The 57,671-nt window shown below is 45.8% G+C and carries 55 protein-coding genes and 1 rRNA gene (1 of these 56 running past the window's edge); 12 read left to right on the forward strand and 44 right to left on the reverse strand.

Annotated elements, in window-relative coordinates; all coding sequences use genetic code 11:
- The 8 genes from WA407_RS03145 to WA407_RS03180 form a co-directional block, all read right to left on the reverse strand.
- Positions 1-220, reverse strand: a 16S ribosomal RNA gene (locus WA407_RS03145); the annotation flags it as partial.
- An 880-nt stretch (positions 221-1,100) separates the two neighbouring features.
- Positions 1,101-2,078, reverse strand: coding sequence for a class II fructose-bisphosphatase (gene glpX / locus WA407_RS03150; RefSeq protein ID WP_336076771.1), 978 nt, complete (start codon positions 2,076-2,078; stop codon positions 1,101-1,103).
- Between the two features lie 147 nt (positions 2,079-2,225).
- Complete coding sequence (locus tag WA407_RS03155; protein WP_061832082.1) at positions 2,226-3,029, reverse strand: pyruvate, water dikinase regulatory protein; 804 nt, start codon at positions 3,027-3,029, stop codon at positions 2,226-2,228.
- A 13-nt stretch (positions 3,030-3,042) separates the two neighbouring features.
- Positions 3,043-3,657: a helix-turn-helix transcriptional regulator gene (locus tag WA407_RS03160; protein ID WP_223822107.1), complete on the reverse strand. Its 615-nt coding sequence runs from the start codon at positions 3,655-3,657 to the stop codon at positions 3,043-3,045.
- Positions 3,658-3,893: 236 nt separating this feature from the next.
- Positions 3,894-5,105 (reverse strand): ABC transporter permease, encoded by a 1,212-nt coding sequence (locus tag WA407_RS03165; protein ID WP_235308270.1) that lies wholly within the window; start codon positions 5,103-5,105, stop codon positions 3,894-3,896.
- A complete protein-coding gene (locus WA407_RS03170) occupies positions 5,102-5,821 on the reverse strand; it encodes an ABC transporter ATP-binding protein (RefSeq protein WP_061832084.1) in 720 nt (239 codons plus the stop codon). The genes WA407_RS03165 and WA407_RS03170 overlap by 4 nt, the downstream gene beginning before the upstream one ends.
- Before the next feature lie 6 nt (positions 5,822-5,827).
- Entirely contained in the window at positions 5,828-7,288 is a 1,461-nt protein-coding gene (locus WA407_RS03175) for an efflux RND transporter periplasmic adaptor subunit (protein ID WP_069291843.1), read from the reverse strand.
- Positions 7,289-7,301: 13 nt separating this feature from the next.
- On the reverse strand, positions 7,302-8,465 hold the full coding sequence (locus WA407_RS03180; RefSeq protein WP_235308269.1) for a TolC family protein: 1,164 nt from the start codon (positions 8,463-8,465) through the stop codon (positions 7,302-7,304).
- A 318-nt stretch (positions 8,466-8,783) separates the two neighbouring features.
- On the opposite strand from WA407_RS03180, the gene WA407_RS03185 reads away from it, so the two are divergent.
- Positions 8,784-8,972: a hypothetical protein gene (locus tag WA407_RS03185; protein ID WP_013370989.1), complete on the forward strand. Its 189-nt coding sequence runs from the start codon at positions 8,784-8,786 to the stop codon at positions 8,970-8,972.
- 155 nt (positions 8,973-9,127) lie between these two features.
- On the opposite strand, the gene WA407_RS03190 is transcribed toward WA407_RS03185, so the two are convergent.
- The 3 genes from WA407_RS03190 to WA407_RS03200 all read right to left on the reverse strand — a co-directional run bounded on the left by WA407_RS03190 (position 9,128) and on the right by WA407_RS03200 (position 11,377).
- Complete coding sequence (locus WA407_RS03190; RefSeq protein ID WP_023988438.1) at positions 9,128-9,451, reverse strand: MGMT family protein; 324 nt, start codon at positions 9,449-9,451, stop codon at positions 9,128-9,130.
- A gap of 115 nt (positions 9,452-9,566) precedes the next feature.
- Positions 9,567-10,727, reverse strand: a complete 1,161-nt coding sequence (locus WA407_RS03195) for a rhamnogalacturonan acetylesterase (RefSeq protein ID WP_336076773.1) — start codon at positions 10,725-10,727, stop codon at positions 9,567-9,569.
- 227 nt (positions 10,728-10,954) lie between these two features.
- Positions 10,955-11,377 carry a hypothetical protein gene (locus WA407_RS03200; protein WP_069291839.1) on the reverse strand — a complete coding sequence of 141 codons (423 nt, stop codon included), beginning with the start codon at positions 11,375-11,377 and terminating at the stop codon, positions 10,955-10,957.
- A gap of 168 nt (positions 11,378-11,545) precedes the next feature.
- Between WA407_RS03200 and WA407_RS03205 the strand changes: the two genes are divergently transcribed.
- The 4 genes from WA407_RS03205 to WA407_RS03220 all read left to right on the forward strand — a co-directional run bounded on the left by WA407_RS03205 (position 11,546) and on the right by WA407_RS03220 (position 15,415).
- Positions 11,546-11,971 carry a CHRD domain-containing protein gene (locus WA407_RS03205; protein WP_013310154.1) on the forward strand — a complete coding sequence of 142 codons (426 nt, stop codon included), beginning with the start codon at positions 11,546-11,548 and terminating at the stop codon, positions 11,969-11,971.
- A 318-nt stretch (positions 11,972-12,289) separates the two neighbouring features.
- Positions 12,290-13,480 carry an acyltransferase gene (locus WA407_RS03210; RefSeq protein ID WP_336076988.1) on the forward strand — a complete coding sequence of 397 codons (1,191 nt, stop codon included), beginning with the start codon at positions 12,290-12,292 and terminating at the stop codon, positions 13,478-13,480.
- Positions 13,481-13,591: 111 nt separating this feature from the next.
- Positions 13,592-14,293 carry a response regulator transcription factor gene (locus WA407_RS03215; RefSeq protein ID WP_069291836.1) on the forward strand — a complete coding sequence of 234 codons (702 nt, stop codon included), beginning with the start codon at positions 13,592-13,594 and terminating at the stop codon, positions 14,291-14,293.
- Positions 14,294-14,308: 15 nt separating this feature from the next.
- Positions 14,309-15,415 (forward strand): sensor histidine kinase, encoded by a 1,107-nt coding sequence (locus WA407_RS03220; protein ID WP_336076775.1) that lies wholly within the window; start codon positions 14,309-14,311, stop codon positions 15,413-15,415.
- A gap of 12 nt (positions 15,416-15,427) precedes the next feature.
- On the opposite strand, the gene WA407_RS03225 is transcribed toward WA407_RS03220, so the two are convergent.
- The 8 genes from WA407_RS03225 to WA407_RS03260 all read right to left on the reverse strand — a co-directional run bounded on the left by WA407_RS03225 (position 15,428) and on the right by WA407_RS03260 (position 25,755).
- On the reverse strand, positions 15,428-16,183 hold the full coding sequence (locus WA407_RS03225) for a LutC/YkgG family protein (RefSeq protein WP_336076776.1): 756 nt from the start codon (positions 16,181-16,183) through the stop codon (positions 15,428-15,430).
- Complete coding sequence (locus tag WA407_RS03230; protein ID WP_336076777.1) at positions 16,167-17,696, reverse strand: LutB/LldF family L-lactate oxidation iron-sulfur protein; 1,530 nt, start codon at positions 17,694-17,696, stop codon at positions 16,167-16,169. Before WA407_RS03230 ends, WA407_RS03225 begins: the two co-directional genes overlap by 17 nt.
- Positions 17,693-18,421 (reverse strand): (Fe-S)-binding protein, encoded by a 729-nt coding sequence (locus WA407_RS03235; RefSeq protein ID WP_336076778.1) that lies wholly within the window; start codon positions 18,419-18,421, stop codon positions 17,693-17,695. The genes WA407_RS03230 and WA407_RS03235 overlap by 4 nt, the downstream gene beginning before the upstream one ends.
- A 270-nt stretch (positions 18,422-18,691) precedes the next feature.
- Entirely contained in the window at positions 18,692-19,450 is a 759-nt protein-coding gene (locus tag WA407_RS03240) for a DeoR/GlpR family DNA-binding transcription regulator (RefSeq protein WP_336076989.1), read from the reverse strand.
- 20 nt (positions 19,451-19,470) lie between these two features.
- Positions 19,471-20,946, reverse strand: a complete 1,476-nt coding sequence (gene rhaB / locus WA407_RS03245; protein ID WP_336076779.1) for a rhamnulokinase — start codon at positions 20,944-20,946, stop codon at positions 19,471-19,473.
- On the reverse strand, positions 20,943-22,163 hold the full coding sequence (rhaI, locus tag WA407_RS03250; RefSeq protein ID WP_336076780.1) for an L-rhamnose isomerase: 1,221 nt from the start codon (positions 22,161-22,163) through the stop codon (positions 20,943-20,945). The genes rhaB and rhaI overlap by 4 nt, the downstream gene beginning before the upstream one ends.
- 243 nt (positions 22,164-22,406) lie before the next feature.
- A complete protein-coding gene (locus tag WA407_RS03255; protein WP_336076781.1) occupies positions 22,407-24,476 on the reverse strand; it encodes a bifunctional aldolase/short-chain dehydrogenase in 2,070 nt (689 codons plus the stop codon).
- 265 nt (positions 24,477-24,741) lie between these two features.
- On the reverse strand, positions 24,742-25,755 hold the full coding sequence (locus WA407_RS03260; protein ID WP_254329766.1) for an LLM class flavin-dependent oxidoreductase: 1,014 nt from the start codon (positions 25,753-25,755) through the stop codon (positions 24,742-24,744).
- Positions 25,756-25,998: 243 nt separating this feature from the next.
- On the opposite strand from WA407_RS03260, the gene WA407_RS03265 reads away from it, so the two are divergent.
- The 3 genes from WA407_RS03265 to WA407_RS26705 all read left to right on the forward strand — a co-directional run bounded on the left by WA407_RS03265 (position 25,999) and on the right by WA407_RS26705 (position 27,947).
- Positions 25,999-26,475: an RrF2 family transcriptional regulator gene (locus WA407_RS03265; RefSeq protein ID WP_080710773.1), complete on the forward strand. Its 477-nt coding sequence runs from the start codon at positions 25,999-26,001 to the stop codon at positions 26,473-26,475.
- A 31-nt stretch (positions 26,476-26,506) separates the two neighbouring features.
- A complete protein-coding gene (gene hslO / locus WA407_RS03270; protein ID WP_336076782.1) occupies positions 26,507-27,388 on the forward strand; it encodes an Hsp33 family molecular chaperone HslO in 882 nt (293 codons plus the stop codon).
- A 262-nt stretch (positions 27,389-27,650) separates the two neighbouring features.
- Entirely contained in the window at positions 27,651-27,947 is a 297-nt protein-coding gene (locus WA407_RS26705; RefSeq protein WP_367988473.1) for a hypothetical protein, read from the forward strand.
- A gap of 104 nt (positions 27,948-28,051) precedes the next feature.
- Here the strand turns inward: WA407_RS26705 and WA407_RS03280 are convergent, their stop codons facing one another.
- The 6 genes from WA407_RS03280 to WA407_RS03305 form a co-directional block, all read right to left on the reverse strand.
- Positions 28,052-28,216, reverse strand: coding sequence for a hypothetical protein (locus tag WA407_RS03280; protein WP_155729760.1), 165 nt, complete (start codon positions 28,214-28,216; stop codon positions 28,052-28,054).
- Between the two features lie 36 nt (positions 28,217-28,252).
- Entirely contained in the window at positions 28,253-28,969 is a 717-nt protein-coding gene (locus WA407_RS03285) for an ABC transporter permease (RefSeq protein WP_235308255.1), read from the reverse strand.
- Positions 28,969-29,919 carry an ABC transporter ATP-binding protein gene (locus tag WA407_RS03290; protein WP_336076783.1) on the reverse strand — a complete coding sequence of 317 codons (951 nt, stop codon included), beginning with the start codon at positions 29,917-29,919 and terminating at the stop codon, positions 28,969-28,971. Before WA407_RS03290 ends, WA407_RS03285 begins: the two co-directional genes overlap by 1 nt.
- A 90-nt stretch (positions 29,920-30,009) precedes the next feature.
- On the reverse strand, positions 30,010-31,191 hold the full coding sequence (locus WA407_RS03295; protein ID WP_069291825.1) for an alpha/beta hydrolase family protein: 1,182 nt from the start codon (positions 31,189-31,191) through the stop codon (positions 30,010-30,012).
- A 221-nt stretch (positions 31,192-31,412) separates the two neighbouring features.
- The gene (locus tag WA407_RS03300; protein WP_028541664.1) at positions 31,413-32,468 is read right to left on the reverse strand and encodes a HAMP domain-containing sensor histidine kinase; all 1,056 of its coding nucleotides are present in this window, start codon (positions 32,466-32,468) and stop codon (positions 31,413-31,415) included.
- A gap of 1 nt (position 32,469) precedes the next feature.
- Positions 32,470-33,165, reverse strand: a complete 696-nt coding sequence (locus WA407_RS03305; protein WP_013310135.1) for a response regulator transcription factor — start codon at positions 33,163-33,165, stop codon at positions 32,470-32,472.
- 691 nt (positions 33,166-33,856) lie between these two features.
- Between WA407_RS03305 and WA407_RS03310 the strand changes: the two genes are divergently transcribed.
- A complete protein-coding gene (locus tag WA407_RS03310) occupies positions 33,857-34,726 on the forward strand; it encodes an aminoglycoside 6-adenylyltransferase (RefSeq protein WP_336076784.1) in 870 nt (289 codons plus the stop codon).
- A 104-nt stretch (positions 34,727-34,830) separates the two neighbouring features.
- Here the strand turns inward: WA407_RS03310 and WA407_RS03315 are convergent, their stop codons facing one another.
- From WA407_RS03315 to WA407_RS03370, 12 genes are all read right to left on the reverse strand, one after another.
- Positions 34,831-35,175 carry a cupin domain-containing protein gene (locus tag WA407_RS03315; RefSeq protein WP_061831375.1) on the reverse strand — a complete coding sequence of 115 codons (345 nt, stop codon included), beginning with the start codon at positions 35,173-35,175 and terminating at the stop codon, positions 34,831-34,833.
- A 116-nt stretch (positions 35,176-35,291) separates the two neighbouring features.
- Entirely contained in the window at positions 35,292-35,627 is a 336-nt protein-coding gene (locus WA407_RS03320) for a YolD-like family protein (protein WP_013310132.1), read from the reverse strand.
- Between the two features lie 12 nt (positions 35,628-35,639).
- A complete protein-coding gene (locus WA407_RS03325; RefSeq protein ID WP_013310131.1) occupies positions 35,640-35,834 on the reverse strand; it encodes a hypothetical protein in 195 nt (64 codons plus the stop codon).
- Positions 35,835-35,938: 104 nt separating this feature from the next.
- Positions 35,939-36,427: a hypothetical protein gene (locus WA407_RS03330; protein WP_235308250.1), complete on the reverse strand. Its 489-nt coding sequence runs from the start codon at positions 36,425-36,427 to the stop codon at positions 35,939-35,941.
- Positions 36,428-36,511: 84 nt separating this feature from the next.
- Positions 36,512-36,874, reverse strand: a complete 363-nt coding sequence (locus WA407_RS03335; RefSeq protein ID WP_023988407.1) for a response regulator — start codon at positions 36,872-36,874, stop codon at positions 36,512-36,514.
- Positions 36,875-37,205: 331 nt separating this feature from the next.
- Positions 37,206-38,189 (reverse strand): metal ABC transporter substrate-binding protein, encoded by a 984-nt coding sequence (locus tag WA407_RS03340; RefSeq protein ID WP_336076785.1) that lies wholly within the window; start codon positions 38,187-38,189, stop codon positions 37,206-37,208.
- A 54-nt stretch (positions 38,190-38,243) separates the two neighbouring features.
- The gene (locus WA407_RS03345; protein ID WP_061831372.1) at positions 38,244-39,092 is read right to left on the reverse strand and encodes a metal ABC transporter permease; all 849 of its coding nucleotides are present in this window, start codon (positions 39,090-39,092) and stop codon (positions 38,244-38,246) included.
- The gene (locus tag WA407_RS03350) at positions 39,038-39,745 is read right to left on the reverse strand and encodes a metal ABC transporter ATP-binding protein (protein ID WP_025724201.1); all 708 of its coding nucleotides are present in this window, start codon (positions 39,743-39,745) and stop codon (positions 39,038-39,040) included. The genes WA407_RS03345 and WA407_RS03350 overlap by 55 nt, the downstream gene beginning before the upstream one ends.
- A 217-nt stretch (positions 39,746-39,962) precedes the next feature.
- Positions 39,963-40,985, reverse strand: coding sequence for an ABC transporter substrate-binding protein (locus WA407_RS03355; protein ID WP_336076786.1), 1,023 nt, complete (start codon positions 40,983-40,985; stop codon positions 39,963-39,965).
- A 64-nt stretch (positions 40,986-41,049) separates the two neighbouring features.
- Entirely contained in the window at positions 41,050-41,838 is a 789-nt protein-coding gene (locus WA407_RS03360) for an ABC transporter ATP-binding protein (RefSeq protein ID WP_336076787.1), read from the reverse strand.
- Positions 41,835-42,959, reverse strand: coding sequence for a FecCD family ABC transporter permease (locus tag WA407_RS03365; RefSeq protein ID WP_336076788.1), 1,125 nt, complete (start codon positions 42,957-42,959; stop codon positions 41,835-41,837). Before WA407_RS03365 ends, WA407_RS03360 begins: the two co-directional genes overlap by 4 nt.
- Positions 42,956-43,948, reverse strand: a complete 993-nt coding sequence (locus WA407_RS03370; RefSeq protein WP_336076789.1) for a CobW family GTP-binding protein — start codon at positions 43,946-43,948, stop codon at positions 42,956-42,958. The genes WA407_RS03365 and WA407_RS03370 overlap by 4 nt, the downstream gene beginning before the upstream one ends.
- 234 nt (positions 43,949-44,182) lie before the next feature.
- Between WA407_RS03370 and WA407_RS03375 the strand changes: the two genes are divergently transcribed.
- Genes WA407_RS03375 through WA407_RS03385 form a run of 3 tightly spaced genes read left to right on the forward strand, consistent with a single transcriptional unit; the run spans position 44,183 to position 47,292 of the window.
- Positions 44,183-45,184, forward strand: a complete 1,002-nt coding sequence (locus WA407_RS03375; protein WP_336076790.1) for a permease — start codon at positions 44,183-44,185, stop codon at positions 45,182-45,184.
- An 8-nt stretch (positions 45,185-45,192) separates the two neighbouring features.
- Complete coding sequence (locus WA407_RS03380; RefSeq protein WP_336076791.1) at positions 45,193-46,170, forward strand: TIGR03943 family putative permease subunit; 978 nt, start codon at positions 45,193-45,195, stop codon at positions 46,168-46,170.
- Between the two features lie 18 nt (positions 46,171-46,188).
- Positions 46,189-47,292, forward strand: coding sequence for a CobW family GTP-binding protein (locus WA407_RS03385; RefSeq protein WP_336076792.1), 1,104 nt, complete (start codon positions 46,189-46,191; stop codon positions 47,290-47,292).
- Positions 47,293-47,612: 320 nt separating this feature from the next.
- On the opposite strand, the gene WA407_RS03390 is transcribed toward WA407_RS03385, so the two are convergent.
- The 7 genes from WA407_RS03390 to WA407_RS03420 all read right to left on the reverse strand — a co-directional run.
- Entirely contained in the window at positions 47,613-52,193 is a 4,581-nt protein-coding gene (locus WA407_RS03390; protein ID WP_336076793.1) for an S-layer homology domain-containing protein, read from the reverse strand.
- Between the two features lie 26 nt (positions 52,194-52,219).
- Positions 52,220-54,796, reverse strand: a complete 2,577-nt coding sequence (locus WA407_RS03395) for an S-layer homology domain-containing protein (RefSeq protein ID WP_336076794.1) — start codon at positions 54,794-54,796, stop codon at positions 52,220-52,222.
- Positions 54,797-55,475: 679 nt separating this feature from the next.
- Positions 55,476-55,721, reverse strand: coding sequence for a type B 50S ribosomal protein L31 (locus tag WA407_RS03400; protein ID WP_013310118.1), 246 nt, complete (start codon positions 55,719-55,721; stop codon positions 55,476-55,478).
- Between the two features lie 64 nt (positions 55,722-55,785).
- Positions 55,786-56,202 carry a hypothetical protein gene (locus tag WA407_RS03405; RefSeq protein WP_336076795.1) on the reverse strand — a complete coding sequence of 139 codons (417 nt, stop codon included), beginning with the start codon at positions 56,200-56,202 and terminating at the stop codon, positions 55,786-55,788.
- Positions 56,203-56,229: 27 nt separating this feature from the next.
- The gene (rpmG, locus tag WA407_RS03410) at positions 56,230-56,379 is read right to left on the reverse strand and encodes a 50S ribosomal protein L33 (protein WP_007430271.1); all 150 of its coding nucleotides are present in this window, start codon (positions 56,377-56,379) and stop codon (positions 56,230-56,232) included.
- A gap of 68 nt (positions 56,380-56,447) precedes the next feature.
- Complete coding sequence (locus WA407_RS03415; protein ID WP_322161997.1) at positions 56,448-57,017, reverse strand: hypothetical protein; 570 nt, start codon at positions 57,015-57,017, stop codon at positions 56,448-56,450.
- 80 nt (positions 57,018-57,097) lie between these two features.
- Positions 57,098-57,671 carry the end of an MFS transporter gene (locus WA407_RS03420; protein WP_061831361.1) on the reverse strand. The gene runs 809 nt beyond the window's last position, so 574 of the gene's 1,383 nt are visible here — the last part of the coding sequence; its start codon lies beyond the right edge, outside the window; the stop codon is at positions 57,098-57,100.

A 57,671-nucleotide genomic window follows, 5' to 3' on the forward strand; every position in this document is an offset into this window, starting at 1 on the left:
CTCCGTCTTTCCTCCTTCTCCCATGCAGGAAAAGGATGTATCGGGTATTAGCTACCGTTTCCGGTAGTTATCCCTGTCTTGTGGGCAGGTTGCCTACGTGTTACTCACCCGTCCGCCGCTAGGTTATGTAGAAGCAAGCTTCTACATAACCCCGCTCGACTTGCATGTATTAGGCACGCCGCCAGCGTTCGTCCTGAGCCAGGATCAAACTCTCCATTAAAGACCAACCGAAGTTGGTTTATAGAAAGAGCGATAAGCTCATGTTGAAACTGACGAGATAAAAATATCTCATTTTCGCTTCCATTTCATACAGCCTAATGGCATGTACCAAAATTTCTGCGTTGGATTTTGTAAACAAAATCCATACTCACTCGTTGTTCAGTTTTCAAAGATCAAATTTTCATGCGGCTTTGTTTGAGCCAGAATAATAGTATAACATTTTCATCTGATTCATTCAACCTGTAAATAATTCCAGGCGATTCATCCAACCCAGATTTTTAATAATCATTTTTGGGCTGGACTAACAATATATCAATTTAAAGCAATTAAGTCTACCTGTGAAAATTTCCATCTTGTTCAAACTTATTAAAATTTTTTGATCTTGTTTTATCGGCTGGACTAGTAATTTAACACGTATACCAAATTAATTCTACTTGCAATTAATTCCTTTTAATAGACAACTATAGATAAACACCAAAATAATTCATAATGCCAATAGGCGGAAGTATAACTTAAATCTGTGTTATTCTAATTTTACATAAGGATTTGCTTTGTCAATTAGTTATGGCAAAAATAATGCTTACGTCACTCAATGAAAGTGAGGTTACTCGATGCGTATTCCAAGAGTTGATAACTTCATCTGCTCTATGACAGTTAGATTGATCCCGAAATATGAAAAACTGCGGTATCTTTAGACGAGTCCTAGATACCGCTGTTTTATTGAACTATCGTTCCTCGTTTGTTAAACGATAAACTTAATCTCCGTATTGTGTTTACAGCATACGCAACTCCTACTTTGAGTTCACCTCTCGACGATGCAAGGTGAAGAAGAACCTTTTGCCTACTGTGGGGACAGATTTAGGAAGCCATGACTTTAATGTTCAAGAGGATGCCGCTACCGCAAGCGTACCGGAAGAATCAGCTGTATGATGAATACTCCGCACGAAGCGAATCGTTTTTGTTTCCGAGTGCATTACAACTGAATGAGTTTCCGCTCTGTGACCGGGAAGAGAACAAACCCCCTGCAACCACTCTCCAGGTGTCACACCTGTAGCCACAAACATCACGCCTTGGCGTCCGACCATATCATCCATGGAAAGCAACGCACCGGGGTCAGTAATGCCCATACGTTTGCAACGCTCAATCTCTTCTTCACCATGAGGCAGCAGGCGACCCTGGATTTCTCCGCCCATGCATTTCAGCGCTGCAGCGGCCAATACACCCTCAGGAGCGCCACCAGAACCGATATGCAAATCCACACCGCTATCCAGGCATGTTTCAATCGCGCCCATCACATCCCCATGGCCAAGCAGTTTGATTCGAACGCCGCTTTCCCGCAGAAGCTTGATGATCCCGGCGTGCCGTGTACGATCCAGAATGGACACGGTAAGATCAGACAAGGATTTACCGAGTACTCGTGCAGCTTTTGACAATGTAGTTGGGATGGGGTCCTCAAGTGATAGCTTTCCAGCCAATGCCGGGCCAACGGCCATTTTTTGCATGTACATATCCGGAGCGTGGAGTAGACTACCACGAGGTGCAGCAGCAATGACCGACAGAGCGTTATTCAAACCATTTGCTACCGTTTCGGTTCCCTCTAGTGGATCGACAGCGATGTCCATAGCCGGTCCTCTACGATTGCCTACTCTTTCCCCGATATACAGCATGGGAGCCTCATCCATTTCGCCTTCACCAATGACGACCGTGCCGTCCATGGATACCGCATTAAAATGAGTGCGGATGGCTACCGTAGCCGCCTCGTCCGCGCTATTCTTATCTCCACGCCCTGTCCATTGTGCTGATTGCAGTGCCGCTGCCTCTGTTACCCGAACGAATTCCAATGCCATTTGACTCTCCATACCTATCCCTCCACCTCTCCTAAAAATAATCGTTACCCTTAAGCAAATGAATTATTTAGGGTAGCTTTGCCGCAATCTTTCTATTTATCTATTAAACTCCTGTATCCTACGATTTTAATTTTTAGTTATATGAGCAGCTACTAGGCTCTATAACATTCTGATAATCAAACCTGCCGTCTCTTCAATCGCCTTATCTGTAACATCAATAACCGGACAATTCAGCTCTTTAAACAAAGACTGCGCATACGCTATTTCCTCTTCCACCCTCGTCGCTGTAGCATACTGCACATTATTAGGAAGCCCCATAACCTTTAGTCGCTCACTGCGTATTTTTAACAGTAACTCTGGCTCGATCGTTAATCCGAACACTCGACTACGCTGAACATCCTTCAACTGAACAGGGGGTGTCAGCTCCGGTACAACCGGTATGTTGACCGTTTTATAACCTTTATGCGCGAGAAACATGGATAAAGGGGTTTTGGAAATACGGGATACCCCAAGCAATACAATATCCGCTTTAAGAATGGCGCTCACATCTTTGCCATCATCGTATTGAACCGCAAAATCCAAGGCCTCTACACGGCGAAAATAGTTGTCGTCCAGTCGATGCAGCAGACCAGGCTTCTCTTTGGGATCGTCATGGAACGTATCGGCAAACGCCTGCATCATCGGTCCCATAATGTCGACAGCCCGCACATTCAGCCGGACAGCCTCCTCTTTCATCGCCTCTCTCAATTCCGGCTGTACCAGCGTATAAGCTACAAAGCCTTTACGCTCGGCAACTTCCTCCATCACCCGGCTCAGCTCGTCTTCATCCCTCACGTTCATAAATCTTTTGATCTCTGTGTCTGGTAACTCAAATTGGCGCATGGTCGCCTGTACGACAGCTTCTGCCGTCTCACCAATCGAGTCTGAACAGATCGCTATAAAATGACTGCTCGCCTGAACCATTTGATTCCTCCCATTAATCCTCTGCTACCATATCGAGCAACATTTTAATAATATTCGTTTTTGTAATGCGTCCCACGACTTTCCAGTGCTCCCCTGGCTTGTCGGAGTCGGAAGGGACGACGACAGGCAGGCTGTCGATTTGACGGGCAATAATTTTGCGCGCTGCCTCTAATACCGTATCCTCTGGGGAAACGGTGACAACATTCGCCTGTCGGGTCATCACAAGGCTGACAGGAATGGTTGCTGCATTGGGATTGCCTAACGTTACCTTGAGCAAATCCTTGCGGGAAGCTACCCCTGCCAAATCTCCGTCTTCATCGGTGACGATCAAATTGCTCACATTTTCCAAAAAGAGAGCTACGACAGCTTCCTGGATCGTTGTTGTTTCTCGGACGATGACTGGAACCCCATGAAGATCGCCGACCTTCATTTGCAACAGCCGGAATTTTTCCTCCCGATTTGGCGTGCCCCGTTTTCCAACAAAATATCCGACCTTGGGCTTTGCATCTATGTAATTCAGAATGCCCAATTTGGATAAGTCGGTCCGAATGGTCGCCTTGCTGAGATTAAGCATTTCCGCAATCTGATCCCCGGTAATCGGAGCATGCTTTTGTACGATGTTTAAAATTTCTACTTGTCTTGCCGTAAGGTCGATGATGAACGTCCCTCCTTTTTTCTTTCGATCTGATATTGAATATAATACGTCATATATAACAATAAATCAACCTTAAAAATCATATAAAACATCATATATATAAAACTAAAGTGTTTATTCATGTCTTTTCATCATTTAAAACACTTATTACACACAAAAAACGGGTACTTACACCCTGCTCTTTCGAGTAAGGCGAAGTACCCGCTACCTTATTCGTATCTTAAAGCATCAATCGGACGTAGCTTCGACGCCTTCCGCGCCGGATATACTCCGAACAACACCCCGACTGCCATACAGCTCAGAAAAGAGTACAGCACGGGCTCTATCGAATACACAATCGGCATTTGGACGAATTTCTCGAGCAGCTTTGCACCTCCGAGACCCACCATTACGCCGACCAGTCCACCCATCAGACTGAGAAAAACAGCCTCAGCCACAAACTGCAACATAATATCACTGCGCTGCGCACCAATCGCTTTGCGAATCCCGATCTCCCTTGTGCGTTCCGTAACGGACACCAGCATAATATTCATAATGCCGACACCACCAACGCCAAGCGCAATTGCAGCTACACCGGCCAGCAACATATTCATAATCCGATCAACCCCGGACACTGTTTTTAAGATTTCCGTCTGGGTCATAATCTGAAAATCATCACCCTCTGATGGCTTTAGCTCATGTCTGACACGTAGCACCTGCCGAATTTCAGCACTTGCCTGACTAATCTTCTCCTCTGTTGTTGCGGAGGCGTTCACCTGCTGAATACTCATATTGCCTAGCCGTTCCATCCCCGTTGTAATCGGTACATATACCTGCTGACCACTGTTACTCATATTGGAATTGGAATTTGCCAGCACACCAACCACCTTAAAAGGAAGCTGTTTGATCATGATCGTCTCACCGACCGCTCTGGAAGCATCCGGACCAAAAATATTACGGGCCGCATCACTCCCAAGCACAGCCACATTCATTCGTTTATCCACTTCATAGTGGGTAAAGGACCTACCTTGAGCTAGCGACAGCTTTCTCACATGAACAAATGCCAGCGAAGTCCCCTCAATTTGCCCGCTGACCTTATTGCGACTCCATGTAATATCTGCATTGGTCATCGCACTTGGCGCCACCTCGGCTACTGCTTTTTGCTGCTCTAGCGCCTCGATATCTTCCAGAGATATTCCTTTTGTCTGATTAAACGACATGGAACTTGATCCATCATATGGAGCATAAGGATAAATCATCAGCAGATTATTTCCCATACTGTTGATCTGAGATGTAATCGTAGCCGTTGATCCTTTACCGATGGCTACAATCATAATCACAGCGGCCACTCCGATAATAATACCCACCATGGTCAGCAAAGATCGCAGCATATTGGTTCGCAAACTGTTGAGCGACACACGGATAATTTCCTTAAACTTCATGCCTTCACTTCCTCTGCCGCCATTCTTCGTTTCCCAACAGGCTGATCCTCTTCAATCCGCCCATCTCGAAAATGAATCAGACGCTTGGCGTATTCCGCAACCTCCTGATCATGAGTAACCAATACAACCGTTTTCCCCTGATCATTCAGACGCTGAAAAATCCCCATGATTTCAACACTTGTTTTGGAGTCCAATGCGCCTGTCGGTTCATCCGCCAAGAGAATAACCGGATTGTTCACAAGTGCACGCGCAATGGATACCCGCTGCTGCTGACCGCCTGACAATTCGTTCGGCCTATTGTTCATCCGATCGCCTAGACCTACGCTAGTGAGGGCTTCCATTGCCCGTAAACGACGCTCCTTGGCAGAAATACCCGCATAGATCATAGGCAGTTCCACATTCTCCAAAGCCGTTGCTCGCGGGAGCAAATGAAATTTTTGAAATACAAATCCGATTTTCTGATTACGTATAATAGCCAGTTCATCCTCGCGGGCATCTAATATCGAATAGCCATCCAAATAAAATTGTCCCGATGTAGGTAAATCCAGACAGCCGATGACATTCATCATCGTGGACTTGCCTGATCCAGACGGTCCCATGATCGCAACAAAATCACCGTCAGCAATATCAAGTTGTACCTCACGCAGGGCATGAATTTCCTGATCTCCGACCTGGTACACTTTTTTCAAATCCTCAATCTGAATGACGTATCTCATACCCGTTTAAAAGCCTCCCTGCATGCCGCCCATAGCGGAAGGATCCGGCGGAGGTTCAGGAGCAGGCACAATAAGCGTGTCACCCTCCTTTACACCTGACTTGAGCTCGACTCGATCTGGCGTGTAAAATCCAAGTTCTACGGGCTTGAATGTGCGCGCCCCTGGATTCGCAGCATTATTGGCGGCAACATACACGCCATCCTGTCCCCCTTCGGATCTCAGCGCAGTCGCAGGTACGAACAGTACATTTTTGTGTACTCCCAAAATAACGGCCACATTCATAATCATGCCCGTTTTGAGCTTGCCTTTCGGGTCATGGACAGACAGTTCCATCAGATACGTCGTCATCCCTTCATCCGTAGAGGCTTCCGGTGAGACGAATTGCACCTTCCCTGGAAAAGATTCACCCGGATAGGCATTGGTAGTCAACACGGCTGAAAGACCCTTCTTTACTTTGACAATGTCGGTCTGACTTACCTTTACAACTACCTTAAGATCATTGGAATCCGAGTTATTCATGACAATGAATGGAGCGGTCGGACTAGTCCCCACATCCCCGTTCACCTTCAAGATCACTCCGTCCCAAGGTGCTGTGACCTGAAGCTTGTTCAATTCATTTTTCTTCTGCTCCAGTTCCGTCGCCTGTCTTCGAACCTCTATCCGTGAGGCTTGAATATTGGATGCATCAGCCGGAACCTGAATTTTGCGAAGCTCTGCCATTGCCGTACGATATCCGATTTCAGCTTCTGAAATGGTGCGACGTTTTTGCGACATGATTTTGCGGAACTGCAGATCCAGACCATCATAGTCCGTCTGTGCTTTATCCAGTGCTTGCTCTGCCTGCTCCAATTCACTGTTGGACACCGCACCGGCATCATGTAAAAACTTTTGGTCTTCATATGCCTTTCGCGCCTGTTCCAACAGCTTTTGGGAAGTTTTCTTCTGACTTTCGGCTTCTTCCAATTCAAATGATTCTTGCGCTGTATCGATAGCCATTTTGGCCCGAAGTACATTTGTCTTCTGAATTTCAATATCCTCTGCCTTCGGACCTTTTTCTAATTCAGCCAGCTTGGCTTTGGATATTTCCAAAGTATCAGACGCAGTCTGAATTTGCATTTTAATTTCTGAACTGTCCAGAAGAGCCAGCACCTGTCCTTTTTTCACCTTGTCCCCGGCTTTCACATTTACCGCTGCCAGCTTGTTATCACCTGCACTCGTGAAGTTTAACTTCACTTCCTTGGATGCTTGCACAGTGCCGGACGTGTCCAGCTTCTCACTCACATCGCCGCGCTCTACTTTAAGCGTCTCATCCTGAACTAAAGGTGCCTCCTGCTCCTTGGGCAGATTCAGATATACTGCCGCTCCGCCTCCACCTACAACCAGTAGAACAATTGCAGTCCATATCCACTTTTTTCTCCGTTTTTTCCGCAACTTGATTAAAGCATCATTTAAAACCGTTTCTGCCAACGCCGTTTCCTCCCTATGTGCTCCATGGCTTGTTCAACGTATACTCATTTTGATCCAACTCGATCGCCAGCTCTTCCATTTGCCGTTCAATCTGGTTCACTTTTAGCTGATTATTTTTCAACTCCGTCTCGATAATTAGACCTCTGGCCCACTTTTTGCGTGATAACTCCAAGGCCTCTTTTGCCGTACGCAAGCTTTCTTCCAGTTGTACGTATTTCTTTTGGTTTTCCTTAACCGTGGCATACAAATTGCGGAGTGATTCAGCAAAATCCTTTTGACCTTTGGCGAGCTCCTCTTTGGCTGTATCGACATCCATTTTAGCTAGATCGTAAGCACCTGCGCCGCTGTTAAAATCGAAGTATCTCACATTGAGCTCCGAAGTTTTGATACTATCCTCCAGCTTCCATAAATTCGGATTCATGTCTGTCAGCTGTTGTATATGTAATTCGATATCCAGTTTTTTGGGTTCCTTGTACACGGGTCGATCCACCATTTCATAAGCTGTTCCATTAGGCTGTCCCATAAGGAAGTTCAGAGCATCTCTGGATTTTTGCAACGCAATTTTCCCCTGCTCTACTGTTTGCTGAGCCTGGCTTCTGGCCTGTGTACTCTCGTTTTTCGTATACTCAGACAGCTTGCCGCGCGCAAATTTAGCAAGTGCAATCTTTTCCTCCGCTTGAGCAATTTCAAGCGCTTCCAGATCATTTTTCACCTGGTTTTCTGCTACAAACACACTTTGGTAGCTTTTCATCACATTAAAATAAATCTGGTCTTTGGCGAACTGCGCCTGCTTTTTGCTGGCTAGATAAGATAGCGTCGAAGAGTTATAACTTCTCCAAGAGGTATTATCATCAACATATTCGCCGTCTATAAAATCAACAAATGCATTCCCCAGATCCTTTTCTGCATTTTTTAGTTCCATTCTGCGACGCTCTACGTCCCGTTCGGCGGTACGCGTATTGTAACTGTTCGTCTGTGCCCATTCCGCGGCCTGCTTGAGTGTCAATGTAGGTAAAGCCTGACCCGTTACGGATGATGTCTTCGATGTAGCCCCAGCGGATGGACTAACTGACGTACTTGATGCTACATTTCCTGATAAACTCTCAGCCTGTACAGTGGAGGCCAAGCCTGATGATAAGGACAATACAAGCAGCACGGCAGCCGCTTTTTGCTTCATAGATGAATCTCTCCCCTTTCGTGCGTTCTTCGAATCATTTCCATTCTTTTCGACATAAATTTCCACGAACTCTTTGCATTCTAATTGTACTTTCAGGTTTATGTTGGTACAAGGTGTCAAAACAATACATTTTTGTAACCTTTACTTCCTGATTACTCGCTTTATACTACTTTTCGTCCAATAAGACATTGATTCAAGCTATTTTTACCTGAACTTTACCTAATTTTCAGCTAATTTTAAGGAAACCAACAGCATCTATTAAGGTTTGGAACATATACTAGAGAAAGAATAACAGCCGCTCACTGGGAGGGTTAATAGATGATAAAAGAATCTCGCATGACAACCACTAACGAACCGTCTGATTTGTGGATGACCCGCTTTTTACGTGAATCAGAACAAAAAAAGAAACAACTAATCCGGGAAGCCCGGAAAAATAACGATATACCACTGATGAACAGCATTTCTTTTCACCTTGCCCAACGGGATCAGCAGCATCTTATCGGATAAAATGACAAGTGAATCTTATGCTATAAATAACAGATTACCTCTAGTTATCTGCTTCGTATGCTAGATAAAAAAATCCGGGACAAATCGATAATTGATTTGTCCCGGATTTTTGTGATAATCAAATCTATTATAAAACCGCATAGCTTGTTCCGTTCCTATTCTTCCATCTCCGCTTGCGGATCATAGAGATATTGATCTAGTGGAATACGCCCGCTTTCATTAAAACGTATGCCTTCCTCCTCCAAATACAGACGCTGCAGGGATGCGGACTCATCCTCCTGCAAAGCAATCTCCCCCAAGCGGTTGACTACTCTATGCCAAGGAAGTCGGTGTTTTTGGCTCAATGTATGCAAAATTCGCACCACCTGCCTGGCACCTCTTGGGCTTCCGGCCTCTGCCGCAATTTGACCGTAAGTCATTACTTTTCCCTCAGGGATCAACAGTATAATTTGAAGCACACGGGCAGTGAAAGGCTGCATGTTCTAATTCCTCCGTATTACTATTGCTTTTTCAATAATTATAGCACCTTGAACAGAGGCTAAAAACCCCTGCTCCTACGAATGCAAGAAGCAGGGGAAAACCCATCATTTAAATTTAGAATCCGCTCAGACCCTGCCTTTTTAAATCCTGTGCTACCAATCTGGCCAGTTCCCTTGCACCTTCATAGTTTGGATGGAGTGTATCGCCATTCATATACAAGGCCAGTGTAGCGTCTTTACCAATAGAAGTGAAATAAGCTGAGCTAAGAACATTCAGATCGACTAAAGGTGTTTGTTCCTCTTGAGCCAGCGCCAAAATAGCGCTTCTATACCATCTATTTTCTGCGTTGTGTACATGGTTAGCATTAAAGTCAGTGGCTCGTCCTTGCGGAGTTGACAGGATTACCGTCGCCCCCTTGGCCTTAACCTGCCGGATCATATCCCGCATCCAGTCCTTAAACTCCGCTTCGCTTTCGTTATGCTTTGGATTGGTGTCATTAATGCCCAATTGGAGAATAAAATAATCCCCCGGCTTGATATATTGGACGATGGCCTCCAACTGACCGTCCTGGTGGAAGCCTCTAGCAATTTGGCCTCCTGACGCCATATTGCGAATTTGAAAAGTATTCGTGTTCACAAACTCTGGCAGCAGTTGACCCCATCCCGCCTGCACGCTACTATCTAGCGGATAATAGTTACAAACCGTAGAATCTCCACCGATATAAATCGTTCGATTCGTAACCGGATTGCTAGATAATTGCTTGATTTCCAATGCACTGAGTGTGAAGACCGCGCCCTCTTTGCCTTCAGTAACCAGCAGATTTATCTGTCCGTCTGTCACTGGAATTTGAAAGCGATCCTTGGCCCCATTCCCTGTCATATTAATGACCTGATATACCCCTTCAGCCGCAATACTCGAACGAGAGGTATCTCCTAAAGTAACCGACACCTCATACAAACCAGGAGGAAGATCAACGTCAAAAGTATTCTCGCTTTTCGTACCTGTAGCCAGGAACCGTACCGCATCGCTTGCCACTCCAGTCCCCGAAGCACTGACATTACGCATATTCTCAGGGGTACGAAAGCCATAGCCACGTGCTGAGTCATAGGACAGCGAAGCGCTCACTCCAGTATAACCCGTTTCGACCGTACCTCCACCAAAATCAAAATTGTACTCGCCAGCGGATGCATGTGCCAGGGTAGCTATGCCCACACCTGGTGCACCACATAAAAAAGCTGCTAAAAGCATACCAGTCAATCCTTTTTTCCACTTCATTCTTCATTCCTCCTCCAAATTTTTAATTGTATGAAGCAAAGGATATTTCGTTTTTTGTAAGCGCATACATAAAATTCTATCCATTGTTGCAGGGTTTTGCCTATGTAATTCTTATGCAAAAGAAAAGTAGTTTATTCGTTAAGCTGAAACTTCTACTTGTACACAAAAAAGCTTCGCATTTACAACTGCGAAGCTTGAAGCATATTTCGTCATATCAAATTACTACATTAATCTGCAACCAGAATTCCGTCAAAGCTCTCTGGACCTACTCGTACTGTACCCAGCAGGTTAGCAGAAACAAAAGCTGTATAAACCAATTGTGGTGTAATCGGCGGGTTAAAGTCATCGGCTGAGAACGCAATAACCTGTGGAGCTAATAAACTCAAACTGAAAGTAGACGTAGCCGAATAAACAACAGGGTCAGTGACTAGGGTACCTCTTACAATAGTGATCGTTATCCCGACTAAAGCAAGCGGAAGTTGAAGCGATATGGTTCCTTTAAGCAGAACCCGTGGCGTACCTGTAGCTCCCTGTGTGTTTAATCCGATCTGCCCGAACAATTGAGGTGTATTTAAAAGAGTGATCGGAATGGCAATAGAGTTGGCTGTCGAAGCATTTTGGGATGTTCTTCCATCAATAAATGTTCCCATGGTTTCCCCTCCTCTCTCTAGCAGATACTCATAGACTATGAAAAAGTTTGTTTTGTGCTTGGACTGAATAACTTGTAAAACACACAACTTCTGATGAATAGGCTAATATACAGCCCTTTCTCTGGCCCTGTGAATACACTAAACCAACACTGGGAAAGGAGGGATGTCATGTCTAATAAGTTTAGAGCCACCTTAAGGGGGGCTAATGAAGTGCCTCCTGTCAGAACAAATGCGACAGGAACAGCCGAATTTCATTACCGTCCAACGAGCCAACAATTAAGCTTTGAACTGACTGTACGCAATATCTCACGGGTAACCGAAGCGCATATTCATCTGGGACGAAGAGGTGAAAATGGCCCTGTTGTTGCTACACTGTTTGGTCCTTCGAAGTTTGGGATAACCGTTAGAAGAGGCGTCGTTAGCGGCGTGCTTCGTGCATGTGATCTTACCGGTCCACTCAGAGGCAGAACCATTTATGATTTGGTGTGCCAAATTAGAGAGGGCAATGCCTACGTCAATGTCCACACGATCCGTCATCCGAACGGTGCCATCCGTGGACAGATTAGACGCGCACCTATCAAACGTTGCAAATAACGAATGAACATGAGTATAAAAAAGAACTTCCATGCCACTCATTTTGAGGCTATGGAAGTTCTTTTTTATTCAGGATTTTGCAAAATTCGATTCCAGTCGCTCCAAAGTGCAATATATAGACGAACCAAACCATTTCGATCTATATCTTGTTCATTGGAAGTCGCTTGTGGGATTTTTGTAAAATCCTCAATTCTTAACAAAAGTTAAGAAGTTCATAAGCGTTTCTTAAGCCGTTCCCTTTCAGGTTGTTAAGAACTTTATCTTTTAATAGAAAGAGTTCAACAAGATACAGTTCACTCCTGAAAGGAAATGAAGCTTATGAAGCCTAAAACCAAAGAAAAAATTCCCGAATTGCAGTTGGTCAGAGCCATGGCGATTTTAGCCGTCTTGATGGTACATGCCACTTCTTATGCAACGGTTCAGCTTACAAATTCCAGCCTATATGTTGTATACAATGCCCTCAATGTGTTGATGAAGTATGGAACCCCCGTATTTATCGCGCTTAGCAGCATGGTGCTGTTCTACAACTACAAGGATCGTCCGATGGGACGACAGCTCTTGACCCGCTTTTATAAGCAGAGATTGCTGTACATACTCTTACCCTACGTCATGTTCTCCCTGTTTTATTTCATCCTGTCCCTTATAGCTGGCAGCTCCGAACCATGGAGTATAGCCACACTTGCGAAGAGCTTTGCTCTGAAACTGGCCACAGGCAAAGCTTATACTCATTTATATTATATTTTTATCATGATGCAATTCTATCTCGCATTTCCATTCGTACTGTGGCTGTTCCAGCGTTGTCGGCAACTTCCACAATGGTCTATTGTCCTTGGGCTATTGGTACAGTGGTCATTTGTTATTGGAAATAAATTTCTATTTCAGGTTCAAAATAAGGGCAGTTGGGCACTGTCTTATATAGCCTGCTACATGCTGGGTGCTGCTCTCGGTTACTATTACCCACAGCTGAAAACGTGGTTTCTGATGCGTAAGGGGGAACGAAGTGTTGCCGGCGTGCTGACATGGATCGCAATTTGGGGTTTATGGCTGATTTCAGCCACCATGCATGTCTATATGTGGTACGAAAATAGAATGTACGGAATCTCGTACAATTCGCTAGTTTTTGAACTTATGTATAATATGTACAGCCTGTCTAGCACGCTGGTAATACTACAGATTTCCTTTTTAATGTTTAGACGACAACATTCCTTTGTCACTCGCAAACTGGAACGTCTAGGCACACTGTCCTTTGGTATGTATCTGGTTCATCCGTTCTTCCTGCTCGTGTATCGGCAGTTTTCACCACATATCGCTTCTCCGCAGCTTATTCATGTGTGGTATGCCGGAGGTTTTTTCTTTGCACTTCTTTGCTCTTGGCACGTCGTGTCGATCATCTCTCGTTTCCTGCCATTTGCTTGGATCTTGTTCGGTCAACTACCAGAAATAGAAAAAAGACAATTCAAGCAAGAAAACCGTATTTCTTCAACTGAAACAGCACTATCCAAAGGCTGAAGACCCCAAGCAAGCGAACTGAGATGAGTGTCCATAGCCTCCATCTTTAAAAAGGTATATAATACGCCCATATTGTTTACTGCTAGAAAGAACAGAAAGGGTGCACGGGCCATGCATAACGGAACCATTTTATTAGTAGACGATGAACCTGAAATTATTAAGCTGATGCAAATTTATTTGGAAAATGAAGGATATCGACTGCTCATGGCACGGGACGGACTGGAAGCGCTGGAGCAAGTCAGTCGGGAATCAATAGATGTGATGGTGCTTGATGTGATGATGCCCAATATGGACGGGGTTGAAGCTTGCATGAAGATCAGGGAAACCGAGCATTTTCCGATTATTATGTTGTCTGCGAAGGGACAAGATATGGACAAAATCACAGGACTTAGCGTTGGGGCCGATGATTATGTCACTAAGCCGTTCAGCCCGTTGGAGCTGGTGGCACGCATCAAATCCCAGCTGCGCAGAGTACGGAAATATACCCACTCTTCCCCTGCATTGGAGCATGAAATGATACTGGACGAACTCACCATTAATTCTGCTACGCATGAGATCACTCTCGCCGGAGAATCCATTAAGCTGACCCCGCGCGAATTTGCCATTGTCGAGCTGTTGGCCCGTAATCGTGGTCAAGTACTGAGCATGGAGCAGATCTATGAAAAAGTGTGGAAAGAGCAATATCTGGAATCCAACAACACGCTGATGGTTCATGTGCGTAAAATTCGCGAAAAAATTGAGACTGATCCGAGAAAACCCAAATACCTGAAAACGGTGTGGGGCATCGGCTACAAAATGGAAAAATTCGATTAATGGAGGATTCACGTCTTGAAGGCAAAACGATATGACACGTTGGGATGGAAGCTGGCAGCCCTTAGCCTTGCCGCTTTCGCTCTAACCGGACTGATTTTGATGGTCTTTTATTATGGAGCATCTTTGCTGCTATGGCTGAACCCTTCCCGTTCATTTTTTGGCACCCGTCTGGTTCGCTGGGCCGTAAATCACATTGGGTCCCCACTGATCATGCTGGTGGGCGGGCTACCTACATATATCTATTTCTTTTTCCTTTTTACCAAAAATACGATTGGCTACCTTCGCGAAATTACGACGGGGATGCAGGAGTTTGCTGATGGAGATCTGTCCTATACGATTCCTGTTTCTTCAGCGGACGAGCTGGGTACCTTGGCGAAAAATATGAACACCATGGCGGACAAGCTCCGTCTCTCACTAGAAGAAGAACGGGCTTCCGCCAAAGCCAAAAACGACCTGATCACCGGCGTATCTCATGATCTTCGTACCCCGCTAACATCCGTGATCGGTTTTTTGGAATATATTGAAACCGACCGCTATCGGGATGAAATTGAGCTGCGATATTATGTGAACATTGCTTATGAAAAGTCATTGACGCTTAAAAAGCTGATCGACGAGCTGTTTGAATACACGCGCGTGAGCGGTGGCAGTCTGCCACTGGAGCTGGAGCCTGTAGATCTCGGCAAATTGCTCACTCAGCTTGCTGAGGAATTTGTACCCTCGCTGGAACAGGCGGACATGTCCTACCGTGTCCGAATCGTCGAGCCTGTTCGGATTCTAGCCGATACAGACGAGCTGGTACGCCTGTATGAAAATTTATTTTCCAACGCTATTCGGTACGGAAAAGACGGCAAACGCCTCGATATCACCATAGGACGCGAAGACGACGAGGCGGTGGTAATCTGCACCAACTACGGCACCCCAATTCCTGTGGAAGATGTCCCGCACTTGTTTGAGCGGTTTTACCGGGTGGACAAATCACGCTCCAAGGAAACTGGAGGCACCGGATTGGGCCTTGCGATTACAAAAAGTATTACTGAGCTGCACGATGGCCGCATTTCGGTTAGGAGTAATCGCAGACAAACAGATTTTGAAACCCGTTTTCCCCTCTATCATGCTCGTTAGGCGGTCTCCACGCTAGCCCACTAACAACGTATAGACGATGCCGGGTCCATGCACGCCAATCGTCAAATCATTTTCAATATCCGACGAGCGGCTCGGTCCAGTAATAAAATGAATGCCTGCGGGCAGTTGCTCACGCCCGATTTCGTCAAAGCAGCTTAGAATCTCGCCCAGTCGTGTTCGCAAGCGCTCTACGGGCAGAAGAATAATCAGTGCGGTTGGCAAAAGGCTGACTGCACGGCCTTTCTCCGGCGAGGATAGCACCGCTACCGAACCGGTGTAAGCAGCCGCTTCGTCGGCGATGACGATGCCAATATCCGCCTCGGCAGCGCGGGCCTTCCAGTCCTCGACTGGATCGGTGTTCCACACCGATAAACGGACTTCCGGCAGCGCCGATTCCAGCTGGAGCCCATCCAGGTCCGGCTCATTCTGCCGGACGATATAGGCCGCTCCCAGCTCTCGCGCTTTGAGCGCGATCCAGTCTGCGGTCTGCTCCAAATCCGGCAGACGCACGACATGCCCGCCAACACTTGTAAAGTTGGCGGTGAACTCCTCGATGCGCTGCTCCGCGCTCCATTCGAATTCGTGCCAAAATGCAGGTGCCCCGCGAAACGGCTGAACTGGCGGCTCCGTCTGTCGTGGACGCTTGAGCCGCGTCGCGATGCCGTCCATAAAGCGTACTTGCTTAGCACGCGATTCTGCTTCCATTTGCTGAAGCCACGCTTCATGGGCCGCTTTTGCTTGCGCAGAAGGATTACTCTGTTCCCTCATGCTGCGTCCCTCCTTTACTTCTATCTGCCAAAATCTTCTCCATGCGGCTGAGAACATCCGGCTGCATCACGTTGCGTTCCTGCTCCAGTTTATGCTCCAGCGTGTTCCACTGCTGACGAAAGGATTTTTTCGCCAGAGAGGGAGCTACGCGGTACGTATTCCATCCCTTTAGCGGGCCCAGCTTAAGGGTAATTTCGCCCTTACGGACGACCGCTTTCTGTGCAATCTGCCCTAGCCGAATCGCCGCTGCGAATCGCTTCGAGCTGGAAACCACTGTCGCAAAACCTTTCATTCCTGCCGTTTCCAGCTTATCTCCTTGTCCCGCCTCCACCTTACGTCTACGCAAATATACCAGCATATCATGCAGCGGTATTTTGACCGGACAGGCTTCATAACACGCACCACACAGACTGGACGCACTCGCAATATCGTTCCACTCTTCAATGTTGCCATGAAGGGCAGGCGTAAGCACTGCACCGATAGGGCCACTATATGTCCCACCATACGCGTGTCCGCCAATGTGTCGGTACACCGGACAGGCATTCAGGCAAGCCCCGCAGCGAATGCAATTCAACAGCTCTTGAAACTCGGGATTGCCTAGCTGTAGTGAACGTCCGTTATCTACGATGATAATGTGCATTTCGTCAGGCCCATCGGCATCTTGGCTGCGCCGAGGGCCTGAAATACCGGACATGTACATGGTCAGCTTCTGTCCGGTAGCGGATCGTGGCAGTAATGTAGCCATGACCTCCAAATCCGTCCAGGATGGAATAATCCGTTCCATGCCCATCAGCGTAATTTGCGTTTTAGGCAAAGTGGATACCATTCGTGCGTTGCCTTCATTTTCGAACAGAACCATGGAGCCTGTCTCGGCGATGGCAAAATTACACCCGGTCATGCCAATATCCGCTTCTAGAAACTTTTCACGCAGCTTTTTGCGGACAAAGCCTGCCAAAATCGTCGTATCCCCGGACAGTTTCTCCCCTGCTTCTTTGGACAGCAGCTCGGCAATCTGATAGCGGTTTTTGTGAATCGCCGGAATGACGATATGAGACGGGGGCTCTCCTGCCAGTTGAATAATATATTCACCGAGGTCACTTTCAATCGTCTCGATATCCGCACCCTCCAGCGCCTGATTCAAATGTAACTCCTCCGACACCATCGACTTGGATTTGACGACGGAACGAGCTTGGCTATGCACAGCAATTCCCAGTGTAATACGTACGGCATCGGCTGCTGTGTCGGCAAAATGGATATGCACCCCGTTGGCGCGGGCATTTTCTACAAATAGATTTAAGTAATAGTCCAGATGGGCAATGGTATGAAGACGAATTTGGCGCCCGCGCTCACGCCATTCCTCCCAATTTCCGTGCTGCTCTGAAGCCACCCGCTTACCGTTGCGCAGCCGCTCTGTAGTGAAACGAACTGCATTCCGCAGAAAATCATCATTGAGAGCCAGCTCTGCGCGTTTCTTAACCTTTTGGTTCATGGAATGTGAGTGTATGGCGGTCATGCGTGCTTCACCCCTTCGTACAGCAGCTCAGCCAGATGCATGACCCGAACTGGCTCCTCCCGATACCGGATATTTCCGGCAATGTTCATCAAGCAGGCCATATCTAGTCCGACCAGTACCTCGGCTTCGGTCTCCCTGATGTGGTCCACTTTTTCAGTCACCATCGCTCCCGAAATATCCGGCATTTTTACCGCGAAAGTCCCGCCAAAGCCACAGCAGTCCTCAGCAAAGGGAAGTGGTACTAATTGCAGCCCCTTTACACTGCCAAGCAGCTTCATCGGTTCCTCCTTCACGCCGAGCAAACGTGTGCCATGGCAAGACGGATGATAGGTTACCTTATGCGGAAAAGACGCGCCCACATCGGTCACGCCAAGTACCTGCACCATAAATTGCGTAAACTCATACGTCTTTTGCTCCAGCCTCCGTGCCGAATCGAGCCATTCGGGTTCATCCTTAAACAACTCCGGGTAATGATGAATCATATATGTGCAAGAGCCGGAAGGAGATACGACAAAATCGCTGTCGTTAAACGCTTTCAAAATCGTTTTGGCCGCAGCCCTCGTTTCATCCCAATAGCCGCTGTTATAGGACGGCTGTCCGCAGCATGTCTGCACCTTCGGAAAATCCAGCTGAACACCATATCTGGCAAGCAAGCGTGCCATCGCTTCCCCCACCTTGGGATAAATCGTATCACTCAGGCAGGTAATAAATAAAGATACCTTCATACGGAACACCCCTTCCGTCCATGGAATTGCTATTACTTTATAACTGAAAAGTTACCTTTGGTGCCACTGCGCAGTCGGATGTTGCTTCCCATCGCTGTTGCCCCCAGATTTTTTTTACTCAATGCTAAAAATCCGGGGAAGTGATAATTTAGAAGCTTGCAGCGGGATTCTCGCTTATAACTTTTTTACATCATCAAAGAATCCCCCTGCAACAGCGATCGTAGGATCAAATGAAACACAAAGCGGCCTTCACCTTGGAAACTCCCCGCTTTATACAACCGTAACTGGAATCGCCAGCTCCGCAAGTTGACTGCGAATCGGGTCCGACAACCGTGAATCTGTAATGATCTCGGACACTTGCGACAGGCTCACGACATGCGTAAACGCCTGCTGCCCAAATTTGCTCGCATCCGCCAGTAAAATCACACGGTCTGCAATGCTGACCATTTTCTGCTTCAAACGAGCTTGCAGTTCATTCGATTCGCTAATACCGCGATCCAGATGAACCCCTTGGCTGGAGAAAAACAATTTATCCACATAATAGGTTTCTAGTGAACGCTCTGCGAGCGGGCCTACAAATGACAACGAGCGTTGAAGCAACTGCCCCCCCGTCGAAATGACCTCGATTTTTTCCTTACCCGCCAGCTCTGTAGCTACCCGAATCGAATTTGTTAATATTGTCAAAGGAATATCCGGTAAGCTGGACGCCATATACCAGGCGGTTGTGCTAGCATCCAGCAAAATACGATCATTCGGCTGAATCTGCTTGACCGCTTCCTCGGCAATCCTACGCTTTTCCTCTGCGTTCATAATTTCCCGTACTGTATAGGGCGTTTCAGGTTGCTCGTTTTTGACACTAACCGCTCCCCCATGCGAACGGCGCAGTCGTCCCGCCTGCTCCAGGCGGTCCAGATCACGGCGGATCGTTTCCTCCGTTACTTTGCACAACTCACTCAATTCGGACACCCGTATGCTCCCTTTTTCATTAACGAGCTGCACAATCATCTCGTATCTTTCTGCGACCAGCATGGCAATCTCACTCCACATCTTTAATGTACAAAAAGTCCCGCCACTCGCCGGAATTGCCCGTAGGCATCCTCCCACACTTCTGACTCGGCAGGTTCATATTCCTCCACGGAAATAGAATCTGCGATGACCCGGCGTGCTTCCCATATATCGGCGAACTTTCCCTGTGTCATCCATTGTACCGCAAGATTGCCGATTGCGCTCGCTTCTGCGGGTCCAGCCCACACGGGTTTTTGAATTGAATTGGCCGTCCATTGGCACAGCAAGCGATTTTGAATCCCTCCTCCGACCATATGCAAACCATTAAACCGTTGTCCTGACACCTGCTCCGTAAGCTCCAAAATGTAACGATACTTTAACGCCAGACTCTCCAAAATACAGCGCGTAATCTCTCCCGGCGTCTCCGGCAACGGCTGCCCAGTGTTGCGGCAATATTGACGGATACGTGTTTTCATATCCCCGGCGTGCAGGAACAGTTCATCGTCCGGATCAATCAAAGAAGTGAATGCTGGAGCCTGTTCTGCCATATGAACCAGTTCGGGGAAGGAATAGGAGTAGCCCTGCCGCTTCCACTCTCTACGCGCCTCCTGTAAAATCCACAATCCCATGATATTTTTAAGCAGTCTGTAAGTTCGACCGACCCCACCTTCGTTCGTAAAATTAAAACGAAGCGTATCGTCATTGATTACAGGCTGTGCCGTTTCCGTTCCCATCAGGGACCATGTTCCGCAGCTCAAGTACGCAAACGAGCGCTCCAGCGCAGGTACGGCAGCCACAGCAGATCCCGTATCGTGCTCTGCTACTGCAATCACAGGAATCGCTCCAATGCCCAGATCGGTCATGACCGACGAGCGGATCGTTCCTACAACATTTCCTGGTTCTAGAACCTCACTAAACCAGGAACGGGGGATATCGATTCCAGACAAAAGCTCTTCATCCCATTTTTGCTGCAACGGATTATATAATTGCGTGCTGGTCGCATTCGAAAACTCATTGTACATTTCACCTGTCAGAAAATACCGCAGCAGATCTGGAATCATCAAGAAATGCTTTGCCTGCTCCAGCAACGGTGAACTGGCATTTCGCATAGCAGCCAGCTGATAAATCGTGTTAAACGTCAAAAATTGAATGCCTGTACGCTGAAAAATGGACTCTTTCCCTAGCCGTCCCTGTATTTCTTCCATCACCCCCTGGGTGTGCCAATCCCGATAATGATAAGGGTTGCCTAGCAGTTCTCCGGTTTCCCCAATCAATCCAAAATCGACCGCCCAAGAGTCAATCGCAAGACTGGACGGATTCACTCCCATATGTCTGGCTTTGAGCAAACCTTGCTGAACCTCGTGATACAGACGCAACAGATCCCAGTGCAGACGTTCCCCAACTTTGACCGGATCATTCGAAAAGCGATGGATTTCCTCCACCACGATACGTGAATCTGTCAATTCTCCGAGTAGAACCCTGCCACTGCTTGCCCCCAAATCATAAGCGAGGATACTCACCAGCTTGCACCACCCTTGCCTCTTTGTAAAATCTGCGTGCCATAATTAGATGCCAAGTAGGCTTTCATCGGGTCTGTAGGTAATCCCTGCTCTTCACGGATCGCTCTGAGCAATGGTGCCACATCAAACTCAAACGCCTGGCGTACAGCATCCTCTGCACCCAGCACATCCTGGCGGTTTGCTGCATCTTCCACCTCTGCATGATTAATCAAGAGTGCCTTTGCATATTGAGTCTGTACATTCAACACGGAGCGAATCATGGCCGGGATTTTGGATTCAATATTGTGCGACTGATCAATCAAGTATGCGATTTGGTCCACGGTTTGGCGGATATCAGCTTCTACATCCTGAGCGGCATTTAAAATTTGAAAAAAGATCAAAAATAACTCATACGGATTGGTAGAACCTACAATCAGATCATCATCTGCATATTTATAGCTATTAAAATGGAACCCACCTAGTCGCTGCTCATCAATTAGAAACGCGACAATATGCTCCACGTTGGCTCCCGGCAGATGATGCCCTGTATCCACCAGCACCTGTGCCTGCGGCCCCAGCTTGGTTGCGTAATTGTACGCCATGCCCCAATCGGCAATATCCGTATGATAAAAGGCTGGCTCGAACGCCTTGTATTCAATCAGCATGCGCATGTCAGGTGTGAGCGCCTTATACATTTCACTGAGCGCTTCCAGCATCCAATTTTTCCGTTTGCGAATATCCCCCTGACCGGGATAATTCGTTCCGTCTGCGAACCATAAGCTAAAATCGTTAGAGCCCGTTTCCTTCGCAATATCCACGCATTCCAGCAAATGGTTGATGGCCTTACGGCGGATGGCCGGGTCTACATTGGTGACACTGCCGAGCATGTAGTCCTCATCTTGAAACAAATTGGGATTCACGGCCCCAATCTGCAAACCGAGGCTTTCGGCATGACCGCGAAGCTTGCCGTAATTGTCCACTGTATCCCACGGAATGTGGATCGCAACGGATGGACATAAGCCTGTCACAGCATGAACCTGCGCGGCATCCTCCAACTTTTCGAACGGATCACGCGGGACGCCTGTTTTCTGAAAGACTTTAAACCGTGTACCTGAGTCGCCATATCCCCAGGATGGTGTTTCTATGCTAAGCGCTTTCAGCTTTGCCTTTACTTGCTCCAGGTCAATGCCCCGTTGTTGCTGTTGCTCCTCGAATAAGGCGTACGCTTTGTCACTCATCGTGGTTCCTCCTTGGAAAATAAAGTGAGTTACGGGGGGAGGCCGCTTCGCGTGCGGATTGTTCTTCCGATCGCTCCGCTGCTGACCACCCATAAAGTCACTTCTATTTTTAAAGTGTTAGTGTGTATATAAAGGATGAGAACACGTAAATACGTTACATTGCTTATTTACGTGTTTTCCAAAGTGTTTTACAACCCTTCGAAACTATCGTCATGTGGCTTACATAGGTTCATTTTAATTCGGCTAGCGTGTAAAGGCTGCGGGGACGCCACCGTCGATGGTCAGCATACAGCCTGTCGTTTTCTCTGCCTTGGATGAGGCGAAAAAGGCAATGCCCTCAGCGATATCCTGCGGATAAATGTTGACCAACAGCGTCGTCCGTTTGCGGTAATGCTCCTCCAGCTGGTCGGGCTCGATGCCGTAGGCGGCAGCGCGCTCGTTGCGCCAATTGGAGTTCCAAATTGCCGAGCCTTGCAGAATGGCATCCGGCAAAATGGTATTCACGCGGATGCCATATTCACCGCCTTCTGCGGCAATACAACGGGCTAAATGTGCTTCCAGCGCCTTGACCGAGCTATAGGCCGTTACATTTTTACCTGCGTAGACTGAGTTTTTGGAGCCGACGAACACCATGCTGCCACCAAGTGTCTGCTCCTTCATGAGCTTGAACGCTTCTCGTGCAACCAGAAAATAACCCGTTCCCAGCACATTCACATTTAAATTCCATTCCTTTAACGATGTTTCATCGAACGGACTGGATGTAGCAAGGCCTGCATTGTTGACAATGATATCTACACCGCCATAGGTCAATGCCGTTTCTGCATAGGCAGCCTGAATCTGCTCCTCCTGCGTCACATCCATTTTTACGGCGATGGCACGGTTTTCTCCGTAGCTGCTATTTATCTCTGCGGCTACCTTTTGCGCGCCTTCCAGATTCAGATCTGCCAGTACGACATGTGCACCTTCATCCACCAAGCGACGTGCGGTTGCACTGCCAATCCCGCCTGCACCGCCTGTAATGAACGCAATTTTACGGGAAAATTCAGCTTCTGCTGGTGCGAGTGACAGCTTATAAAGCTCCAGCGGCCAATATTCCACGTTATAGGACTCGTTCTCGCTGAGTGAAACAAACTCTCCTAACGCCGTTGCCCCTCGCATGACAGCAATAGCACGATGATACAAGGCGCCGCTTACCTGCGCGTTGCTCCAGCTTTTTCCTGTGTTGATCATACCAATACCCGGAATCAAAATTACGCGTGGCGCAGCCTCAAACATAACATCTCCCTCATGCCGATTGCGCTCGAAATAAGCTTGATACTGTTCCTTATAGACCGCTATACCCTCAGCGAGCTTAACTTTCAAGCCCTCTACGTCCTCCACATTCGGTATCCAATCTACATAGAGTGGCTTCATCTTGGTATGAACCAGATGATCCGGGCATGCTGCCCCAACCTGGGATAAAACAGCAGAATCTCGGCCGTTCACAAACTCCAACACATCCTCCGCGTCATCAAAGGTGAGGATCATCTTTTTCTCATCACTTACTGCACCCCGGACGGATGGCATAACTTGGGACGCAATGCTTCGGCGCTCTTCAGAAGTAAGCGCTTTATATTTTACGCCTCCAAACGCCTGCTTTTCCTCTTGACGAGCTTTAATATAGCTTTCTGCTTCTTGAATGATTTCGATTGTTTTCGCATAAGCCGCTTCGGATGTGTCTCCCCACGTAACCAGACCATGCTTTTCCATCAATACCAATTCAGCTTGTGGATGATCGATTACACCTTGGGCAATCATTTTCGACAGCTTAAAGCCAGGACGGATATAAGGCACCCATACAAAACGGTCACCGAAGATTTCCTTAGCCATTTCCTTACCGTTGTGCGCACAACACAAGCTAATAATCGCGTCTGGGTGTGTATGATCGACATGTGTAAAAGGCAGAAAAGCATGCAATAGCGTCTCAATTGAAGCCCGTGGATGCTTGGCATCTATCATACAGTTCGCCAAATATGCGACCATATCCTCGTCAGACATATCTTCCCTTTCAAATAAAGGACGAATATCCTCCATACGAAGCCCTGTGAAGTTATGCGCTTTCATTGTTGCGAGATCGGAACCGCTGCCCTTAACGTACATCACTTCTACTTCACGCCTACGAAAATCTTGTATCATCGTTTTGGCCGAAGTGTTACCGCCTCCCCAGTTGCACACACTCCTATCTGTGCCAATCAGGTTAGAACGGTATACGAGCTCTTCCAGCGTGCTTTTCTGCTCAGATGCTTGTGAAGAAATCCACAGACTTTGTACCATAGGAAAAAGACCTCCAAGTTCAGTTTTAGTTTTGAAAGGCTTTATTACAGTGGTTTTTCTTTGTTTATGGAGACTATAACACTTTTGTTTTAATTTGAAAATGAGTAATACAAAAATAATCAAAAATAAATTTTAATTTTTACCCATCTAAAAAAATGGATATATTCATTTGGTAAACGATCATGGCCACGCACAAAATAAAGGCCATGTCAGAATCGGTTATAAGAACCTTTCTGGCACGGCCTCATTCGTTTAACTCATCTAATTACCCAACTATACGCATCACTTTGGCTAGCAGCTCGTACGAGCGCAGGCGCGCCTGATGGTCATATACCTGAGAGGTTGTAATCAACTCATTGGCTCTCGTCTGGTCGATTATCAAATCCATCTTTTGTTTGACGGTGTCGGGACTGCCGATGGCTGAATACCCCAGCATATTACCACGAACCATCTCCTTCTCGTGCTCACTCCATAGCTTTTCCATGTCATCCACTGGTGGCTTCAGTCCTCCGCTGTGCCCGCGCAGCACATTTAGAAACTGCTGTTCTTGTGAAGTGAAGAGCCATTTTGCTTCTTCATCAGAATCTGCAACAAGCACATTAACACCGACCATCACATATGGCTTATCCAGTGCTTTGGATGGCCGAAAATTGCGATGGTACAACTCCAGAGCCTGTAGCAAATGAGCCGGGGCAAAGTGGCTGGCGAACGCGAACGGCAGCCCAAGCTGACCTGCCAGCTGTGCGCTGAATCCGCTTGATCCCAGTAACCAGATGGGAATGTCCAGCCCTTCTCCAGGAACCGCTCTTACTCCCGGAACGGCTCCGTTCAGCGCTGGATTCAGGTAAGAACGCAGCTCATTCAATTGCTCGGGGAAATCTTCTCCAGTACTGTGAAGTCCTCGCCGCAGTGCCCTCATCGCAGGTTGATCCGTGCCTGGAGCCCGACCAAGTCCCAGATCAATTCGTCCCGGATAGAGCGACTCTAGGGTTCCAAACTGCTCTGCAATCATGAGTGGAGCATGGTTAGCCAGCATAATACCCCCTGAACCGACCCGAATCTTGTTTGTATGTGCAGCTACATGCCCAATGATCACGGACGTAGCCGCACTGGCAACCGCCTGCATATTATGATGCTCCGTTAGCCAGTACCGATGGTACCCCCATTGTTCAGCATGCTGGGCAAGATCCACCGTGTCGCGGAAGGAATCGGCAGGAGTGCCGCCTTCAAGGACAGGTGCAAGATCTAATATAGATAGTGCAACGTTACGCGTAGTCATTATATATAAACCCCCTGTCAAAATATTATTTTATGAATTTTCCTCAACGCCTTAATTCTTTGACCCATCAATTGATACGTCAATTATGATAATGTGTCCCGTTATAAATTGCAAATGATTTAAATTTTTAGTTTTGTTCAAAAACAGTTTACTTTTACGAGAAGCTCGTCTATCATGCATTTATGTGGATAATCATTATCCATATTAGCCTGGTTATAAATATTGAGGTGATTGCTAGTGCATATGAAAACAGGTGTCGAACAATCTGTCTACGCGCTTCTTCTACTCACGATGCTGCCGGACAAAGCCGTTTTACCTGGGGAGGCCATTAGCCAGCAGTTAGGTGCTTCACCTACTTATTTTCATAAACTGTTACGTAAATTGGTTAGCGCCGATTTGATTACTTCTGTACCTGGTGTCAAGGGCGGGTTCAAATTAAAGAAAAAACCTGAGGATATACGGGTATTTGATATTTATCTGGCGATTGAAGGACAACAGACTCTCTATTCTTCCAGCGGTATCTACAACGATATGCTTGAATTAAAGAAAGACGATCAGTGTTGTTTACTGGCAAATTTGATGGAAGAAGCGGAAGCCTCCTGGAAAGCCGTTCTGAAAAGAGAAACCATCGCGTCACTATCCGCTGATTTTTTTAAAGAAGGATATGATGACAAAATGACTTCTTTGGAGAACTGGATTCAGGAAAAAATGGTCTTGTAAAGAACTCTAATGAACAGAAAGGAATATGAACATGAACGATTATTTAGTAAAAGCTCTTGCCTACAATAACCAGGTACGGGCTTATGCCGTGAGAACAACGGAAACGGTAAGTGAAGCTCAATGGCGTCATTATACCTGGCCCACAGCATCGGCTGCATTGGGACGTTCTATGACGGTCGGCGTCATGCTGGGAGCCATGCTTAAAGATGAGGATAAACTGACGATCAGGATTAATGGCGGCGGACCTATCGGCACTATTCTTGTCGATACCAACTCCAAAGGTGAAGTTAGAGGTTATGTAAAAAATCCACAAACCCATTTTGAGCTTAATCAGATAGGGAAATTAGATGTCGCCAGAGCTGTAGGAACAGATGGAGCGCTAATTGTATCTAAAGATATCGGCTTAAAACACCCATTTGTTGGACAAGTCCCTCTCGTTTCGGGTGAACTGGGGGAGGATTTCACATCTTATCTCGTCCAATCCGAACAAATTCCTTCTTCTGTAGGAGCGGGAGTTATTGTTAACCCGGATAACTCTATTCAGGCGGCTGGAGGTTTTATTATTCAGCTGATGCCAGATACGCAGGAGGAGGTTATCAGTTTTATCGAGAGACGCATTGAGAGCATTCCAAGCATCTCCGCAATGGTCATGGAAGGTCTTACGCCAGAGCAGATTCTGGGTCAGATTTTGGGAGAAAGCAACCTGAACATACTGGAAACCATACCTGTAAAATTTCATTGTCCCTGCTCAGAAGAAAGAGTTACCAATGCCATTATCAGCTTAGGGAATAAGGAAATAGAAGATATGATCCATACCGATGGACAGGCTGAAGCTCATTGCCACTTTTGTAACGCACACTACCATCTTACCAAAGAAGATCTCGAAGGCATGCTGGAAACAAACATCATTTAAATATGGGCTGTTCCCAAAAAGTAGGTTTAGCTACTGGGGAACAGCTTTTTTCTTTCCCAATGCTTCCGATGATTTCTTAATCCTAAACACGGTAGACTTGTTCATGATGTAAGTGATAATGTTATATTATTCCAATCGCTTGAAATGAGGTGCGCTATGCTCGAAAAAGATACGCAGGAAATTTTAAGACGAAGATTGTGCTGGAGGTCTTGCAGGAAGAGCAGACCGTGAACGAGATTGCCGCCAAATATGAAATGAGTCCGTGATGATTAGCTGGTGGAAAGCCGAGTTTCTGAGCCGGGCGTCTATGGTGTTCGAGAAAGGGACGAGTGAAGCGGACAAGATGAGAAAGGAATACGAAAGCAAACAGGAGCGCCTAGAAAAGCTGGTCGGTCAACTTACCGTTGAAGTCCACTGGCTCAATGGGAGCATTACACATCTTCCGGCAATCCGCAGTTCATTAATGAATTTCGGCATTAACGGAATGATCAGCCCGATGCCGGTGAACACCGGAAACAGATTCAGCATAAGGACACATCATATCCCCCTCATAATTTAAGGGTTACTGCTCCCTCTGTAATTCTAAGCAAAAAAACACCTGCTCTTCGGCAGATGTTCCTCGCCTTTCGTATTTCTTGAGAATATCCGATCCATTTGTCCGTTCTAATCGTTCAACCCTTTGCCCTCCAGAATGGGCTGTGTGTATGTTTCAACCCTTGAAACGCGCGTTTTGAACTGCTTCGGTTGTGGTACACTCTCCAATCCAGCGCTTAGTTTATCGTCAAGCATGAACGTGCGAGCAGCGGAGAGATTGTTGTTCCTTTTCATAATTGATATATCTACAACTCAGTGCATGTAGCGCGTTTATTGCTGCTCGGCAAATCTCCACCAGGCAAATGTTCCGACTATTCCGGCTATTCCCGTAGACGCAAGAATGATTATACTACTCAACTTTAAAAACCCGGTGCTTTGAAATACCGACGGGATGGTCCACGGAAAATAGGGGGCGAATCCAAAAGAGGCCAAAACATTTGAGAGAATGACGATTATCAGGATGAGTCCTAATGGTGCCAAGTATCCCTTGCTCACATTGGCCAGAAGAGTGCCTGGTGTGGTAACAATAATAAACAATAGCGATGTTATAATGAATTTAAAGAAGATATTCCAAATAAAAGAAGCTAACCCGCCCGCAACTCCTAGAATACCCCCCACAGCAAAACCTATGGCAAACATATACATGGAAAGTAATAGGCTCCATGCTAAAATTACAAGAAATTTGGACAGTACAATTTTCGATCTGGAAACGGGCTTTGCAAGCAAATCTTTAATTGTTTTATCCGAAAACTCTCGTCCAAATACCCATGCCGCGATGAAGGTGTACCCGATAAGTCCCAGCGGGGCAAGACTATCAAGCAATTCGGTTAAATACATTCTCCAATTGATGCCGCCGGCGTCACTGGATAAAATAATTCCGACTCCCATCATGATTGGCCCAAATGCAAAAATAAGAAATACCAACCAAAACACATTGGCGCGGATAATCTTGTGAATCTCACAATGTAAGACAGAAAAAATATTCATTATATATTCCCCCTTGTCATACCAATTGTGCGGAGAAAATATCCTTCCAAATCCTCCGTAATCACTCGAAGCAATGTTGGCGGTTGATTGGATTTAACCAGCAGTTCGGCCAGTCGTTCAGGACTATCCGCTACGTGGTCATCGGTTAGTTTAATATAGCCGTCTATTATCTCCTCAAATTCATATCCATGCTCTTCAAGCACCTCCTTTAAGGCATGTTTGTCGCGGCCATTCACCACTAAGTTTTTCTGTAACGATTGCTCCAGCTTATCCATTGCGACTTCTTTAACAAGATGGCCATTGTGAATAATCCCAATGCGTGTGGAAACTTTCGAGAGTTCCTCTAACAGATGGCTGGATATAAAAACAGTTACGCCGAAATTTTTCGCTAGGTTATATAACATATTCCGTATCTCCGCCACGCCTGCGGGATCGAGGCCATTTATCGGCTCATCCAATATTAGAATTTCCGGATTGTGAATCATTGCTTTCGCAAGTCCCAGGCGTTGTTTGTTTCCTAGAGAAAGATTCTTTGCCTTCTTCTGTTTGTGCAGCTCAAGCCCCAACTTATAGATAACCCGATTTACGGAATCTTTGTCAGGCACCCCTTGCATGCGTCGTGCTATGTCAAGATTTTCAACTACAGTTAAATCGGGATAAAAAGTAGCCTCCTCCAAATATCCAACCTTGTCCCATAATTTATAGTTTCCGGCATCGACCTTTTCACCTAACATATAGAGCTTGCCGGAGGTTGGCTTGAGCATCGCCAAGAGCATCTTTATGGTCGTTGTCTTTCCAGCGCCATTCAGTCCCAAAAATCCAAATATCTCTCCTCGGCTCACCTCCAGCGAAAGATTGTTCAATACGATATAGTCGCCAAATTTTTTGTGCACTCCCTCAATTTGTATGGCGGGCGTTCCGCCATTTTTTTCCTTTGATAAAATACTCATAGCCTTCAACTCCTCCATAAACAGAGAGCTTATTCAGGATTCTAAGTACGACACTCCTGAACAAGCTCAATCAGAAATTTTTCAATAAATCTACTTTATGATGTCCTGGCAATCGCTTAAGCGAGGCGAGGCTGGCCCAAGCCCAATTGAGCAGAGCCAATTCAGCACTACCTCATGCAGCACGTTGATGTTGTCTACCTGACAGTGTTCTAATCCGCCAAGTCGTCTATCCTCTATCGGGAAGAACGTCTTGTTTTTCGAACCCGCTTGCTCGTAATTCTTCAAGGCTTGTGTCAGCGGATTTGGCTGAACCAATATCTCTTCCGCTCCGTGCATTACAAGAAGCGGACATTCTATCTGGTGGAGCACGCCCTCAAGATCATAGGCAAAACGCGGATTCCCCGCAAAATCCTCCAAGCTTTTTGCCCCCAGAATTCTCATGCCGTGTGCGGCCAGACTCGGCGGCATCCATTTAAGCATGGCATCCCAGTCGAAGGCGTGCGTACCGCCGTCGGAGATGACGGCAGCAATCCTGTGATCGAACGAAGCGAATCGCAGCGAGTCGTAAGCCGCAAAACTCTCCCCGTGCACGATAATCTTATCGGGATCGACTTCCGGCCGCGTTAGAAGAAAGTCGATTGCCCGGGAATGGAAAGCCTCACTGTCCGCTCGTCTTCCTTTTCCCTTTTCGTACAGCGAGAGGCCGGTCCCAGGCTGGTCATAGACCAGAAAGTTATATCCACACGAAATAAAAGCGGGACCTAGCCAGAAATAGTTTTCAATTGACCACTCGTCGCCACCGTTGAGAGCAAAAAGGGTCGGCTTCGGACCTTTTATCCAGGAAGGGGAGAAGAAGTAACCATCCAACTTGACATCTTCGTAATCGACTTGGATCTTCTCCGGTTGGACATCGAAGTACTTTCCGGCAGCTTCGAAGAGTTCATTTACTTTCTTAAATACACGGATTTTCTCGGTGTCATCATCCATCACCGCATATTCCGCAATTCTGTAGTAATTGCAGGCACGAATGTAGCAGTTTCGTGCTGTATACCAGTTTCCAGCCGTTTCGGCCTCCTTGCCGTGTCTTTCCAATGCCTGAGCCGTTATGAGCCATTCCCTGTGCCACGTGTCCTTGTCATCGGGGTCGATTTTTTTGCAGGCCTCGTAGATCTCGGTGACGTCCGTAGCACCGAGGCTTGCCATACCCAAAGCTTTGGTGACTTGGTATGACATCATGTAGTGATTGGGCCAACGGCTGAACTCAATTGACATTGCAACATCCTCCTTTTCCAGTTCTAGTGATTGTAGTTTTTTTACTACAAGTAATTTTTACAACACAAAGATAAAGCTTCTTTAAAAGAAAAATAAATGTTTATAAAGAGAATATAAAAAACTATAAACCGCTGAAAAAACAAAAAAGGCTGCTGCCTGGGTGTTCACACCCGGCAGCAGCCTTTAACTCCTGTAGTAAAAGAAAATGTGCAAAAATAGAATCAGTGTTGTGCGGCCAAGGGAAGGCTGAATCTTATCCCCAAACCGCCATATTCGGAAGGGTAGGCGCAAATTTCGCCCCTATGATGTTCAATAATGGATTTACAGCTTGCAAGACCCAGACCCAGCCCGCCCTTTTGGATTTGCCGCGATTTATCCACAGTGAAAAATTTGAGGAACAGAGAAGATATATCCTTATCCGGCACTCCAATTCCATTATCTTCGATTTGAAAAAAGGCATACTGTCCTAGCGGGTATCCGGTCATATACACTTTCAGTTTATTTTTCCCTCCATATCTTACAGCATTGCTAAAGAGGTTGCCGAAAACCCGACGTATCATCGGTTCATTGACCATCAGCAATATATTTTCCGTGAATGAATGGCGGCAAGTAAGCTCGTTGTCAAGTCCCGCCAACTCATACTCATATTCAAGGGCAATGTTTTCAAATAATTTTGAAGCTTTTACAGGTTTAGCTACCATAGATTCCAACTCCAGTTTTTCTTTGGTGAAACTGGAGAAATCATTGATGAGTTCGACCATATATCCTGACTTCCTTTGAATCAAATCATAATATTCCTGCTTTTCAGTTTCTGGTAAATCCTTGTGTGTAGCCAGCAGTTCAGTAAAACCATTAATAGATGTCAAGGGTGTTTTCAAGTCGTGGGCAATTGCCGCGATCATATCGATCTGCTCTTTGTGCGCGAGTTGAAGCCGATGCTCCATCTTATTGAAGTGCTTATAAAGTTCTCCGATCTCATCATTACTTCTCAGAGCTAGCGGAGGCAGTGGATGTACAATATTTACTTCTTCAAGCCTGGTATTCAGAAGCTGAATGGGTTTCTCTATGCAAAAATGAATATAGATAATCAGAATAATAAATATGAAACAGGCAATTGCAAATATGGGCAGGAGCAATGCTATATATCGCGAGTCCAGCAATGAACTGCGTATAGGGGAATATACTGCAAAGACAAGCTTCAAATACATTCCAATCGAAAACATGAATATTATAAACATCAGCAGAAACAAAAGAGGAAGCTTTATTTTCAGTTTCATACTATTGCTCTCTTTCCGTGTATTTATATCCTATGCCCCATATTGTTTTAATAAAGTCATATTCAGAACCAAGTTTCTTACGGATATTTTTTATATGAACCGTTACGGTATTTATTTCTCCGTATTCGTCTCCCCAGACGTTTTCATATATCTGCTCACGAGTCAATACATGATTGGGGTGGCGCATGAGGATAGACAGAATCTGAAATTCCTTCGTTGATAAGTCGAGCTTCCTGCTATTCAGAAATGCTTCAAACGTCTTATCGTTCAAAATGAGCGGAGCATCCGCCTTTTCGTTACTGGGACTAAGTTCATCCCACTCTTTAAAAAGCCTGTCCACTTTTCTGAAGTGAGCCTTTATCCTGGAGACAAGCTCCTGAATACTGAAAGGTTTGGTCATGTAATCGTCTGCTCCTATTTCGAGCCCGACGATTTTATCAATGTCCTTATCACGCGCACTTAAAAACAGAATTGGGACATTATAAGAATTTCGGATACTTCTGCAGACATCAAGTCCATCCATATCAGGCATCACTATATCAAGAACGATGAAATCAATGTGATTTTCTTCCAATGCAGATAAGGCTTCTTTCCCGGAACATGCCGAAATTATTGCAAATTGCTCGTACCTTAAACTCTTTGTGATGAGTTTTACGATTTCTTCATCGTCGTCTACAACTAATATCGTTTTTGGCATCTTTATACCTCCTAACCTCTTTAAATGGACTGCATTTATATAACACAAGAGCCGCATGGACTCGAATTGACAAAAAAAGTCTCGCTCAAAGCGCCTCTCCAGTTCCAGATATTTCTCCTTTGGATGCCAGTTGAGGTAATAGGATTTCTTGAAGCAACATGTTGATTTCTTTTAAAAAGGCTTTATTGTCCGGACTTTCTCCCAGAAAAATGCCTTGGGGGTGCTCAATACAGCGTTATCCCCATTATTAGATAAAAAATTCTACCCGGTATGGTGCCGCTAATGACACCTTGAATCGATATGTGATGCTTCATTGTATTAAAAAGACCGAATCCCTTATAAAAATAAGATTCTGCGAGTTCATTCCTTGAATCATGTGATGAGCACACATCTGTCTGATTTGCCTCCCATAAGCCTATGAGAGTTTCGATGGTCTGTACTTGATGCCTCGCTTCATTATGGATAAAACATACAATTCGGTCAAGTGTACTTTGGGTAATGAAGAAGGCCTCGGCAGCACAGTTGAATGGCTTCCATGGATAGGCTATTGTAAGGATAGGATACTTTTCCCAGATAAAAGAACTTACAGGAGGTCGTTTTTCTTGATGATCCTTGAACTGGTGGCCCTTATTTCTACTGCTGTCTTGTCTACGTTTTTTTCCTTTCGATACCGTTTGTGGAGACGACTATAGTGAGAAGTGAACAAGAGATGCTGCATACCATTCTCCAATTTGCTCAAGAGGACGAACGGGTACGTGCTGTGATTATGAACGGTTCACGCGCTAATCCACATGCTCTACGGGACATTTTTCAGGATTATGACATCGTCTTTCTCGTATCTTCCATGGACAGCTTTATTCAGGAACGTGGCTGGATTCACCACTTTGGAGAATTGATCATTATGCAGACGCCCGATGAGCATGTGGAGCCTACTGTGACGTCCCATGATCGCTTTGCTTTTCTTATGTTATTTACGGATGGCAATCGCATAGATCTTACCCTCTGTCCTGTGGCTAACATCGCCAATTGGACCCGAGACAGCTTAAGTGTACTGCTGCTGGATAAAGACGGGCTTGTGGAGCCTTTCCCACCGCCAAGTCTTCAAGATTATAAGACGGTCCCTCCAACCGCCCAAACCTATGCAGATTCCTGTAATGAGTTCTGGTGGGTCAGTACTTATGTGGCTAAAGGGTTATGGCGACAGGAGCTGCCCTATGCTAAATTTATGCTAGATCGGCCTGTTAGAGATGCGCTCCACTTGATGCTGGAATGGCATATTGGTATACGAACAGACTTCGCGGCAGATCCGGGTAAACAGGGAAAATATTTCGAGAACTACCTTGAGCCTGGACTTTGGACGCTCTACATCCAAACATTTGCGGATGCAGATTATGAACATATGTGGCAGTCTCTTTTGATCATGGGAAATTTATTTAGAGAAGTTGCCTTGGAAGTAGCGAACTATTATGGCTACGAATATCCGACTCTGGACGATCAACATGTTACGAACTATCTCCATCACGTAAAAGCTCTCCCAGCAGATGCTAAGGGCATTTATTGATAAAAAAAACCAGTCGGCACTTGATTTTCATGTACTAGGCTGGTTTTATTTTTATACTCTAAGTTATTCTGTCCTATATGCTCCTTTAGGTCTGCTCCAAAATATTATTTTTCGGTCAGAACCCGGTCACCTCTGCTCGCAGGCTGAGAAATAACCAAAAATTCAACATCCTGATTCGTTTCATTAAACATTTGATGAGGCACCATAGGAGGAACCTCACATCCTTCCTGAGATCCTAATTGGATTCGTTCACCATCCACTTCAAGTACCGCTGTGCCTGATAAGATAAAGAAAAATTGGCGCGCATGATGATGATAATGTCTGACCTCATGTGTATTTCCGGGCATCCGCTCATGAATAATGCTCAAATCATTATTTTTCACCAAGCGCCAACCATCACATTGATCTCCCCATATATAATGTTCCGCATTATTTTTACTAATTTTCATTATTGAACTCCTCCTTTTGCAATTACAGTTTATTTTATATATGAATTCATAGAGCTACAATCTTAATTATAAAACGGCAGGACAAATATAAAAAAGTCCGACTTAGTCAGACTTTTTTATATATCTGCCTCGATAATTTCCTCCAACTTAATCCAGCTAAAATCCTCCTCCCCACGGGACAGTTTCACTTCTCGCCGACTTGTATTAATCACCGTGACCAATCCACGAAGCTCCTCATCATCAAACGGGTTGAACACTTTTAGCGTAATAGGCTTCCGTTCGTTATAGGATACGATGATGGCCTGTTCAATCTGCTGCATTTCCTGATCGTCCAGTGCTGGCTTGCCGCGCCTTCCTTGCTCCTTCATCAGTCTTAAATATGCCTCCCGATGCTCAGGCAAAATCATGCGCGAGCTTTCCCATATGCCATTTCCTTCAAGCTTTTTCCCCATCATAAGCCCCTCCTATGCTGTTCTGGTTACCGGATGCCATGCCAATACATGATCTAATCGAAAAACACGTGGCTGGCCTGTCTGTAGACAGGTGGCTCGTATCAAGCCATTCTGCACACGGTGCACCTCGATACGCCGATGAGACAGCTTGCCCTTCCGATCCAAATACACGATTTCCACGATCTGCCCCACGTATTTTTCCAACATGATCCTTCACTCCTTATCAGAACGTTTGTTTGTATTATATGCGAACATGCGTTTGATTATCAATGTAAAAAAATCCCCTGAGGGATTTGACTCTCTCAAGGGAATTAAAATTCATAGGTGGATAGCTTAATATCTTCTTTATTCAAATCTTTCAGCGGGTAGACAGGGCCATTCCAATAAGTCAGAATATCGATCGGCTCATTAGTACCATGTTCTTTTAAAGAAAGAGATAATTCAAGTAATAAATGTGGAAGTTGATAAGAGCTTGTTAAAAACTGATATTCCTCTGGACCTTCACAATCTTCTGCCCGATAGAACACAAAGTATCCCTCGGTATGATCCCCAATGAGTACAATATAACGAGCAAGAAACATAATTTCGCCATTGGCAAAAGGAATGGAATGTGTCGAAGCAGAGATCAAATCAGTCTCTAATCCCTCAATACGAAGGGTAAGTTCATTGTTAAGAGCATCCATTCTTTCTCTTTGTTCGCTGATGAGGTGTTCATAATTTACAGGGACAAGCCCTCCATTCTTGATCGTAGCGATCAATTCGTCTATAAATACTTTTTGAGACAACACTCGATTGCTCATCCTATTCATCTCCATATTCGTGAAAATAAGCATGGAATTCTCGCTTTAATATGTTCAATATTTATGTATTAAAATCTTGATTCATTAACTCCCCAGCATTTTTGTGACTGCATTCACGACCCTTTCCATCTCAAATGGTTTAACAATAAAGTCTTTTGCACCTGCCTGAAATGCTTTTATAATCGCTTCCTGCTGCCCCAAAGCAGAACACATCAAAATGTTGGCTTGTGGATCAAGCTCTACAATCTTTTTAACAGCCTCAAGTCCGTCCATCTTAGGCATATTAATATCCATGGTGATTAAATCGGGACGAAAGTGTGCGTATTTCAAAACAGCATCATACCCATTTTCTGCTTCCGCGATAACAGCGTGACCTAAATCCAAAAGAATATCCTTAAGCACAGAACGCATAAATAAAGAGTCATCCACTACTATAACTGTTGCCAAATTAATCTCTCCAATCCGTTGTCAAATGATATGCACGCCCAAACTTCAATATCGGTGAATAAACTAGTAATATTAATAGAAAGAATCTGTAAAAATAAAAACGCTACCAATGAATTATAAAAGAAATTTGAAACTAGCTACTACAGCATTAGTTTTCAAAAAAACGTTTCACAATGACGTAAATCTTTCCTGTAAAGCAAATTACAAAGCACTATATATCTACTGTATCTAGAGCACTAGCCAAAAAGTACAATCTTCTTAGACAGACATAAAAAAAGACGCTGGTATCGTTCCCCAACGTCATTTTTTGTACTATTCGTTTAAGGTCTGTTTATTCATTCAAGGCTTTTTTCAAAGCCTCCAGATTGTTTTTCATCACACCAAGGTAATCCAGGTTCTTCTGTTTGTCTTCATCTGTCAACCCTTCAAGCGGATTCAGTACATCGGTTTTTGAACCGATTTCAGTAGCTACGGTCTCAGCGACCTTCGGATCAACAAGAGTTTCAAAGAAAATCGTTTTAACATTATTTTCTTTGGCAAATTTGATAATACCCGCCAGCTTGTCCGGTGTAGGCTCTTGCTCTGGAGATAAACCGGCAATGGGTACTTGGGTTAGACCGTATTGCTTAGCCAAATAGCTAAAAGCAGCATGCTGCGTAATAAAGTCTTTACGTTTTACATCTTTCAGACCCGTTTTGAACTCGGTATCCAGTTCTTTCAGCTTAGCGATATAAGCATCGGCGTTTTTCTCATAATCAGCTTTGTTTGCCGAATCGGCTTTTACAAGCCCTGCTTCTATAGCTTCTACTTCTTTTTGAGCTAAGACTGGATCAAGCCATACATGAGGGTCCAGCACATGATCGTGATCATGGCCTTCCTCTGCGTGTGCTTCTTCTCCTTCTTCCTCCTCAGCAGTCCCTTCCATCAGGTTCAACCCTTTGCTCGCTTCAACTACAACACGCTTATCGTTGGACGCGCTGCTCAAAGCCTGTTCTGCCCAACCTTCGACAATACCGTTATACACAAATACGTCAGCATCCTTAACCTGTGCCATATCTTTGGCGCTCGGTTCCCAGTCATGCGGTTCAGCACCAGCAGGAATCAACGCGGTTACGTTAGCATGGTCTCCAGCAACTTGCTTCGTGAATTCATACATTGGATAAAAAGTGGTGACTACATTCAGCTTTGTTTGTGCCGCATTCGGCTCGGTTTGGGAAGCATTTGTAGCTGCATTATCCGATTTGGCTCCGCAGCCAGATAAAATAAGTGCTAGTCCCGCAGACAATACAAATGATTTTTTGAACCATGTATTCATATTCATAACTCCTTATGTGTTAGATTTTTTAGTAAATTCTCACTGTGATTACACTCACTGGCCTGTCGCATTCTTCCGTCGGGAAGCCTGTTGCTTGCCCAGCTTACGGACCAGCTTTTGAATACCAGCTCCTACAATCAGGAATAATAACAGCACCATGGCAATCGTCCCCCCTGGGGGAGTACTGAGTTCATATGATGCCGTTAAACCCATAAATACGCCGATCAATGCAGTGACCATAGATATCCAGATGGCTGCCGCGAAGCTCGGTGCAATTCGAATCGCCAGCGCAGCGGGCAATACGATTAGCGAGGAGACAAGCAGCACACCAACAATCGGCATGGCTGCGGCTACAATCATCCCTGTTAAAATACTAAATGCAAATGAAATGGACTTGACAGGAAGACCATTGGTCTTCGCCGTTTCTTCATCAAAGGTAATCTGATACAAAGGACGCCGGAATACAAAAAAGAAAATACCTCCGATCACAGCCACTACAATCATCAACATCAGCTCTGTCTGATTGACCGCTACGACCGAGCCGAACAAATAAGCGGAAAACCCTTTGTTGATGCTCTGATTCAGATTCATTAAAATAACAGCCGTCGATAGGCCACCTACCATTATAATAGCCACAGAAATCTCACTATACGTTTTATAAGACCTGCGAACGTATTCAACGATAATCGCGCCGATTACGGCAACAACAAATCCGGTTATCGTCGGGTTAATGCCTAAATAGGCACCCGCTGCCACCCCTGCCAGCGATACATGCGATAGCATGTCCGCCATGAGAGCCTGACGCCGCAGCATCAGGTATACTCCAAGCACCGAGGCCAGCAGTGCAATTACCCCACCGGCACAAAATGCCCGCTGCATGAAGTCGTAGTGCAGCATTTCCATCCGCCATCTTCCTTCCTTTCAAGCTCAATAATTCGATCCAGATAATGTTGTACTTCCGATAGTCCATGGGTCACCATGACCACAGTTCTTCCATATTCCTTAACCTGCTGATTCATCAGATCGTAGAAATGATGGCGGCTTTCCTGATCCATGCCGGTCGTGGGCTCATCCAAAATGAGCAAATCCGATTCCTGAGCGAGCGCTCTCGCCACACAAATGCGTTGCTTCTGTCCACCGGACAATTCGCCGATTTTACGGTGACGCAAATCCCACATGCCTACCTGACGCAGCGCCTGCTCAGTCAGATCATGATCCTCAGACCGCATACGGCGTAACCAAGAGCCATGAGTATATCTTCCTGAACGGACAAATTCCAAAATCGTACTTGGAAATCCGCCATTGAAGGCAGCAATTTGTTGGGATACAAAGCCGACAACAAGCTTTTTGCCTTCACCTGTACGGTTAGACATAAACACCTTGCCCTTCCAAGGCTGAAGCAAGCCGAGTAATAGTTTGAGCATGGTTGATTTGGAAGCACCATTCGGTCCGGTAATAGCCACAAATTCTCCCGAAAAAATTTCAACATTGGCATCCACCAAGTTAGGAACATCTCCGTAGCCAAATGTGACCTGTTCCAATGAGGCCAATAACATGACGCAAATCTCCTTTTCCTTTAAAAAGCCTGGAGCCATCTGAGCGATCATCATTTGCGCAGATTCTCCAGGTCGTTTATGATCATTAAACCATCTACCGTAATTATTACGATTTGGTAATAAAAAAATAAGCGTTTGATAAACGTAACCTTTACGCATTAGCAAGTTTAACAGTTTAGGCAAGGTTCGTCAATGTTTTGGCAACTCTTTTGTTTGTTTACTTCATTTTGTCCGGGTACAAGCCTTCAGCCAAGGTTTTCAGTGCAATCGGTGCACGTACACCTTCAGCTGCCGCGGATAATGGCAGGACTATAAACCGTTTGTTTTTGATCGCTTCCACACCAGCCAGCGCAGGCTTGCTCAGGAGCAGCTTCTCTTTATCAGCCAGTGAAGTATCACCATAGTCGAGGATGACGATCACATCAGGATTACGATTCACAACCTCTTCCCAGCTTACCTCGGTAAAACTTTTGTCGATATCATCAAAAATATTTTTCGCCTTCACACTTTCAATCAAAGACGTTAGATAATTGTTGGCAGCCGTAAAGGGCTTGTCTTCTCCGCTGTCATAAACAAACACCTTGGGTGCCTGCTCAACAGTACCAATTTGAGTCTGAATGGACTTCACTTGTTCACGAATGTCATTTACCAGCTTTTCTGCACGCTCCTCAACCCTGAAAATACGCCCAATATTTAGTATATCCTGATATACATCTTCTAATATGGGACCCGGCTTGTTTGAGGACTCCTGTACATAGGTCAGCACCCCTTGTTTGGCTAGCTCCTCACGGGAACCCAGATTTTTATCATTAAAGGCACTCTTCCAGCCTGCATAGGCAAAATCCGGTGCAGCAGCCATAAACACCTCTTTGGACGGATATTGTTCGGCAAGTACCGGAATTTTGTCATATTGATCCTTATATTTCGGTAAAATCTGATCATCCAAATACGCAGTTCCTACCATAGAGGATTCCAGTCCAAGAGCCAGCATAACCTCAGTCGCGTGCTGGTTCAGTGTAACCGCGCGTTTGGGCGCCTCGGGAGATGCCATTTTAACGCCCATGTTCTCAAGCTCTACCGACGTCTTATTGGTTGCCGATTGCGATGCAGCAGGTTGCTGCCCGTTTGCCGATGGATCGCTTGTTTGAGCCGTGTTTCCTGCTGCGCAGGCTGATAACAACAGCATCATCGCCAAAGCGATCATAACCAGCGGTAACGCGGGCTTGCTATATTTTTTCATATGTACCGTCTCCTCTTTTATTTGTAGTTTATCTTACCTCATCATATCACCTGTTCTGTTCGCGTCATGGATAGCCTCCTCTCCTGAGAGAATCCGGTAAAAAGGTAATATTCGGCTTCCCGGTTTTTGGATGAATACAGATTTCTGTCTCCACCCCGAATACACTCCACAGCAGGTCTGGCTGAAGCACATCCTCTGTTATGCCGGAGGCTACCACTTTGCCTTCTTTTAATACATACATTCGATCACAATAAAATGCCGCCAAATTCAAATCATGTAGTGCAGCTAGCGTAGTTATCCGAAGTGTTTTGACCAAATCCAGAATTTGCAGCTGATACCGGATGTCCAGATGATTTGTTGGCTCATCCAAAACAAGAAATTTCGCCTGCCCGGCCAAAGCTCTGGCGATCAATACCCGTTGCTTTTCGCCGCCAGACAAGGTGGCAAAACCCTGATCCGCCTGAGCATTCATGCCTACCCGCTCCAGCGCCTGCTCGACCAATTCATGATCGGCGACAGTATCTGCTTCCAGCAGTTTCTTATGCGGATGGCGACCCATCAGGACGATGTCCCGTACTGAAAAATCAAACGTTTGCGGCGCATCCTGACTCACCACTGCCATTTGTCGGGCCGTTTCTTTATACTTCATCTGCAGCATATCTTGGCCATCCAACGTAACCAAACCACTGTCAGGCTTTAGCACACGATACATATTTTTGAGCAACGTCGATTTCCCGCTGCCATTCGGACCAATCAATCCAACCAGCTCCCCTGCTTTTACCTGGAGACAGATGCCGTCGATCAGCCGTTTATCGTGAATACTGAAGGTGACGCTTTCGACTTCTATATTCATTTTTCGCCTCCAAACGAGTAGGAACTACGACGCAGCAGCCACACAAAAAAGGGTCCTCCGCACACAGCCGTTACAATACCAATCGGCAGCTCCTGTGGAGCCAGCACGAGCCGGGCACATACATCAGCCCACACGACAAAAATAGCTCCCGCCAACAGACTGACGGGCAGTACACGCCGATGATCTGATCCCACTATGAGCCTAACGATGTGCGGAATCATAAGCCCGACAAAGCCAATCGAGCCACTCACTGATACGACTGCCCCGGTTAAAAGAGACGCCACAACAACCAGTAATACGCGGAACGTCTGTACGTTCACCCCTAGCGTTACTGCGGTTTCTTCACCCGTTAGCAAAGCATTCAGCGAACGATATCGGGTCAGGAGGACTACCGTTCCAACGGCTACAATGAGGCTTGGAATGAAAAGCGTGTCCCATTGAGCACCTGCCAGACTTCCCATCATCCAATACATCGCGTCACGAATGCCTTTTTCATTCGGGGCCATCGTAACGATAAAGCTAGTCACAGCCGACAGCATCATGGACACCGCCACTCCTGCCAGCAATAAGCGGGTCGTCGATATGCTCCCAGCCACACGGGCTAACGCGAACACCATAAGCATTGCAGTTAACGAGCCTATAAAAGCAGATAAAGGCAGCGCAAGTCGTCCTAAAAATCCGAAAGCTCCGAACACAATTACCAACGTGGCTGTCACCGAAGCCCCAGACGAGACTCCTAAAATATAGGGGTCCGCTAACGAATTACGAATTAATGCCTGTATAGTCGCCCCTGTAACAGCAAGTCCTGCTCCTACGACAACACCTAGCAGCACGCGTGGAAAGCGGATTTCCCAAACGATATATTGCTCAGGCTTGGTCCATGTCACGGGTATCCACTGGTCCAGCCAGGGAAGATGAGACAGTGCAATTCGCCATATCGCCCCCGGTGCGACAGCTACAGGACCGAGCATGACTGCGAGTGTCACCGATAGCAACAGCCCAGCAGTCAGCAGCAGAATTGTTGTAAATCCCCAAGTAGACTTGCCAGCTAGGTGTGCGCGAGAATTATGTTGTGATGGATTAGGTCTTGATGGATTAAAGTTGCTCGTTCTCGAAGTCATGAACTACTACTCAATGGCTTTTCGGCCGCTTCCAACTTTCTCAATTGTTCCTCGATCTCGGAAGCAGAGAAATTCTCACCCATGACAACCGCTACATCGTTCACTGGCTTTTGCGGGCGGATCGGAATGATTTCCAGCTCCCGATAGGCAAACTGAAACATCATCTGACCCTCTGATTCCAGAAACCGCACAATTCCTTTGGCCCGGTAAATTTCAGCTGGCAAACTGCGGAACAACTGTTCAAACTCGGAGCGTGGCACAGGTTGTCCAAAGAAATGCGTGTGAACCACTACGTGGTCGTAGGAATGATAATGCTTCCCATGTTCGTGGTCATGGGCGTGATCATGGTGATCATGAGACTGATGGTCAACGTCCATACGCTCCTCTCCTTGAGTGGAGAAAAAAATACCCGCGTCCACGTCACTTCGTTGCGTGCTCACAGTCAGAGCATATGGATTTAACTCTTTTACGAGGGCCTGTACTTTCTGCAACTCGCCCGCAGCCAATAAATCGGTCTTGTTAATAATCAGTTTGGAAGCGCACCGAAGCTGATCCTGCATCAAACGAAGCGACTTGCCTCTCTCGTTCCCCGAGGCAAAGTCCAGAAATTGACGCGCGTCTATGACCGTGATAACGGATTGTAAAATCATAGAGGAATAGATGGAGGCGTCTGTCACTGCATCTACAATTTCCATCGGGTTAGCTACTCCAGTACATTCTACAATAATCACGTCCGGCTTATATTCTTCAGCAAGATTCATGAGCTCGACGCCCAAATCCCCGCGAATAGTACAGCATATACAACCACTGAGCATTTCCTTCATGGGTGCTTGGCCATTCACCAAACTGCCGTCCAGATTAACATCACCCAACTCATTCATCAAAATGGCTGGCTTGAGGCCCTTCTCCTTGTAGTAAGCCAGCGCATGCTGAAGAAGAGTGGTTTTACCGCTACCCAAAAAACCGGATAAAACAACTATCGGTATCATATAACCCCTCCTTGTCTTTACAACATTTAATATGGATCGTACCGTAAAAGTTTCCTTCTTGCAATCATTTATTGGATTTTAATCGTAATAATTACTAATAACAAACATAAATATATATGACCACTCTTTGAATTGTCAATATAGGAGGTGAGACAAGCACAATCCAGCGGGCATGATTGTCCCCCTACAGACATAGGATGTAGATAAGAACCCTTATTCCCAAGGAGACGTGGAATGAAAAACAGTACGCTGTTGAAGATGCTGCCTTTTATGATTCCGTTTGCCTTTCTCATCCCTGTGCTTGTCACGCTATCTCCCCAGTGGCTTCGTTTGTTAGATATGGGCCAGCTGCAACCGTTAAAAACGGTATTTATGGGTATTTTTCTGGAAGCTGTTCCGTTTCTCCTTATCGGTGTACTCGTCTCATCCCTTTTGCAGTGGCTTGTACCGGAGACATGGATTCGCAAAATAGCGCCTGCGCATCCTGTACCGGGTGTCCTGCTGGCCTCCTTACTAGGTATGCTGTTTCCCATCTGTGAATGCGGCATGATCCCTGTCGTTCGCCAATTAATGCTCAAGGGAATGCCTGCCTATATGGGTATCACTTTTATTTTAAGCGGGCCCATTATCAATCCCGTGGTACTGGCTGCGACGATGATGGCTTTCCCTTCCCATCCCGAGGTCACTGCCGTTCGAATGGGTTTGGCTTTTGCCGTCTCCGCGATCATCGGGCTGATCGTGTATGCCTTTGTGCGAGTGCATCCGCTCAAACGGTCGTTGCTCTCTTTTAACCAGCAAAAGCAGAACAATCAGACTCATCGGCATAGTCGCACATGGCGGGGCTTTTTTGTACATGCTGGTGACGAGTTTTTGGACATGAGTAAATATCTCACTATCGGCGCATTATTAACAGCCTGCATTCAAACCTTCATCCCACGTGATGAGATGCTTTCGTTAAGCAACGGAACGGTCGGATCGTACGCCTTTATGATGGGTTTTGCCTACATACTGTCGCTATGTTCCACCTCCGATGCCTTTGTAGCCACTGCTTTTTCACACACCTTTACACTAGGTCCGCTGGCAGCCTTTCTTGTACTCGGCCCGATGCTAGACTTCAAAGGCACGCTCATGCTGCTAAGCACCTTCCGCACTAAATTTGTCGCCATCCTGGGCTTGCTCATTGTTTCACTCGTCCTCGTGGGTTCTATAGCTACAGAATGGTTATTGGGGAGGTGAATACAACCGTGAATTCAACCTTTAGCATCCGCTGGCAATATGGTATGCGCTCCTTGCTCCTAATCGGATTGGCTGTGTACATTATCTCATTAAACCGTACGAATGCACTTCATTACTACCTAGCTCCCCATATGCAAAAGCTGCTCCTACTCTGTCCTGTACCACTCTTGTTCATCGCATTGGCGATGGCATGGCACGGAATCATCGGAGAGCGGGACGGTGAGGATGTATGTGATTGTGAGCATCCGTTGCCGCAAAGCTGGTTCAAAAAAACACTCGTATATGGAATGCTGCTCATCCCACTCCTGTTCGGTTCTCTGCTGCCCAATCAGGCACTTGGTAGTGATATGGCCGCCAAAAAAGGCATGTCCTTCACGTATCCCAATCCGGATATCCGACGAAAAGCAGATATACAGACCACAAAAGCATCCACCTCCTCCCTTTTATCAACTGCATCTTCTGTCCCAACTTCGCCCCCTCCAGAGGGAAAATGGAGTCAGGAAACGCTGGATAAGCTGTTCGTTCCGCCTGACAAGTACAATGTAGAATTCGCTGAGCTGGCGAAACGCCTGTATCAGCAACCTATCATACAGATCAAGCCGGAGGTTTTCTCCGAAACTATTGGCGCCATTGAGTTATATAAACAAGCTTTTGAAGGAAAAAAAGTACAGGTGACTGGCTTTGTCTATAAAGACGACAACCTGCCAGGTAAAGGCCTATTTGCAGTAGGAAGATTCCTCGTCATGTGCTGTACTGCCGATGCCATGCCATTCGGGATCATCGTCCAATCCCAGAAGGCCCCGTCCTTTGACAAGGATACCTGGGTGACCATTGAAGGAACACTGCATGCCACACAAAAGGGCAACGTTCCGGTACTTGAAATTCGATCCGAAAAAATAACCGCTGTCGAGCAGCCAGAATCCCCTTATGTCTATACCCAAGCAGACTCGGTAGCTACCTTTGATCGCTTGAACACAGCACACTAAACCCATCAAGGAGGAAAAATGATGAACAAAGTTCCTGTTATTTTAATCAGTGGTTTTCTTGGAAGCGGCAAAACAACACTGCTTTTACGCCTGTTAGCCCATACTCGCCAAATTCCCCTTCGTGCTGCTGTTTTAATGAACGAAATGGGTGAATATGATGTAGACAGCGCTATAATTTCAGAGGAAATGCCTGACGTAACAGTAGAAGGATTGCTAGAAGGCTGCATTTGTTGCAGCAAAAGAAATGAGCTGGCAGGGGCTCTGCATACCCTGCTCAACCAGAAGCCAGACCTGATCTTCATGGAAACCACCGGGGTAGCCAACCCCGAACAAGTACTGGAGGAGCTTCGCTCCCCTCTACTGGCAGATCGGCTTTATCTGGTTCACAGCATCAGTGTTGTGGATGCTGAGCTGTTCCATGAATACAATAGCCGCTTTACGGCTGATAAAGAACTGGTTCGCACCCTGCACGGACAACTGCGCACCGCAGACTTTATTGTGGTGAACAAGACGGATGCAGCAAGTAGCCGTGAAGTGACGAAGGTCGTCAAGAGCATCCGCAAGCTCAACGATACGGCCAAGCTGCAAACTACTGAATATAGCCGAGTTGACCTTGAACCACTACTAGAGCCTGTTCTGGCCTCCGCATCCGTTGCCGCGAAACCCATACAGACACTTCAACCTGCACCTGCACAAGTCCAGTCCACCGATGCAGGTGTACCGTCCGTTTCCATTCCCGTCAAAAGTATCGGAAGCACCAGTAGTGTCTCCAGAAGTACGGCTTTCAAAGTTATTGCGGCACACAGTCATAACCACGATCCTAAGCAGCCTCATTCGTTCTCCCGTCTGGAGAGCCTAACGCTGCATCAATATTCTCCTCAGCCACTCGAAAAACAACGATTGGAAAACCTTTTGACCGGGTTAGGTTCCTCGTTGCTTCGTGCGAAAGGTTACTGCGTGCTTCCTCAGGAAGGTACAATGCTTTTGCAATTTTCAGGAAATCACTTGGAGTGGCAGCCTACTGCACTTCCTGTGAGCCAGGGATATGTCACACTCATTGGAGAACAGCTTGACAAAGCCTCCATTACCGATCAATGGGAACAGTGCTTCGTGTCGCTGTAATCGACATATTCGGCTCGTAATGATGAAAATTTCCTTTGGTATGTCTACGAAATTAATAAGGCTGTTCCTTTGACTTTTAAAAGTCAGGGAACGGCCTTTTTTTCGTAACTATCATAAATTTGCATATAAGCAGTATGTACCTTATAGGATGCCATGTTGAAAATTGGGAATAAAAAAAGCTGTCGAGAATGTCTCGACAGCTTGAGTACGACTATGCAGAGTTATACATTTATTGCTTGGCGATGTCTCCTACTCTCCCAGGACCCTTCGGCCCAAGTACCATCGGCGCTGGAGGGCTTCCCGGTTAATTCAACAAAATGTTATGGAGTATGATGACTAAAATATTGAAGCGTTCCGGTTGGATAAGAGTTCCACTCTCCTGGAAGATTATAAGAGGAGGAACCGGACTTAATCCCCGATTTTCGGATAATAGTACCATTATTCGGCATAAATTGCGTTTTTCCGTTAGGATCACCTAAGACGTCGATCGTTACACCGTTCTTTTTCAGGACATAGCCTGTCGTTACATTGGTATTCGTTTCTAGTAACATCAATTCATCATTATAGTATGTCGCAGGAACAATGTCGAAAAAGTCATAAAAGATGGAATCGATATATATATAAGGCATGCCTTTCCAAAACGAATTAATAGGCTGGCTCCACACCTTGGGAGTATTTGTAGCTAAATTGTATTGATGAATCTCAAGTGAGTATCCTGCATTTTCTATAGGTTTAGAAGTATCTCCTACCGGATTGTAAAACAGCTCAATAGCAGTACGGGTTTTATCCACAGATAGATACTGGGAAAAATATAGATCCTCCGGTCCTTGAGGATTTGAGGTCACTTGGAATACAGCGGCAGATCCGTTCGCCCCGATTACCCAGAAGTATTGAAAAATATCCCCGTTCCATGTCCAAACCGTCCCATTAAGAGGGATTGGCCCAGTAAAGGTGGAATCTGCCGTACCCGAATAGATTTTAAATGAAGTTTCACCCGGGAACACTGTTGACATGTCATAAGTAATCGGATCTTTAACCCCTTGCTTGGTTCGGATTTGAACAATTCCATTCGTCGCAAGAGGAGCATTCGTTACCTGAAAATTATAGGTGGCTGTTCCGCCATGCCCGTCATTCGCAGTAATCGTTACCTTGGTACTTCCTGTCTGATTACCCGGAGTAAGAGTCAACGTTGATCCGTTAACCTCTGCATTTACCATACCGGTTGATTCAACAGTAGAAGTAAACGTCAGGGCATCCCCGTCAGCATCACTGAACAATTGAGATAGGTCGTAGCTTCTTGCATTCGTAACTCCTGCAGTCAACACTTGTTCATAAATGGTCGCATCTACTTGAGGCGGCTGATTAGAAGATGGGTTAGACGAACCGGATGATTGGACACTGACCTGGAATGTGGTTGAAGTTTCCCCTCCGCGGCCATCCATAACCTTGATTTCTATGATTGTCGTCCCTGCACTTAGTGCCTGAATTTCCAATTGAGCTCCAGTGATTTCCGCCGAAGCAACGGACGGATCAGAAGAGGTTGCCTTAAAGGTCAACGTATCCCCATCAGGATCAGTAAAAACGGAACCTAAATTGAGTGAGTAGACCGCACCACCTACAGTAAGCGACTGGTCGGCAGGTTTAGTTTCTACTGGATACTGATTCTGTGGAGGTCCAGCCGTGACGGTGGTTTTGAAAGTTTCGATCACTTTCCCTCCCCAGCTATCTGTTGCTTTGATCGATACCGATGTACTACCGATCGTTAACGGTGTAAGAGTAAGCATATCTCCATAAACGGCAGCCGTCACAACAGTAGGGTCAGAAATGCTATGAACATCGTAAGTTAAAACATCGCTATCAGGACTGGAAAAGAAATCATTTAAGGACAATTGAATATCGCCTGTATTTATTTCTTTCATCTGATCCGGAATCCCTGTGGAAATCGGGGATTCATTGACGGTAACATCAAAATCAGTAGTGACCTCGCCCCCGCGGCCATCTTTTGCTTTAAGCTGAATCGTTGCTATTCCTGAGGAAACTGCATGGACCGTGGCTATGTATCCGTTAACGGATACAACAGCAACTGACGAATCCGAAGATTCTGCCAAAACGTCCACAGGGTCGCTATCGGGATCGTGGAATACCGAAGATAAATCCAGGATATAATCCACATCGCCTAGATTCAGTGTCTGATTACCCGGCTTCTGGTCTATAACCGGATTTTGGTTAGATACAGCAGTTACTTCCATTTGAAACGACTGGCTTGTGCTACCTCCATGGCCATCAGATGCCTTAACAGAAACTGATGTGCTGCCAATTTTTAACGGTGTAATGGTAAGCGTGTCTCCATTTAGCACTGCATTCGCAACCGAAGAATCGGAAATATCAATGCTGTATGACAACGAATCCTTCTCATGGTCGGTAAAGAAGTCGTTTAAAGATAATTGAATGTCGTCTGAATTGATTTGTTTCGTCTGGTCCGGAATTCGCAAGGATACCGGAGGTTCATTAACGGTAATATCAAAATCGGTCTTAACCTCGCCTCCAAGGCCATTTGCCGCTTTTAGCTGGATGTTTGCTGTTCCTGAGGAAACCGCATGAACTGTGGCCTGGGTTCCGTTAACGGAGACCGTCGCAATGGATAGATCCGAGGATTCTGCCGAGATGGTTAGCGGATTGCTGTCCGAATCAAGGAACACCGGAGATAAATCCAGGATGTAGTCCGCATCGCCCACAGTGAGCGTTTGGTTGCCAGGCTTCTGATTTACAACCGGATTTTGATTAGGTACTGCAGTTACAACCAATTGAAACGACTGGCTTGCGCTGCCTCCCCGACCATCGGATGCTTTGACGGTAACTTGGGCATGCCCTACAGCTGCCGGAGTTAATACCAATTGATCACCCGTCAGGGTAAAGGTGGCAATGGAAGGATCATCGATCGCAACCTCATAAGTCATAGGATCATTTTCAGAATCCGTAAAAAACGATCCTAAAGATAAGGTTACGTCGCCGCTCCCCAACTGTTCGTTTTGATCGGGGATACTCAATGAAACAGGAGATTCATTGACACGGACCTTGAAATTCGTTCCCGCTTTTTTCCCGGCCTGGTCATCTGCGGCGATCGTAATGGTCGCAGTCCCTTTGCCAACAGCCTTGATAAACAGGTTTGTTCCCTCTACTCGGACTGTACTGATTTTTGTACTAGACGACACTGCCGTATATTTGAGCTCGGACTGCTCCTCGTCCGTAAAATGACCAAGTAAGTCAATCTGAAGTTCAGAATCGCCCACCGTTACGGCTTGATCGTCATATTTGGTCACTAACTTCGGTGCTGTATTGGTCACAACCGTAGAACGCGAGCTACCAGAAGAAGTTGTAGTGACTCCAGTGACTCCAGTGACTCCTGATACCGTCGAAGAAGACACACCTACTGCAAATGAAGTATTCGTGACTTGGCTGGAGGAGCTTACACTAATATTTGCAGCAGAGTTATTTACTTGTAAATTTGAAATAGTTCCAGCTACCTCCAGACTGATCGGAGAGGAACTGTTCACAGCCAATGTATTAATGGAGGCCTGGCCTGTCAGAGCTACGGGCTGATCACTGTTGACCGACAGTTGCTTAATAATCCCCTGCAACTCTACTTGCTTGGCACCGGTAAGAACATTCAACTGCTGTATCGTTGAGGATGAATCATTTTCAATCGTTGCATTGGAAATCAACGACATTTGATCCACCGTCGAATTTCCTTGAATGACTACGTGGACATCCTGTTTGGATACCTCGACATCCTGCAGCTCAGATGTGTTAAACAATACGGTGTTCTGGTCACCGCCCTGAATATATGTTTTTCCTTGTACCGTAAATTTAGAGGCATAGAAATCATGTTCAAGGCTTGACGTAACTGTAAAACTATTTTTGACATTCAAATTCATAACCGAAATGTAATCACCGTCAATAGTTAAATCTCCGTCAATCGAGGAGTTATGACCATCTAATACAAGATTGCCGCTGAATTCGGAAGCTTGCCCTATCGGAGCTTGCCCGCTCGCATGGATGACCAGTTTGGTGATCGATTCAATGGTCCGCTGTGATGCTACAAATTGAATATCTGCTCCTTTGAGAATCTCTTGGTTAGAGGTTTGCAGGATTCCTTTAACTGAATCCGAGAGTTTATATTCAATCCCGTTAATCCAGGCCTTTCCATCCTCTACTTTTTGGAGTTGGACTACATGGTCCTTAGGGAAAAAGGTAGACATCATATACTGGGCTATATCTTGGCGCTGAACGGACGATTTAGGTTTGAAACCGGACTGATCCGTCTTCATGGAGCCCGACTGTAAAGCCGTATTAACGTATGGCCGTGCCCACGGACTGACCCGATTCCAATCAGTAAGTTTAGCAGACTCCGTGGCGTCAGCTGTAATAGGAAGCCCGGCGGCCCGCATAAGCAGAACCGCAGCCTCCTCTCTGGTAACTGCCGCTTTGGGTCTGAATTTGGAGCCGTCGTCTCCATTCATGAGTCCTGCACGATGTACAGCCTCAATATAGGGACTCGACCAACTTTTCGGGTCTACATCCGAGAAACTGCTGCTTGCTGCTTTAGAAATAGAAAGTTGCAGAGCTTGAGTTAATAGAACCGCCATTTCTTGACGGGTCAACAAATCCGTTGGCCGATAGGATCCAGATGGGTCACCATGCAGAAGTCCAGCTTCAATGGCTCGCAGGATGTTTGTCTTTTGCTCTGAAGCAATATTATTGATGTCTTTAAAAGGCAGACTGGCCAGAGCTGCTCCGTTTGATGCACCGCTGGCAGCAGATGCAATCGTCTGCAAAGCCGTTGGAGCAACAAGTGCAGCCAAGGCTAATGTAATCAGCCATTTATTAGGTTTAGAACTCATGATGTTCCCTCTATTCTTTGTATTCATTATGGTGCCTCACTACTAAAGATGCCGATATTATCCGTATAATCGGTTCCTTCATCAAACCATTCACTTGCCTCGTAGTCTGCATTTCCATGGGTAACATCGGATTGTCTAGCTAAAGTGGTATGAGGCTGAAACACTGCCGTATCAATCAACTGATTATCGTAATAAAGCGATAAAGTAACAGGTGCTGAATCATCGTTATAAAATCCCATGTCCGTGAAGTAATCTACATGCGCATCACCAAAATACATGGTATCTCCTATCACGAAAGTAGCTCCACCTGGAATAAAAGCACCAGCGTCTTGACTTATTTCGATCGAATTTCCACTATCACTGCGTTCAATTCTAATTTTTGAAGCATCCAATTCCTCAGAACCCGCATTATAAAGCTCAATAATTTGCATCATAGAGTCGCTCTCCCCCCATGCCAACTCGGAGAAGAAAAGTCCCTTCTTTTCTCCAGCAGTGACTTGGAAGATCGTTTGAACGGTTCCCCCCTTCCCATCATCTGCGGTAACTGTGACTGTAGCACTTCCCACTGCAAGCGGAGTAATTCTCAGTTGGTCGCCTGTAACGGAAACCGTTGCTACGCTAGGGTCCGATGAATCAGCGGAATACGTCAGTAAGTCCAAATCTTCATCTGCAAAAGTTGAAGCAAGTCCAATAGTTGTGTCCACAGCACCTGCTTCTGTAGAAACATCATTAATCGTGCTTTGAACAACAGGAGCGTGATTAGCAGCAGGTGAAGGGGTCACCGTTAGAGTGAAATTCGTATCCACTGTACCCCCGTTTCCGTCATCTGCCGTTACCGTAATCGTGACCGTACCCGCGTTCACTGGCGTAATTTTCAGCTCGCTTCCGTTTACTGCTGCTGTTGCCACGCCCGTATCCGTCGAGGTTGCGGTGTATGTCAGCGCGTCGCTGTCTTCATCTGCAAACACACTCGCAAGGCTCACCGTCTTAACTCCATCCGCGGCTCCTGTCGTCACATTGCTGATCGACGTTTCCACCGTCGGCGCATGGTTCACGGCTTCCGGAATCATAGGCGTAACCGTTACGTTGAACTGGCTGTTTATGGTCCCGCCCTTGCCGTCGTTCGCCGTAACCGTGATCGTGGCTGTTCCGGCGTTCATCGGCGTGAGAGTCAGCTGACTTCCATTCACTGATACCGTCGCTACGTTTGTGGCTGAAGTTTCTGCTGTGTAGGTCAGCGTGTCTCCATCAGCATCGGTAAAACTATTTGCCAAATTAATCTCTTTAGGCTCATCTGCTGCATTTAACGTAATATCAGTAAACCCGGTAGTAACGCCTGGCGCATGGTTAGTCACTGATTTTGTTGAAGTTCCACCTCCGGAGGAAAATGTCACGCTGCTCGACGTAACTGTAGTCGGTTCTTGAACCGTTCCGTCAGCGGACTGAATTTGTCCAATCTGCTTTTGTACTTCGCTGTAATTTTGGATAACTTGTGAAACGGATGCATCTTTAGGCAGCTTAATCATTTCAACTTTAAAATTCGGGTTCAATGTCACTTTAGCGTTTGCGTTGGCAACTTGAAGCTCCCCGATTGTTCCGGTTCCTTTAATAGAAATACCATTGCCGGAATTCACATTAAGATGGTTTACGTTTCCATTCAGCTGGATATTAGAAACACCGTCATTAAGCTCGATTACTCCTTTGATATCCCCTTTAATCTGAACACCATCACCTAAAATTCGAAGCAGGCTGCTTTCCGGTAGACCATTGGTGTTTAACACAACATCTTTTTGCACGATTTCTAATTGTTGCAGCCCGTCCACATTACGATTGCGCGAATTAAACTTTAATTTAGCTCCTTTTAGCGCATCTTTATTGGAGTTTCCGATTAACTCTTTCAAATTCCCCTCTATTAAATAAGGAACATTATCGATTGTTACAATGTCCCCATCAATGCTATTGATCGTAGCTGTTTGCTCTTGAGATTTGAAAATATCCAGCAGGAAAGGAGCAATATCCTCCCTTTTTACTTCACCGGTGGGATTGAGCTTGCTGTCATGAATGTCAATTAAACCCAGGCGAAGTGCTGTATCTACCGATCCAGCTGCCCATTGGCTTACCAAGGACTGATCTTTGGGTAAAATGCTTGATCCGCCCTCTGCATTAACCCCTCCGACTGCACGAACAAACACAGCTGCCAGCTCTTCACGGGTAACAGGATCGTTCGGACGAAAGTTTCCTAATCCATCCCCGGATAGAAACCCGGCTTTTTGTGCGGCTTCTATATATGGGGCAGCAAATTGTTTACTTTGCACATCTTTAAAAGTAGAAGAACTCGAAATAGGGTCCAATTTTAAAGCTCTGACCAATAATACTGCGAGTTCCTGACGAGTTAATGTTGCTGAAGGGCGAAAAGTTCCATGAGGATCTCCCGATAAAAGCCCTTGGCGTACAGCTTCTTGGATGGCCGCCATTTTATCACTCGTCACATAGGATGTATCTGAAAACAAATTATTGGTAGGCGTTGCAGCGTAAGCAGAAGTACCAAACGCCGCCTGAAGAGCAACAAGAGCGGCTGCCCACTTAAGTGAATAAACTTTCAATGGTTCTACCTCCTAATTTACTTTTGAGTAAAACGACCCTATTCGATCTTCGAAATGTTTCTACATAATTCAAAGATAATAAAGCTTATTCACTGTATTTACCGATAAAAATGTGTTTATATTAATCTTTTATTCATATATTTGTCGAAAATAAGTGATTTATGTCGTTTTCAATTAATATACATGAAACCACTGAACCAATTCTGAACAAAAGCTTATCTATAATGATGCCTAGTTGTATCAAGTCTCTAACTATATCCTTCAAATAACTTATTTCCGCAAATGATTTATCGGAACCCTCCCTTAATCGCGACTCTTGTGCTAAAAAAAATAATCGCAGGCTAGATACCTGCGATTATTTTTAAATTAAGACAGCCTATGCGAAGTATAGAATTACGTTTTAAAATGATTAGTTACCAAGATTAGCAATGCCGCTACTGAATATCTTAAAACGTTATATTCGTATCTTTTTTTCATCATAACCCTCGTCGACTATTGTTCATCTTCATTTAGCATTAAAAAGCAGCAGCTTCATGGACTGTTACAGAAGAGTGTTAAATTCGAGACTTGAAAATACATTTGTTATTCGCGTTGTTTCGGATGTAACTATCCGTAAAAAATAAAAAAGCTAGGTTTACGAATTATTGGCATAATCCGTAAACCTAGCTCTCGACGAGTCTTACTTAAGGTTATATTTTTTGTTAAAGCGATCCACACGGCCACCGATATCCACGTTTCTTTGTTTACCAGTGAAGAACGGGTGGGAAGCGGAGCTAGTATCTACACGGATAACTGGGTATGTGTTGCCATCTTCCCATTCCATCGTTTCTTGCGAATATTTAGTGGAAGCACTCAGGAAAGTAAATCCACAGCTAGGGTCCAAAAAGATAACTTTGTTCAATGTTGGATGAATATCTTTTTTCATTAGTTTCACCTAATCTTTCATGTAGTTTTAGTTTCAAACTCAAACGTACTGGCGCAATACTCCATCAGTTGGCAAAAGAAACGGTTATGTCCCAGAAAAAAAGACGACAGATCATAACGTTTGCGCTCAAGCTCGTAAACGACAAGCAAACGATGCCGCATATACGCATCGCCCATTGCACGAACGCTCCGGATCTTTCGTCAGCCTTCATCGTTATATAAGCATATAGTGAATGGTCCTCCGGCTCGTCCCAAATGCTGACACCAGCACAGGAGAACTCGGTAGCCACGTGCTTTCGATTCAAAAGGCAAAGCGTACCATGTAGCTTGGCATCTATCATACAGCCTTGAAAAAAAGCCGTTTTCTTAGGTGCAAGCTTTAACTTTGGACGCTCTGTCCACTGGACTAATTCAAGTTTTCGCCGGTTCCATAACGCAGGCTTTTGCAAACTTAACAGGCTTCGCTCAGGAAGCAGAATCATTCAGGTTGCTATGCAGCAAACCTCAAATTATCTAGTTTCACGATGGATCGTGTACTTTTTCAGACGCGGAGAGTATTTTTTCATTTCAAGACGCTCCGGATGATTTCTTTTGTTCTTGGTTGTTGTATAGTTGCGATCACCGGATTCGGTGCATGCCAAGGTAACAATTACGCGCATTTCTCTTCCTCCTTAATTGGAATACATGGTATACAATTACAATAGTAATTTTTACGATTAGTTCTATTCTATAATTCATGCTCCGCTTTGTCAACCTTAGAGTCACGGTTTGTCGCTTCTTCGACCGTATTCCATCGATTACGGTACTGTGCAAGCTTAGGATGAAGTTCCTGGGGTTCGCTCGAAAGCACCAATCTGACATTTCTAATCCATTCTCCAAATGATGCATAGGAAGCGCACAAATTTGCAGTTTCAGGACTCATGTACAAAAAAAGTGGGGTCGTATACTTTTCCGCCAAAAAACGGATGGCTGCTTCAATCGGCGTATACTTTTTACGCTTACCTTCCCAGTTCTCAATCACAACAGCACTCAAAGCTTGCTCCCGTTGCCACTCTCCCAGCTCGTCCACCCGCTTGTAATACGAACGTACCGGCTGCTTCCACATTCTTCTGACGGTTTCTTCATGTAGCGGATACAACACCAGCTTTGTAAAAGATAATGCAGCCCCCGTTTCGGCAAAAAGCTCCAGCTCTCTGGCTGTAATCTGCTCGAACGTATCATAGTAGACCATGGTCCCTTTATGCGTCTCGATCGGAGGCTCATAACCATAGGGTACATATTGAAGGTTTCTTGTCATGCCGGACACTCCGTCCTTCCATAGATGAACTTTTCCTTCTATATTATACCCTTGTTTTGGCATGAGTTTACATCAAATGTTTATCCTTGCTCAACAGCAGGCGTATTACGGCGTGAACCCCTTCGGAATTGCAACGCATAAAGTCCCATCGTCACAAGCGCAATCAGTGCAAGCACCGTAAAAATATTGCTAAAATTGAATACCTGCACATTAGATACGACAGGATTCAAATGAAAGGACGACGAACTATCCAGCGTTTTGCCCAAAATACTTGTCGTGATCGCCCCGGCAATGAAATTCAGCAGAGATAGCAGTCCCATTCCAACACCAATCTGGTCTTTCGACAAGGTACGAGAAATCGTGTTGGACATGGCAATTTGCATGAAGGTCTGACCTACGTTTCCGAAAATAAGCAAAAATAAAATCAGATACGGAGAGGCACCCACAAATGTAGACAAGCTGATAAAACAGATAAACAAAAGCGATACAGCTGTATAGACGAGAAACGAATTTCCTTTGCTATCCGCCAAACGCCCTCCTCTTTTACCCAATAGAGCCGAAGCAATAGCAGCCGGAAACATAACCAGTCCAATTATTGCCGGCGTGAGCTGATTGAGACTGTTCAGAAACTGCGGTGCCAAGTACGGCAATCCA

The organism is Paenibacillus sp. 203 (genome assembly GCF_037027525.1).
In the GTDB taxonomy this organism is placed as follows: domain Bacteria; phylum Bacillota; class Bacilli; order Paenibacillales; family Paenibacillaceae; genus Paenibacillus; species Paenibacillus polymyxa_B.

Coding starts and splice junctions, on each gene's coding strand:
- glpX (WP_336076771.1), bottom strand. CDS start 2,078: ATGGAGAGTCAAATGGCATTGGAATTCGTTCGGGTAACAGAGGCAGCG.
- WA407_RS03155 (WP_061832082.1), bottom strand. CDS start 3,029: ATGGTTCAGGCGAGCAGTCATTTTATAGCGATCTGTTCAGACTCGATT.
- WA407_RS03165 (WP_235308270.1), bottom strand. CDS start 5,105: ATGAAGTTTAAGGAAATTATCCGTGTGTCGCTCAACAGTTTGCGAACC.
- WA407_RS03170 (WP_061832084.1), bottom strand. CDS start 5,821: ATGAGATACGTCATTCAGATTGAGGATTTGAAAAAAGTGTACCAGGTC.
- WA407_RS03180 (WP_235308269.1), bottom strand. CDS start 8,465: ATGAAGCAAAAAGCGGCTGCCGTGCTGCTTGTATTGTCCTTATCATCA.
- WA407_RS03185 (WP_013370989.1), top strand. CDS start 8,784: ATGATAAAAGAATCTCGCATGACAACCACTAACGAACCGTCTGATTTG.
- WA407_RS03190 (WP_023988438.1), bottom strand. CDS start 9,451: ATGCAGCCTTTCACTGCCCGTGTGCTTCAAATTATACTGTTGATCCCT.
- WA407_RS03195 (WP_336076773.1), bottom strand. CDS start 10,727: ATGAAGTGGAAAAAAGGATTGACTGGTATGCTTTTAGCAGCTTTTTTA.
- WA407_RS03200 (WP_069291839.1), bottom strand. CDS start 11,377: ATGGGAACATTTATTGATGGAAGAACATCCCAAAATGCTTCGACAGCC.
- WA407_RS03205 (WP_013310154.1), top strand. CDS start 11,546: ATGTCTAATAAGTTTAGAGCCACCTTAAGGGGGGCTAATGAAGTGCCT.
- WA407_RS03210 (WP_336076988.1), top strand. CDS start 12,290: ATGAAGCCTAAAACCAAAGAAAAAATTCCCGAATTGCAGTTGGTCAGA.
- WA407_RS03215 (WP_069291836.1), top strand. CDS start 13,592: ATGCATAACGGAACCATTTTATTAGTAGACGATGAACCTGAAATTATT.
- WA407_RS03225 (WP_336076776.1), bottom strand. CDS start 16,183: ATGAGGGAACAGAGTAATCCTTCTGCGCAAGCAAAAGCGGCCCATGAA.
- WA407_RS03230 (WP_336076777.1), bottom strand. CDS start 17,696: ATGACCGCCATACACTCACATTCCATGAACCAAAAGGTTAAGAAACGC.
- WA407_RS03235 (WP_336076778.1), bottom strand. CDS start 18,421: ATGAAGGTATCTTTATTTATTACCTGCCTGAGTGATACGATTTATCCC.
- WA407_RS03240 (WP_336076989.1), bottom strand. CDS start 19,450: ATGCTGGTCGCAGAAAGATACGAGATGATTGTGCAGCTCGTTAATGAA.
- rhaI (WP_336076780.1), bottom strand. CDS start 22,163: ATGAGTGACAAAGCGTACGCCTTATTCGAGGAGCAACAGCAACAACGG.
- WA407_RS03255 (WP_336076781.1), bottom strand. CDS start 24,476: ATGGTACAAAGTCTGTGGATTTCTTCACAAGCATCTGAGCAGAAAAGC.
- WA407_RS03260 (WP_254329766.1), bottom strand. CDS start 25,755: ATGACTACGCGTAACGTTGCACTATCTATATTAGATCTTGCACCTGTC.
- WA407_RS03265 (WP_080710773.1), top strand. CDS start 25,999: ATGAAAACAGGTGTCGAACAATCTGTCTACGCGCTTCTTCTACTCACG.
- hslO (WP_336076782.1), top strand. CDS start 26,507: ATGAACGATTATTTAGTAAAAGCTCTTGCCTACAATAACCAGGTACGG.
- WA407_RS03280 (WP_155729760.1), bottom strand. CDS start 28,216: ATGAAAAGGAACAACAATCTCTCCGCTGCTCGCACGTTCATGCTTGAC.
- WA407_RS03285 (WP_235308255.1), bottom strand. CDS start 28,969: ATGAATATTTTTTCTGTCTTACATTGTGAGATTCACAAGATTATCCGC.
- WA407_RS03290 (WP_336076783.1), bottom strand. CDS start 29,919: ATGAGTATTTTATCAAAGGAAAAAAATGGCGGAACGCCCGCCATACAA.
- WA407_RS03295 (WP_069291825.1), bottom strand. CDS start 31,191: ATGTCAATTGAGTTCAGCCGTTGGCCCAATCACTACATGATGTCATAC.
- WA407_RS03300 (WP_028541664.1), bottom strand. CDS start 32,468: ATGAAACTGAAAATAAAGCTTCCTCTTTTGTTTCTGCTGATGTTTATA.
- WA407_RS03305 (WP_013310135.1), bottom strand. CDS start 33,165: ATGCCAAAAACGATATTAGTTGTAGACGACGATGAAGAAATCGTAAAA.
- WA407_RS03315 (WP_061831375.1), bottom strand. CDS start 35,175: ATGAAAATTAGTAAAAATAATGCGGAACATTATATATGGGGAGATCAA.
- WA407_RS03320 (WP_013310132.1), bottom strand. CDS start 35,627: ATGGGGAAAAAGCTTGAAGGAAATGGCATATGGGAAAGCTCGCGCATG.
- WA407_RS03325 (WP_013310131.1), bottom strand. CDS start 35,834: ATGTTGGAAAAATACGTGGGGCAGATCGTGGAAATCGTGTATTTGGAT.
- WA407_RS03330 (WP_235308250.1), bottom strand. CDS start 36,427: ATGAGCAATCGAGTGTTGTCTCAAAAAGTATTTATAGACGAATTGATC.
- WA407_RS03340 (WP_336076785.1), bottom strand. CDS start 38,189: ATGAATACATGGTTCAAAAAATCATTTGTATTGTCTGCGGGACTAGCA.
- WA407_RS03345 (WP_061831372.1), bottom strand. CDS start 39,092: ATGGAAATGCTGCACTACGACTTCATGCAGCGGGCATTTTGTGCCGGT.
- WA407_RS03350 (WP_025724201.1), bottom strand. CDS start 39,745: ATGTTATTGGCCTCATTGGAACAGGTCACATTTGGCTACGGAGATGTT.
- WA407_RS03355 (WP_336076786.1), bottom strand. CDS start 40,985: ATGAAAAAATATAGCAAGCCCGCGTTACCGCTGGTTATGATCGCTTTG.
- WA407_RS03360 (WP_336076787.1), bottom strand. CDS start 41,838: ATGAATATAGAAGTCGAAAGCGTCACCTTCAGTATTCACGATAAACGG.
- WA407_RS03365 (WP_336076788.1), bottom strand. CDS start 42,959: ATGACTTCGAGAACGAGCAACTTTAATCCATCAAGACCTAATCCATCA.
- WA407_RS03370 (WP_336076789.1), bottom strand. CDS start 43,948: ATGATACCGATAGTTGTTTTATCCGGTTTTTTGGGTAGCGGTAAAACC.
- WA407_RS03375 (WP_336076790.1), top strand. CDS start 44,183: ATGAAAAACAGTACGCTGTTGAAGATGCTGCCTTTTATGATTCCGTTT.
- WA407_RS03385 (WP_336076792.1), top strand. CDS start 46,189: ATGATGAACAAAGTTCCTGTTATTTTAATCAGTGGTTTTCTTGGAAGC.
- WA407_RS03390 (WP_336076793.1), bottom strand. CDS start 52,193: ATGAGTTCTAAACCTAATAAATGGCTGATTACATTAGCCTTGGCTGCA.
- WA407_RS03400 (WP_013310118.1), bottom strand. CDS start 55,721: ATGAAAAAAGATATTCATCCAACATTGAACAAAGTTATCTTTTTGGAC.
- WA407_RS03405 (WP_336076795.1), bottom strand. CDS start 56,202: ATGATTCTGCTTCCTGAGCGAAGCCTGTTAAGTTTGCAAAAGCCTGCG.
- rpmG (WP_007430271.1), bottom strand. CDS start 56,379: ATGCGCGTAATTGTTACCTTGGCATGCACCGAATCCGGTGATCGCAAC.
- WA407_RS03415 (WP_322161997.1), bottom strand. CDS start 57,017: ATGACAAGAAACCTTCAATATGTACCCTATGGTTATGAGCCTCCGATC.